Annotated in this window: 48 protein-coding genes (1 of these 48 running past the window's edge); 33 read left to right on the plus strand and 15 right to left on the minus strand. The window is 71.0% G+C overall.

The features are described from left to right. The first annotated feature begins 98 nt into the window (after window positions 1-98). From BHU06_RS18420 to BHU06_RS18445, 6 genes are all read left to right on the plus strand, one after another. Complete coding sequence (locus BHU06_RS18420) at window positions 99-1175, plus strand: branched-chain amino acid ABC transporter permease (RefSeq protein ID WP_070400678.1); 1077 nt, start codon at window positions 99-101, stop codon at window positions 1173-1175. A gap of 63 nt (window positions 1176-1238) precedes the next feature. Next, entirely contained in the window at window positions 1239-2570 is a 1332-nt protein-coding gene (locus BHU06_RS18425) for an ABC transporter substrate-binding protein (RefSeq protein WP_070400679.1), read from the plus strand. Window positions 2571-2652: 82 nt separating this feature from the next. After that, entirely contained in the window at window positions 2653-3465 is an 813-nt protein-coding gene (locus tag BHU06_RS18430; protein WP_070400680.1) for an ABC transporter ATP-binding protein, read from the plus strand. Next, complete coding sequence (locus BHU06_RS18435; protein ID WP_070400681.1) at window positions 3465-4721, plus strand: phenylacetate--CoA ligase family protein; 1257 nt, start codon at window positions 3465-3467, stop codon at window positions 4719-4721. Before BHU06_RS18430 ends, BHU06_RS18435 begins: the two co-directional genes overlap by 1 nt. Window positions 4722-4835: 114 nt before the next feature. Next, window positions 4836-5822 carry a tripartite tricarboxylate transporter substrate-binding protein gene (locus BHU06_RS18440; RefSeq protein ID WP_070400682.1) on the plus strand — a complete coding sequence of 329 codons (987 nt, stop codon included), beginning with the start codon at window positions 4836-4838 and terminating at the stop codon, window positions 5820-5822. Window positions 5823-6046: 224 nt separating this feature from the next. After that, window positions 6047-7036, plus strand: a complete 990-nt coding sequence (locus BHU06_RS18445; RefSeq protein ID WP_070400683.1) for a tripartite tricarboxylate transporter substrate binding protein — start codon at window positions 6047-6049, stop codon at window positions 7034-7036. A 15-nt stretch (window positions 7037-7051) separates the two neighbouring features. Here the strand turns inward: BHU06_RS18445 and BHU06_RS18450 are convergent, their stop codons facing one another. After that, window positions 7052-7378, minus strand: a complete 327-nt coding sequence (locus tag BHU06_RS18450) for a DUF1840 domain-containing protein (protein WP_070400684.1) — start codon at window positions 7376-7378, stop codon at window positions 7052-7054. Between the two features lie 135 nt (window positions 7379-7513). Between BHU06_RS18450 and BHU06_RS18455 the strand changes: the two genes are divergently transcribed. Genes BHU06_RS18455 through BHU06_RS18480 form a run of 6 tightly spaced genes read left to right on the plus strand, consistent with a single transcriptional unit; the run spans window position 7514 to window position 14481 of the window. Then, window positions 7514-9877 carry a bifunctional salicylyl-CoA 5-hydroxylase/oxidoreductase gene (locus BHU06_RS18455; RefSeq protein WP_070400685.1) on the plus strand — a complete coding sequence of 788 codons (2364 nt, stop codon included), beginning with the start codon at window positions 7514-7516 and terminating at the stop codon, window positions 9875-9877. Window positions 9878-9891: 14 nt separating this feature from the next. Beyond that, the gene (locus BHU06_RS18460; protein ID WP_070400745.1) at window positions 9892-10380 is read left to right on the plus strand and encodes a MarR family winged helix-turn-helix transcriptional regulator; all 489 of its coding nucleotides are present in this window, start codon (window positions 9892-9894) and stop codon (window positions 10378-10380) included. Continuing rightward, window positions 10377-11228 (plus strand): enoyl-CoA hydratase family protein, encoded by an 852-nt coding sequence (locus tag BHU06_RS18465; RefSeq protein ID WP_070400686.1) that lies wholly within the window; start codon window positions 10377-10379, stop codon window positions 11226-11228. The genes BHU06_RS18460 and BHU06_RS18465 overlap by 4 nt, the downstream gene beginning before the upstream one ends. A gap of 4 nt (window positions 11229-11232) precedes the next feature. Then, entirely contained in the window at window positions 11233-12429 is a 1197-nt protein-coding gene (locus BHU06_RS18470) for an acyl-CoA dehydrogenase family protein (RefSeq protein ID WP_175442881.1), read from the plus strand. A 14-nt stretch (window positions 12430-12443) separates the two neighbouring features. Next, entirely contained in the window at window positions 12444-14063 is a 1620-nt protein-coding gene (locus tag BHU06_RS18475) for an AMP-binding protein (protein ID WP_070400687.1), read from the plus strand. A gap of 4 nt (window positions 14064-14067) precedes the next feature. Beyond that, window positions 14068-14481: a RidA family protein gene (locus tag BHU06_RS18480; protein ID WP_070400688.1), complete on the plus strand. Its 414-nt coding sequence runs from the start codon at window positions 14068-14070 to the stop codon at window positions 14479-14481. 14 nt (window positions 14482-14495) lie between these two features. On the opposite strand, the gene BHU06_RS18485 is transcribed toward BHU06_RS18480, so the two are convergent. The 4 genes from BHU06_RS18485 to BHU06_RS22885 form a co-directional block, all read right to left on the minus strand. After that, window positions 14496-15674 carry an ATP-binding protein gene (locus BHU06_RS18485; protein WP_175442882.1) on the minus strand — a complete coding sequence of 393 codons (1179 nt, stop codon included), beginning with the start codon at window positions 15672-15674 and terminating at the stop codon, window positions 14496-14498. Between the two features lie 133 nt (window positions 15675-15807). Further along, window positions 15808-16971, minus strand: a complete 1164-nt coding sequence (locus BHU06_RS18490; RefSeq protein ID WP_070400690.1) for an ABC transporter substrate-binding protein — start codon at window positions 16969-16971, stop codon at window positions 15808-15810. A gap of 151 nt (window positions 16972-17122) precedes the next feature. Beyond that, complete coding sequence (locus tag BHU06_RS18495; protein ID WP_070400691.1) at window positions 17123-19264, minus strand: TonB-dependent receptor; 2142 nt, start codon at window positions 19262-19264, stop codon at window positions 17123-17125. After that, a complete protein-coding gene (locus BHU06_RS22885; RefSeq protein ID WP_175442883.1) occupies window positions 19261-19416 on the minus strand; it encodes a hypothetical protein in 156 nt (51 codons plus the stop codon). The genes BHU06_RS18495 and BHU06_RS22885 overlap by 4 nt, the downstream gene beginning before the upstream one ends. Before the next feature lie 305 nt (window positions 19417-19721). On the opposite strand from BHU06_RS22885, the gene thiD reads away from it, so the two are divergent. Beyond that, entirely contained in the window at window positions 19722-20528 is an 807-nt protein-coding gene (gene thiD / locus BHU06_RS18500) for a bifunctional hydroxymethylpyrimidine kinase/phosphomethylpyrimidine kinase (protein WP_070400692.1), read from the plus strand. Between the two features lie 84 nt (window positions 20529-20612). Continuing rightward, complete coding sequence (locus tag BHU06_RS18505) at window positions 20613-21113, plus strand: Dps family protein (protein ID WP_070400693.1); 501 nt, start codon at window positions 20613-20615, stop codon at window positions 21111-21113. Here BHU06_RS18505 and BHU06_RS18510 read toward each other — a convergent pair. Beyond that, window positions 21061-22005 (minus strand): DMT family transporter, encoded by a 945-nt coding sequence (locus tag BHU06_RS18510; RefSeq protein ID WP_083293307.1) that lies wholly within the window; start codon window positions 22003-22005, stop codon window positions 21061-21063. The genes BHU06_RS18505 and BHU06_RS18510 overlap by 53 nt on opposite strands. Window positions 22006-22079: 74 nt before the next feature. On the opposite strand from BHU06_RS18510, the gene BHU06_RS18515 reads away from it, so the two are divergent. The 15 genes from BHU06_RS18515 to BHU06_RS18585 all read left to right on the plus strand — a co-directional run bounded on the left by BHU06_RS18515 (window position 22080) and on the right by BHU06_RS18585 (window position 36470). Continuing rightward, window positions 22080-22943, plus strand: a complete 864-nt coding sequence (locus BHU06_RS18515) for a LysR family transcriptional regulator (protein ID WP_070400695.1) — start codon at window positions 22080-22082, stop codon at window positions 22941-22943. Between the two features lie 64 nt (window positions 22944-23007). Then, window positions 23008-24972, plus strand: coding sequence for a hypothetical protein (locus tag BHU06_RS18520; RefSeq protein WP_070400696.1), 1965 nt, complete (start codon window positions 23008-23010; stop codon window positions 24970-24972). 94 nt (window positions 24973-25066) lie between these two features. Further along, window positions 25067-25423: a hypothetical protein gene (locus BHU06_RS18525; protein WP_070400697.1), complete on the plus strand. Its 357-nt coding sequence runs from the start codon at window positions 25067-25069 to the stop codon at window positions 25421-25423. A gap of 109 nt (window positions 25424-25532) precedes the next feature. Beyond that, entirely contained in the window at window positions 25533-26285 is a 753-nt protein-coding gene (locus BHU06_RS18530; RefSeq protein WP_070400698.1) for a hypothetical protein, read from the plus strand. A gap of 144 nt (window positions 26286-26429) precedes the next feature. Continuing rightward, complete coding sequence (locus BHU06_RS18535) at window positions 26430-27116, plus strand: hypothetical protein (protein WP_139147112.1); 687 nt, start codon at window positions 26430-26432, stop codon at window positions 27114-27116. A 26-nt stretch (window positions 27117-27142) separates the two neighbouring features. Further along, window positions 27143-27772, plus strand: a complete 630-nt coding sequence (locus BHU06_RS18540) for a hypothetical protein (protein WP_070400700.1) — start codon at window positions 27143-27145, stop codon at window positions 27770-27772. A gap of 191 nt (window positions 27773-27963) precedes the next feature. Further along, window positions 27964-28272: a flagellar hook-basal body complex protein FliE gene (locus BHU06_RS18545; protein WP_070400701.1), complete on the plus strand. Its 309-nt coding sequence runs from the start codon at window positions 27964-27966 to the stop codon at window positions 28270-28272. A gap of 7 nt (window positions 28273-28279) precedes the next feature. Next, on the plus strand, window positions 28280-29149 hold the full coding sequence (locus BHU06_RS18550) for a FliM/FliN family flagellar motor switch protein (protein WP_070400702.1): 870 nt from the start codon (window positions 28280-28282) through the stop codon (window positions 29147-29149). A gap of 2 nt (window positions 29150-29151) precedes the next feature. Next, window positions 29152-29547 carry a FliM/FliN family flagellar motor switch protein gene (locus BHU06_RS18555; protein WP_083293308.1) on the plus strand — a complete coding sequence of 132 codons (396 nt, stop codon included), beginning with the start codon at window positions 29152-29154 and terminating at the stop codon, window positions 29545-29547. A gap of 5 nt (window positions 29548-29552) precedes the next feature. After that, window positions 29553-30347: a flagellar type III secretion system pore protein FliP gene (fliP, locus tag BHU06_RS18560; protein WP_217494357.1), complete on the plus strand. Its 795-nt coding sequence runs from the start codon at window positions 29553-29555 to the stop codon at window positions 30345-30347. A gap of 10 nt (window positions 30348-30357) precedes the next feature. Next, complete coding sequence (gene fliQ, locus BHU06_RS18565) at window positions 30358-30627, plus strand: flagellar biosynthesis protein FliQ (protein WP_070400704.1); 270 nt, start codon at window positions 30358-30360, stop codon at window positions 30625-30627. A 15-nt stretch (window positions 30628-30642) separates the two neighbouring features. After that, the gene (gene fliR / locus BHU06_RS18570; RefSeq protein ID WP_070400705.1) at window positions 30643-31413 is read left to right on the plus strand and encodes a flagellar biosynthetic protein FliR; all 771 of its coding nucleotides are present in this window, start codon (window positions 30643-30645) and stop codon (window positions 31411-31413) included. Between the two features lie 3 nt (window positions 31414-31416). Next, the gene (flhB, locus tag BHU06_RS18575; RefSeq protein WP_070400706.1) at window positions 31417-32556 is read left to right on the plus strand and encodes a flagellar type III secretion system protein FlhB; all 1140 of its coding nucleotides are present in this window, start codon (window positions 31417-31419) and stop codon (window positions 32554-32556) included. Next, window positions 32553-34640, plus strand: a complete 2088-nt coding sequence (locus BHU06_RS18580) for a flagellar biosynthesis protein FlhA (RefSeq protein WP_070400707.1) — start codon at window positions 32553-32555, stop codon at window positions 34638-34640. Before flhB ends, BHU06_RS18580 begins: the two co-directional genes overlap by 4 nt. A 45-nt stretch (window positions 34641-34685) precedes the next feature. Further along, a complete protein-coding gene (locus tag BHU06_RS18585; protein WP_070400708.1) occupies window positions 34686-36470 on the plus strand; it encodes a methyl-accepting chemotaxis protein in 1785 nt (594 codons plus the stop codon). A 71-nt stretch (window positions 36471-36541) separates the two neighbouring features. Here BHU06_RS18585 and BHU06_RS18590 read toward each other — a convergent pair whose 3' ends face one another. From BHU06_RS18590 to BHU06_RS18615, 6 genes are all read right to left on the minus strand, one after another. Then, a complete protein-coding gene (locus BHU06_RS18590; RefSeq protein WP_070400709.1) occupies window positions 36542-37231 on the minus strand; it encodes a cysteine hydrolase in 690 nt (229 codons plus the stop codon). A gap of 16 nt (window positions 37232-37247) precedes the next feature. Beyond that, complete coding sequence (locus BHU06_RS18595; protein WP_139147115.1) at window positions 37248-38072, minus strand: ABC transporter permease; 825 nt, start codon at window positions 38070-38072, stop codon at window positions 37248-37250. 37 nt (window positions 38073-38109) lie between these two features. Next, the gene (locus BHU06_RS18600; RefSeq protein ID WP_070400711.1) at window positions 38110-38934 is read right to left on the minus strand and encodes an ABC transporter ATP-binding protein; all 825 of its coding nucleotides are present in this window, start codon (window positions 38932-38934) and stop codon (window positions 38110-38112) included. Further along, on the minus strand, window positions 38931-39971 hold the full coding sequence (locus BHU06_RS18605) for an ABC transporter substrate-binding protein (protein ID WP_070400712.1): 1041 nt from the start codon (window positions 39969-39971) through the stop codon (window positions 38931-38933). Before BHU06_RS18605 ends, BHU06_RS18600 begins: the two co-directional genes overlap by 4 nt. A 275-nt stretch (window positions 39972-40246) precedes the next feature. Beyond that, window positions 40247-42019 (minus strand): monovalent cation:proton antiporter-2 (CPA2) family protein, encoded by a 1773-nt coding sequence (locus BHU06_RS18610; RefSeq protein ID WP_070400713.1) that lies wholly within the window; start codon window positions 42017-42019, stop codon window positions 40247-40249. Window positions 42020-42132: 113 nt separating this feature from the next. Continuing rightward, window positions 42133-43038, minus strand: coding sequence for a LysR family transcriptional regulator (locus BHU06_RS18615; RefSeq protein ID WP_070400714.1), 906 nt, complete (start codon window positions 43036-43038; stop codon window positions 42133-42135). Window positions 43039-43187: 149 nt separating this feature from the next. On the opposite strand from BHU06_RS18615, the gene BHU06_RS18620 reads away from it, so the two are divergent. The 4 genes from BHU06_RS18620 to BHU06_RS18635 are packed head-to-tail and all read left to right on the plus strand — an operon-like array spanning window position 43188 to window position 46942. Further along, complete coding sequence (locus tag BHU06_RS18620) at window positions 43188-44165, plus strand: tripartite tricarboxylate transporter substrate binding protein (protein ID WP_070400715.1); 978 nt, start codon at window positions 43188-43190, stop codon at window positions 44163-44165. Then, window positions 44162-45082 (plus strand): NAD(P)-dependent oxidoreductase, encoded by a 921-nt coding sequence (locus BHU06_RS18625; RefSeq protein ID WP_070400716.1) that lies wholly within the window; start codon window positions 44162-44164, stop codon window positions 45080-45082. Before BHU06_RS18620 ends, BHU06_RS18625 begins: the two co-directional genes overlap by 4 nt. Beyond that, the gene (locus BHU06_RS18630) at window positions 45079-46269 is read left to right on the plus strand and encodes an alpha-hydroxy acid oxidase (protein ID WP_070400717.1); all 1191 of its coding nucleotides are present in this window, start codon (window positions 45079-45081) and stop codon (window positions 46267-46269) included. Before BHU06_RS18625 ends, BHU06_RS18630 begins: the two co-directional genes overlap by 4 nt. A 4-nt stretch (window positions 46270-46273) precedes the next feature. Further along, complete coding sequence (locus BHU06_RS18635) at window positions 46274-46942, plus strand: RraA family protein (protein WP_070400718.1); 669 nt, start codon at window positions 46274-46276, stop codon at window positions 46940-46942. 22 nt (window positions 46943-46964) lie between these two features. On the opposite strand, the gene BHU06_RS18640 is transcribed toward BHU06_RS18635, so the two are convergent. The 3 genes in view from BHU06_RS18640 to BHU06_RS18650 are tightly spaced (at most 53 nt apart) and all read right to left on the minus strand, a layout consistent with a single transcriptional unit that may run on beyond the window. Further along, complete coding sequence (locus BHU06_RS18640) at window positions 46965-47465, minus strand: HAD domain-containing protein (protein WP_275564529.1); 501 nt, start codon at window positions 47463-47465, stop codon at window positions 46965-46967. Next, complete coding sequence (locus BHU06_RS18645; protein ID WP_070400720.1) at window positions 47435-51673, minus strand: OmpA family protein; 4239 nt, start codon at window positions 51671-51673, stop codon at window positions 47435-47437. The genes BHU06_RS18640 and BHU06_RS18645 overlap by 31 nt, the downstream gene beginning before the upstream one ends. A 53-nt stretch (window positions 51674-51726) precedes the next feature. Then, on the minus strand, window positions 51727-57671 hold the 3' portion of the coding sequence (locus BHU06_RS18650) for an SdrD B-like domain-containing protein (protein ID WP_139147113.1). Its footprint extends 844 nt past the window's final position; the window shows 5945 of its 6789 coding nt (coding positions 845-6789); the start codon falls outside the window, past its right edge — the gene reads right to left on this strand; its stop codon occupies window positions 51727-51729.

Raw genomic sequence — 57671 nt, forward strand, 5'->3', positions numbered from 1 at the left:
GATCTGGTTCGCCTACGTGCTCGCCCTCGTCTTCCTTCTCTTCCGACCCCAAGGGTTGTTCGGCGAGAAGATCATCGATCGCGTCTGAGGAGCTGACCATGTTCTATCGCGAAAACGGTCAGTTCAAGACCTCCTACCGCGCCGACCAGCAGATCTTCCCCATCGACCAGGACCGGTGGCTCGTGCTGGCCCTCATCGCACTGGCCTTCGTGGCGGTGCCGCTGCTGGCCAGCGACTACATGATGCGCGCGATCCTGATCCCCTTCCTGATCATGTCGCTGGCCGCGCTGGGCGTGAACATCCTGGTGGGCTACTGCGGCCAGATCTCGCTGGGCTCGGGCGCCTTCATGGCGGTGGGCGCCTACATGGCCTACAACTTCTTCGTGCGCATCCCTGGCATGCCGTTGGTGCCCGCCCTGCTGCTGGGCGGCCTGTGCGCCACGGTGTTCGGCGTGCTGTTCGGCCTGCCCAGCCTGCGCGTCAAGGGCCTGTACCTCGCTGTCGCCACGCTGGCCGCTCAGTTCTTCGCCGACTGGATGTTCCTGCGCGTGAAGTGGTTCGTGAACGACTCGCCCTCGGGTTCGGTGTCGGTCAACCACCTGCAGATCTTCGGCCTGCCGATCGAAAGCGCGGTGAGCAAGTACCTGTTCTGCCTGGCGGTGCTGGTCGTGCTGGCGCTGCTGGCCAAGAATCTGGTGCGCAGCGCCATCGGCCGCGAGTGGATGGCCATCCGCGACATGGACGTGGCCGCCGCGGTCATCGGCATCCGCCCGATGTACGCCAAGCTCACCGCCTTCGCCGTCTCCAGCTTCATCATTGGCGTGGCCGGTGGCCTGTGGGCCTTCGTCTACCTGGGCGCCTGGGAGCCCGCCGCCTTCGGCGTGGACCTGTCCTTCCGCCTGCTGTTCATGGTGATCATCGGCGGCCTGGGTTCCATCATGGGCGCCTTCTTCGGCGCGGCCTTCATCGTGGTGCTGCCCATCGTGCTCAACCAGGCGCTGCCCGCTCTCGGCGAACTGTTCGGCGTGAGCCTGTCCACCGCCGCCGTCTCGCACGTCGAGCTCATGGTCTTCGGTGGCCTGATCGTCTGGTTCCTGATCGTCGAGCCGCATGGACTGGCCAAGCTGTGGTCCATCGGCAAGCAGAAGCTGCGGCTGTGGCCCTTCCCCCACTGAACCCGCCCCGAAATTTCTTCCCCGTTTTTCGCCCGCGTCAACTTCATCCACAGGAGACAAACCATGAAGCTTCGCCATCTGGTCCTTGCCGTCGCCGCGCTGGCGTGCGGCGCAACTTCGCTGGTGGCCACCAGCGCCTTCGCCCAGGCCAAGGAGCAGTTCTTCCCGCTCCTGTCGTACCGCACGGGGCCCTACGCGCCCAACGGCACCCCCTGGGCCAACGGCAAGCAGGACTACCTCAAGCTCATCAACGCACGCGATGGCGGCATCAACGGCGTCAAGCTCACGTTCGAGGAATGCGAGACCGGCTACGCCACCGACCGCGGCGTGGAGTGCTATGAGCGCCTCAAGAGCCGCCCAGGCGTGACCCTGTTCGACCCGCAGGCCACCGGCATCACCTTCGCGCTGACCGAGAAAGTCCCCACCGACAAGATCCCGCTGATCACGCTGGGCTACGGCCTGTCGGTCTCGCAGGACGGCAACGCCTTCAAGTGGAACTTCCCGCTCATGGGCAGCTACTGGACGGGCGCCGACATCCTGATCCAGCACATCGGCCAGAAGGAAGGCGGCCTGGACAAGCTCAAAGGCAAGAAGATCGCCCTGGTCTACCACGACTCGCCCTTCGGCAAGGAACCCATCCCCCTGCTGCAGGAACGCCAGCGCATGCACGGCTTCGACCTGCAGCTGATCCCCGTGACCGCGCCCGGCGTGGAGCAGAAAGCCGCCTGGCTGCAGGTGCGCCAGAGCCGCCCCGACTACGTGCTGCTGTGGGGCTGGGGCGTGATGAACTCCACCGCCCTCAAGGAGGCCCAGGCCACGGGCTACCCGCGCGAGAAGATGTACGGCGTGTGGTGGGCCGGCGCCGAACCCGACGTGAAGGACGTGGGCCAGGGCGCCAAGGGCTACAACGCGCTCGCGCTCAACACCTCGGGCCAGCAGCCCAAGGTGATCCAGGACATCCTCAAGCTGGTGCACGACAAGGGCCAGGGCACCGGTCCGAAGGACGAGGTGGGCTCGGTGCTGTACACGCGCGGCGTGATCATCCAGATGCTGGGCGTGGAAGCCGTTCGCCGCGCGCAGGAGCGCTTTGGCAAGGGCAAGGTCATGACGGGCGAGCAGGTGCGCTGGGGCCTGGAGAACCTGGCGCTGGACCAGAAGAAGCTCGACGCGCTGGGCTTCGCCGGCGTCATGCGCCCGCTGTCCACCTCGTGCAACGACCACATGGGCTCGACCTGGGCGCGCGTGCACACCTGGGACGGCGCCAAGTGGAACTTCAGCTCCGACTTCATGCAGGCCGATGAGCAGATCATCAAGCCCATGGTGAAGGCGGGCGCCGACAAGTACCTGGCCGACAAGAAGATGTCGCGCCGGGCCGCCTCGGACTGCGGTTCCTGATCCCTCCTGCGCCGCGCCTCGCGCGCGGCGCCATCTGCAAGGGCGGCGCGCTGCCCTTGCACATGGACACGAAGGAATCCCCATGAGCACCGACCCATCCATCGTCCTCAACGTCAACGGCATCGAGGTCATCTACAACCACGTGATCCTGGTGCTCAAGGGCGTCTCGCTGAGCGTGCGCGAGGGCCAGATCGCGGCCATCCTGGGCGGCAACGGCGCGGGCAAGACCACCACGCTGCGCGCCGTCTCCAACCTGCTCAAAGGCGAGCGCGGCGAGGTCACCAAGGGCAGCATCGAGCTGCGCGGCGAGCGCATCGAGAACCTCTCGCCGGCCGACCTCGTGCAGCGCGGCGTGGTGCAGGTCATGGAGGGGCGCCACTGCTTCGCGCACCTCACCATCGAGGAGAACCTCATGACCGGCTCCTACACCCGCAAGGACCGCGCCGAGGTCGCGCGCAACCTGGAGAAGGTCTACACCTACTTCCCGCGCCTGAAGACGCGGCGCACCAGCCAGGCCGCCTACACCAGCGGGGGCGAGCAGCAGATGTGCGCCATCGGGCGCGCGCTCATGGCCAACCCCAGCGTGGTGCTGCTCGACGAGCCCAGCATGGGTCTGGCGCCGCAGATCGTGGAGGAGGTCTTCGAGATCGTGAAGGACCTCAACCACAAGGAGCGCGTGACCTTCCTGCTGGCCGAGCAGAACACCAACATGGCGCTGCGCTACGCCGACTACGGCTACATCATGGAGAGCGGGCGCATCGTCATGGACGGCCCCGCGCCCGAGCTGCGCAACAACGAGGACGTCAAGGAGTTCTACCTCGGCATGGGCGGTGGTGAACGCAAGAGCTTCAAGGACGTGAAGAGCTACAAGCGGAGGAAAAGGTGGCTGGCGTGATGAATCCGTTCTTCGATTCGCTGGAGACGCGCGCCCCCGCGCAACGAGAGGCCGAGCAGATGGCCGCGCTGGCGCGGCAGGTCGCGCACGCGCAGGCCCACAGCCCAGCCTTCGCCGAGATCCTGAGCGGAGTGGACGCGGCCGGCGTGAACAGCCGTGCCGCGCTGGCGAAGCTGCCGGTCACGCGCAAAAGCAGCCTGCTGGGACGCCAGCGCGCCCAGGTCGCCCGCGACCCTTTCGGCGGCTTCAGCGCCCTGGTGCGGGGACCGGCGATGACGCGCCTGTACGCGTCGCCCGGTCCGATCTACGAACCCGAGGGCGCCACGCGCGACTACTGGCGCACGGGCCGCGCCCTGTTCGCCGCGGGCTTTCGCGCGGGCGAACTGGTGCACAACGCCTTCAGCTACCACATGACACCGGGCGCCTTCATCCTGGAGTCGGGCGCGCACGCGGTGGGCTGCACCGTCTTTCCCGCCGGCACCGGCCAGACCGAACAGCAGCTGCAGGCCATGGCCGAGCTGCGGCCCGAGGGCTATACCGGCACGCCCAGCTTCCTGCGCATCCTGATCGAGAAGGCCGCCGAGACCGGCGCGGACCTCTCATCCCTGACGAAGGCGGTGGTGGGCGGAGAGGCCTGCCCGCCCAGCCTGACCGCCTGGTTCGCCGAACGCGGCGTGGCCGTGTACCAGACCTATGCCACCGCCGACCTCGGCCTGGTGGCCTATGAAACCGCCGCCCGCGAGGGCCTGGTGGTGGAGGAACAGGTGATCGTGGAGATCGTGCGTCCAGGCACGGACGATCCCGTGGCCGAAGGCGAGGTCGGTGAGCTGGTGGTCACCTCGCTCAACCCGGCCTACCCGCTGATCCGCTTCGGCACCGGCGACCTCTCGGCCATGCTGCCGGGCGCCTGCCCCACGGGCCGCACGGCGCCGCGCATCAAGGGCTGGATGGGCCGCGCCGACCAGACCACCAAGGTGCGCGGCATGTTCGTGCACCCCTCGCAGGTGGCCGACATCGCGCGCCGCTTCCCGCAGATCCGCAAGGCCCGCCTGGTGGTCAGCGGCGAGATGGCCAGCGACCAGCTCTGCCTGCGCGTGGAAGCCGAGCCGGGCGGCCAGGCTGCCGAGGCGCTGCGCGAAAGCATCGCCGCCGCCGTGCGCGATATCACCAAGCTGCGCGGCGAGGTGGAGCTGGTGGCGCCCGGCAGCCTGCCCAACGACGGCAAGGTGATCGAGGACGCCCGCAGCTACCGCTGAAGGGCGCCGGGACAGGGGTTTGTACGGGTGGGGGGCTACGTATTTCCCGCGATGGCCGCCCCCGTGGGCCCGCATAGCATGCGCGGGTCATTAACCTCCCTACAGGAGACAACCATGAAACAGCTCGTCACCCTGGCCCTGGGCACAACCCTGGCGGTGGGCGCGTTCGCCCAGGCCTTCCCCAGCAAACCCATCACCTTCGTGGTGCCCTTCGCCGCTGGCGGCCCGACCGACCTCGTGGCACGCCAGCTCGCCGAGGCCATGCGCAAGCCGCTGGGCAACAACGCCAACATCGTGGTCGAGAACACCGCCGGCGCCGGCGGCACCATCGCCGCGACCCGCGTGGCCCGCGCCCCCAAAGACGGCTACACCCTGCTCGTGTGGCACATCGGCATGGCCGCCACCGACAGCCTCTACAAGAAGAAGCAGTTCAGCGCGCTGGACGATTTCGAGTACCTGGGCGCCATCAACGACGTGCCCATGACGCTGCTGGGCTCCAACAAGCTCAATGCCAATACCTACCGCGACTTCGAGGCCTACATCCGCTCCAACGGCGGCAAGCTCAACCTGGCGCACGCCGGCCTGGGCTCGGCCTCGCACATCTGCGGCCTGATGTGGCAACACGCCGTCAAGCTGGACAAGTCCATGACCACCATTGCCTACCGCGGCACCGGCCCGGCCATGAACGACCTCATCGGCGGCCAGGTGGACGTGATGTGCGACCAGACCACCAACACCACCGCGCAGATCGAGGGCGGCCGCGTGAAGGCCTTCGCCGTGACCACGGCCAAGCCGCTGAGCAACCACCCCATCCTCAAGCACTACCCTTCGTTGCAGGAAATGGGCCTCAAGGGCTTCAACCTCACCATCTGGCACGGCATGTACGCCCCGAAAGGCACGCCGCCCGACGTGCTGAAAAAGCTCAATGACGCCCTCAAGGTCGCGCTCAAGGACCCCGAGTTCATCAAGCGCCAGGAAGAACTGGGCGCCATCGTGGTGACCGATGACCGCGTCACGCCCGAAGGCCACAAGAAGTTCGTGGCCAACGAGATCGCCAAGCTCAAGGTGGTGATCGACGCGGCCGGCCAGTACGCCGATTAATAGGGAAACACCCCCCGCGGCGCTTCGCGCCACCCCCCTGAAGGGGGCGACACCTGCGGCCCGGCAAAGCCGGTTCCGCGGTGTCTCTGGGTTTTCACCCGTGCGCGCTGCGCGGGTGTCTCTGGGCTGACACCTGCGCTCGCCGGGTAGTAGTCCTCCGGTTGACTCCCCGACGCTGACCAGTAGGCTGACGGTCACCGACCGTTCAAGCAGGAGACCACCGCATGCGCCTCAGCCGCCGATCCCTCATTGCCCTCGCCACCGCCCTAGCCCTGCCCGCCGCCACGCTCGCGCAGGGTGCATGGCCAAACAAGCCGGTGCGCATCGTCGTGCCCTTCGCGCCGGGCGGCACCACCGACATCCTGGCCCGCACCCTCGCGCCCGAGCTGAGCAAGGCCTTTGGCCAGAGCTTCGTGGTGGAGAACCGCGCGGGCGCGGGCGGCAACATCGGCGCCGAGGTGGTGGCCAAGTCGCCCGGTGACGGCTACACCCTCCTCATGGGCACCGTGGGCACGCACGGCATCAACAAGTCGCTCTACAGCAAGCTGCCCTACGACCCGCAGAAGGACTTCGTGCCCGTGACCCTGGTGGCCGGCGTGCCCAACGTGATGGTGATGGGCACCAAGCGCGCGCAGGAGCTCGGCATCCAGAGCGTGGCCGACTTCATCAAGGTCGCCAAGGCCCGCCCGGGGCGGCTGAACATGGCCTCCAGCGGCAATGGCACCTCCATCCACCTGGCCGGCGAGCTGTTCAAGTCGCGCACCGGCATCTTCATGACGCACATCCCCTACCGCGGCTCGGGCCCGGCACTGGCCGACCTGCTGGCCGGCGGCGTGGACGTGATGTTCGACAACCTGCCCTCGTCCATGGCGCACATCCAGGCCGGCAACCTCAAGGCCTTCGCCGTGACCAGCGCGGTGCGCTCGGCCGCCCTGCCCGACGTGCCCACGGTGGCCGAGGCGGGCAAGCTGCCGGGCTTCGAGGCCAGTTCCTGGTTCGGCCTGCTCGCGCCGGCCGGCACGCCGGCCGACACCGTGAACCGCCTGCAGCAGGAAACCGCCAAGGCCCTCAGCGCCCCGGCGGTGAAGGAACGCCTGCTGGCCCAGGGCGCCATCCCCAGCGGCAACACGCCGGCCGAGTTCGCGGCGCTGATCGACGCGGAAATCCGCAAGTGGGAGGCCGTGGTGAAGGCCTCGGGCGCGAAGGTGGATTGACGGCGGCGGGCGGGCTCACACCCCCCAGACCACCTCCACGCGCTCCTTCAGGGCGCGCTGCAGCATTTCGATGAAGGGCGTGCTGCGCATGCGCAGGCTCACGCTCTCGAACGTCGGCGGGACCTCGCCCTTGGCCTCGGCCTCGTCGCGCAGGCGCTTGTGCTCGGCTTCCTCGGCCAGCACCGCGGCGCGGATCGCATCGATCGCGCGCGGCATGTCGTCAGGCAGCAGCACCCCAGGGCTGTCAGGGTCCTTGCCCAGGATCTCCAGCATGCGCTTGCCGTGCGCCGGCAGCATGACGAGATCGCCGGTCTCCCGGGATTTGAAGCGGTACACACTCATGTCGTTTCTCGAACGCGGAACGCCCGACCTTACTCCCTTGGGGGCGGCCACGCCAGTGCGCTGGTGTAACACGGCTTTCACTGCCAAGGGTTTACCCGGTTGTTCGCTGATGTTTCATGTCTAAACTAATTAAACATGAAAACGTCGCTGCAACGCATCCTGTGCATCGGTGGTGGCCCGGCAGGGCTGTACTTCGCGCTGTTGATGAAGCGGCGACAGCCCTCGCTGGAGGTCACGGTCGTCGAGCGCAACCGCCCCTTCGACACCTTCGGCTGGGGCGTGGTGCTGTCCGACCAGACCCTGGGCAATCTGCGCGCGGCCGACCCCGAAACGGCGCAGGAAATCGGCGACGCCTTCAACCACTGGGACGATATCGAGGTCTTCTACAAAGGCCGCAGCGTGCGCAGCGGCGGCCACGGCTTCTGCGGCATTGGCCGCAAGCGTCTGCTCAACGTGCTGCAGGCGCGCTGCCAGCAGCTCGGCGTGAAGCTGGTGTTCGAGACCGACGTCACCGACGACCAGGCCCTGGCCGCGTTGTACCGGGCCGATCTGGTCATCGCCAGCGACGGCCTCAACAGCCGCGTGCGCACGCGCTACGCCAGCACCTTCGAGCCCGACATCGACAACCGCCAGTGCCGCTTCGTGTGGCTCGGCACCAAGAAGACCTTCGACGCCTTCACCTTTGCCTTCGTCCAGACCGAGCACGGCTGGTTCCAGGCCCACGCCTACCAGTTCGACGCCGACACCTCCACCTTCATCGTGGAGACGCCCGAACACGTGTGGAAGGCGCACGGCATCGACCAGATGAGCCAGGAAGACGGCATCGCCTTCTGCGAGAAGCTCTTCGCGCCCTACCTCGACGGCCACCGCCTCATCAGCAACGCCGGCCACCTGCGCGGCTCGGCCATCTGGATCCGCTTCCCGCGCGTGATCTGCAAAACCTGGGTGCACTGGCAGGCCATCGAGGGCAGGAACACCCCCATCGTGCTGATGGGCGACGCCGCGCACACGGCGCACTTCTCCATCGGCAGCGGCACCAAGCTCGCGCTGGAGGACGCCATCGACCTGGCCACCGAGTTCGAGCGCCACCCCGAGGCCGACGTCGCCACGGTGCTGCAGGCCTACGAGGCCCGGCGCAGCGTGGAGGTGCTCAAGATCCAGAACGCCGCGCGCAATTCCACCGAGTGGTTCGAGCACGTGGACCGCTACACCGGCATGGAGATCGAGCAGTTCGCCTATTCGTTGCTCACGCGCAGCCAGCGCATCAGCCACGAGAACCTGCGCCTGCGCGACGCCCGCTGGCTGGAAGGCTACGAGAACTGGCTCGCGAATCGCGCCGGCAGCGCGGCCGCGAAACACCCCACGCCGCCCATGCTGCTGCCGCTGAAGGTGCGCGGCCTGTCATTGAAGAACCGCATCGTCGTGTCGCCCATGGCGCAGTACAAGGCGCAGGACGGCGTGGTGGGCGACTGGCACTTCGTTCACCTGGGCGCGCGCGCCGCCGGCGGCGCGGCGCTGGTGATGGTCGAGATGACCAGCCCCACGCCCGAGGGCCGCATCACCCCCGGTTGCCCCGGGCTGTGGAACGACGCGCAGCAGCGCGCCTTCGAGCGCATCGTTCGCTTCGCCCATGAAGAGGGCGACGGCGCGAAGATCGGCCTGCAACTCGGCCACAGCGGCCCCAAGGGCTCCACGCAACTGGGCTGGGAACAGATCGACGAGCCCCTGCCCAGCGACAACTGGCCACTGCTGTCGGCCAGCGCCCTGCCCTACGGCGAGCAGAACCAGGTGCCGCGCGCCATGACCCGCGCCGACATGGACGCCATGACCGCCGCCTTCGTCGACTCGACGCGGCGCGCCGCCGCCGCCGGTTTCGACTGGCTGGAGCTGCACTGCGCGCACGGCTACCTGCTCTCGGCCTTCATCTGTCCGCTCACCAACCAGCGCACCGACGCCTATGGCGGCTCGCTGGAGAACCGCTGCCGCTACCCGCTGGAAGTCTTCCAGGCCATGCGCGCCGCCTGGCCCGCCGACAGGCCCATGAGCGTGCGCATCTCGGCGCACGACTGGGCACCCGGTGGCAACACGCCGGACGACGCGGTGGCCATCGCGCGCCTGTTCAAGGCCGCTGGCTGCGATGTGATCGACGTCTCCTCGGGACAGACCACGCGCCAGGCCAGGCCGGTGTATGGCCGCATGTACCAGACACCGTTCGCCGACCGCGTGCGCAACGAGGTCGACATCCTGACCATGGCGGTGGGCGCCATCAGCGAGGCCGACCACGCCAACAGCATCGTGGCCGCGGGCCGCGCCGACCTGTGCGCCGTGGCCCGCCCGCACCTGGCCAACCCGGCCTGGACGCTGCACGAGGCCGCCAAGCTGCAGACCCGCGCCATCGATTGGCCCGCGCCCTACCTGAGCGGGCGCGACCAGCTCTACCGGGAGATCGCGCGCCAGCAAGCCATGAAGGCGCAAGAGGAAGAGGAGGCCAGCAAATGAACGCTCTCGAAAACCTGGACCTCGAGGCGCGCGCGCACAGCGAGCACGCGCATGAGCTGCGCCTGTGGTTGCGCCTGCTCACCTGCTCGCAGCTGATCGAGAAGCGCGTGCGTGCGGGGCTTCGGGAGCACTTCGACACCACGCTGCCGCGCTTCGACCTGATGGCGCAGCTCGAACGTCACCCGGACGGACTGAAGATGAAGGAGCTGTCGCACCGGCTCATGGTCACGGGCGGCAACGTCACCGGCATCACCGACCAGCTCGTGGCCGAGGGCCTGGTCGAGCGCACCGGCGTCGAGGGCGACCGCCGCGCCTTTCGCGTGCGCCTGACCGAGCGCGGCCGTCGCGCCTTCACCCAGATGGCCGAACAGCACGAGCACTGGATCGTGGAGGCCTTCGAGGGCCTGTCGCCGCGCGACCTCGAGCAGCTCTACAAGCTGCTGGGCAAGGTCAAGCAGCACCAGCTCGAACTCAACCAGCGCCTGACGGACGCCATCGAATGAAACACCCCATCCCCGACCACAACCCCATGCGCGGCCAGTACGCGCCGGCCCCGGCCTCGCCCCGGCACTTCGCCCTGTCCATCGCGGGCGGCGTGGCCACCGTCACGCTCAACCGCCCGGACCGCAAGAACCCGCTCACCTTCGACTCCTACGCCGAGCTGCGCGACTGGTTCCACGGCCTGCAACGCGCCACCGACGTGAAGGCGGTGGTGCTCACCGGTGCGGGCGGCAACTTCTGCTCCGGCGGCGACGTGCACGAGATCATCGGCCCACTGACGAAGATGACCATGCCCGAGCTGCTGGCCTTCACGCGCATGACGGGCGCGCTGGTGAGCGCCATGCGCGCCTGCCCGCAGCCCATCGTGGCCGCCATCGACGGCGTGTGCGCCGGCGCCGGCGCCATGATGGCCCTGGCCAGCGACCTGCGCCTGGGCACGGCGCGCGCCAGCACCGCCTTCCTGTTCACGCGCGTAGGCCTGGCCGGCGCCGACATGGGCGCCTGCGCCCTGCTGCCGCGCCTGATCGGCCAGGGCCGCGCCAGCGAGCTGCTGTTCACCGGCCGCGCCATGAAGGCCGACGAAGGCCTGGCCTGGGGTTTCTTCAATGCCCTGCACGAACCCGAGGCCCTGCCCGGGGCCGCGCTCAAGCTCGCGGCCTCGCTCGCCGAGGGCCCGACCTTCGCGCACGGCATGACCAAGACCATGCTGCACCAGGAATGGGCCATGACGCTGGACCAGGCCATCGAGGCCGAGGCCCAGGCCCAGGCCATCTGCATGCAGACGCAGGACTTCCGCCGCGCCTACGAGGCCTTCGCGGCGAAGCAGCGCCCGGTCTTCGAGGGAGACTGAGCCCATGGTCGCCTTCGACCGCCCCCATGGCATGACCCCGCCGCAGGCGCAGTGGGAACTGCCCTTTTTCGGCGAGCACCACCGCGCGCTCGCCCTGGGCCTGGCCGACTGGGCCGGCGCGCAACAGGTGGACGAATCCGACGACCGCCGCGCCTGCCGCGACTGGGTGCGCCGCCTGGGTGAGTCCGGCTGGCTGCGCTACTGCGTGCCCGCCGCGCACGGCGGCGCGCTCGACAAGCTCGACTCGCGCGCGCTCGTGGTCCTGCGCGAAACCCTGGCCTTCCACTCGCCGCTGGCCGACTTCGCCTTCGCCATGCAAGGCCTGGGCAGCGGCAGCATCACGCTCGGGGGCAGCGAGGCGCAGCGCGAACAGCGCCTGCGCGCCGTGGCCAGTGGCGCGCAGATCGCCGCCTTCGCGCTCAGCGAACCCGAGGCCGGCTCCGACGTGGCCGGCATGCGGACCCGCGCCCGCCCGGTGGACGGCGGCTGGGCGCTGGATGGCAGCAAGACCTGGATCAGCAACGGCGGCCTGGCCGACTTCTACGTGGTCTTCGCCAAGACCACGCCCGACGCCGGCGCGCGCGGCATCAGCGCCTTCGTCGTGCCGGCCGACGCGCCGGGCCTGGACACCACCGAGCACATCGACGTGATGGCCCCGCACCCGCTCGCCACCCTGCGCTTCAAGGACTGCCGCGTCGGCGCCGACGCGCTGGTGGGCGCAGTGGACGGGGGCTTCAAGCTGGCCATGCAGACCCTGGATATCTTCCGCGCCTCGGTGGCCGCCGCCGCACTGGGCATGGCACGCCGCGCCTTCGCCGAGGCGGTGGCCCACGCGAAGCGGCGCGAGATGTTCGGCCAGCACCTGGCCGACTTCCAGCTCACCCAGGCGCGCCTGGGTGAGATGAGCGCGCTGATCGACGCGGGCGCGATGCTCACCTACCGCGCCGCCTGGATGCGCGACGAAAGCGCTTCGCAAGGCGCCGGCACGCCGGCCTACACCGCCGCCGCCGCGGCCGCCAAGCTCACCGCCACCGAGAACGCGCAGCGCGTGATCGACATGGCCGTGCAGATGTTCGGCGGGCGCGGGGTGCGCGTGGGCGAGGTGGTGGAACACCTCTACCGAGACATCCGCTCGCTGCGCATCTACGAGGGCGCGAGCGAGGTGCAGCTCCTGATCCTCGGCAAGAACGCCCTGCGTTGAACCACGAGACACCGATGACATCCGCCCAGACCGACCGCTTCGTGCACGACCGGCTGCCCCCACCGGGGCAATGGCCCGAGCTGCGCTTCGACACGCCCGAGCTGCAGGCCATTCCCGCGCAGGTGAACCTGGTGCAGGCCCTGTTCGACCAGGCCTTCGCCCGGGGCCACGCCGAGCGCCCCTTCCTGCGCAGCGACGCCCGCACGCTGAGCTATGCGCAGGCGCGCGAGCAGGTCAACCGCATCGCCAACCTGCTGGTGCGCGAACACGGCCTGGTGCCCGGCAACCGCGTGCTGCTGCGCGGCGGCAACTCGGTGGCCATGGCGCTGGCCTGGCTGGCCGTGGTGCAGGCCGGGCTGGTGGTGGTCGCCACCATGCCGCTGCTGCGCGCCAAGGAGCTCCAGGGCATCATTCACAAGTCACAGCCCGCGCTGCTGCTGTGCGACGCCGCGCTCACCGGCGAGCTCGAGGCTTGCGGCAGCGCGCTGCCGCTGCTGCGCTTCAACACCGACGCCGCCGACGGCCTGGAAGCGCTGGCCGCGCGCCAGCCCGCTCAGGCCACGCCCTGCCCCACCGCGGGCGAGGACATCGCGCTGCTGGCCTTCACCTCCGGTACCACGGGCGTGCCCAAGGCCGCCGTGCACACGCACCGCGACGTGCTCGCCGCCTGCGAGTGCTGGCCGCGCCACGTGCTGCGCGCCACGCCCGACGACGTGGTGGTGGGCTCACCGCCGCTGGCCTTCACCTTCGGCCTGGGCGGCCTGCTGATCTTCCCGATGTGGGCCGGCTGCTCGGTCTACTTCCCCTCGATCGCCTACACGCCCGAGGCCATGGTCAAGCTCATCGCCGACAAGGGCGCGACCATCTGCTACACCGCGCCCACCTTCTACCGGCAGATGGCGCCCTTCGCGCAGCAGCACGGCATCGGCCGGCTGCGCCTGTGCGTGAGCGCGGGCGAGGGCCTGCCCGATGCCACGCGCCAGCTGTGGAAACAGGCCAGCGGCATCGAGATGCTCGACGGCATCGGCGCCACCGAGATGTTCCACATCTTCATCTCGGCCGCGCCCGAGGCCGTGCGGCGCGGTGCCATCGGCACGGTGGTGCCGGGCTACACCGCGCGCATCGTGAACGACGCCGGCCAACCCGCGGCCGATGGCGAAATCGGCCGCCTGGCGGTGATCGGCCCCACCGGCTGCCGCTACCTCGATGAGCCGCGCCAGGCGCAGTACGTGCAAGGTGGCTGGAATTTCCCCGGCGACGCCTTCCAGCGCGACGCGGACGGCTACTACTTCTACCAGGCGCGCACCGACGACATGATCATCACGGCGGGCTACAACGTGGCCGGTCCCGAGGTCGAGTCCTCGCTGCTGGCGCACCCGGCCGTGGCCGAGTGCGGCGTCGTCGGGCGACCCGACGAGGAGCGCGGTCAGGTGATCGTGGCCTACGTGGTGCTCAAGCCCGGGCACGCGGGCGACGCGGCCATGGTCAAGGCGCTTCAGGACCACGCCAAGGCCAGCATGGCGCCCTACAAGTACCCGCGCGAGGTGGTCTTCGTCGAACGGCTGCCCCGCACCGAAACCGGCAAGCTGCAACGCTTCGCCCTTCGTCAAAACGCTTCCCCCGCCAAGGCCTGACACCATGCTGCAACACCTCCACCCCGACGGCTGGACGCCACCCAAGGGCTACGCCAACGGCATCGCCGCGCGCGGCACGCAGATCTTCGTCGGCGGCCAAATCGGCTGGAACAGCCAGCAGCGGTTCGAAAGCGACGACTTCATCGCACAGACGCGCCAGGCCCTGCAGAACGTGCACGACGTGCTGCGCAGCGGCGGCGCCGGTCCCGAACACATGGTGCGCATGACCTGGTACATCCTCGACCGCGACGAGTACAACGCCCGCCTGCGCGAGCTCGGCGAGGCCTACCGCGCGGTCATGGGCAAGCACTTCCCCGCCATGACCTGCGTGGAGGTGCGCCGGCTGGTCGAGGCGCGCGCCAAGGTGGAGATCGAGGTCACGGCCGTGCTGCCGGACCCGGTGGGCCAGGCCGGCTGAGCCAGGGCCGGGCCTCAGCCCTCGCGGGCGCTGTCCGCCAGGTCGGGGGGCAGCGTGAAGCTCACCCGGCAGCCCTGGCCGGGCGAGGACTCGCAGCGCACGATGCCGCCGTGGCGCTCGATGATGCGGCGCATCAGCGCCAGGCCCACGCCCATGCCCTCGTAGTCGAGCGAGTGGTGCTGGCGCTGGAACAGCGTGAACACCTTGTCGGCCGCGCGCCGGTCGAAACCCACGCCGTTGTCGTTCACGTAGAACAACCGCGTGCCATCGGTCGCTTCCTGCCAGCCCACCTCGATCCGGGGTTCTTGCACTGAGCGCGTGAACTTCAGCGCGTTGTCGAGCACATGCGAGAAGGCCTGCGCCAGCAGCATCGGGTCGCCGCGCACCACCGGCAGGTCCGGGTCGATGCGCCACGCCACACGGGCCGCGTGGGGATGGCGGTTCAAATGCACCAGCAGGCCCTGCACCAGCGGCCCCAGCGGCACGGCCTGCGCCTCCACGCGCACGCGCGACAGGCGGGTGAAATCCAGCAGGGCATCGAGCATGCCGTTCATGCCTTCGATGGCCTGCATCGCCGATTGGGTGTACTCCCGCTGCACCGGGTCGTCCACCTTCTCCGCGTGTTCTCGCATCAGCCGCAGGTAGCCCCGGGCGTGGCGCAGCGGCGAACGCAGGTCGTGCGACAGGATCTGCGCGAAGGCGTCCATGTCGCGCAGCGCCAGGCCCTGCGAGCGCGTGCGCGACTCCAGTTGCGCCTGCAGGTTCTCGGCGCGCGTGTAGGGCACCAGCGTCTCGCGGTCCTGCCAGCGAGACAGGTCGAGCACCATGGCGTCGAAGCCCAGGTACAGGCCGCTCGGATCGATCAAGGGCATACCGATGAGCAGGGCCGAGAAGCGCTCACCGGTATGGCGGTACAGGGCCAGCCGCAGTTCGCGCATCTGCCCCGTGTGCCGCAGGCCCTCGACGAACCCGTCCAGTGCCGCCATGCGCTCGTCGTGTTCGGAGATGCCCAGGAAGTGGGCCAGCGGCGTCATCGGATGGGCCTGGCCTTCGAACCACGCGTGCGCCGTGGTATTGGCGCTGTGCACCACCCCGTCGGCGGTGATCAGCAGCAGCGCGCAGGGCAACCGGTCGCCCGGGGGCAGCGGCCATTCGGCCACGGGTAACACGGACAACAAGGGACGGTTCGACACGGCAGGCACTCGCTCGGTGACAACTCGCCCTGGGGCGTGTTTGCCGCATCATGCAACGTTCGGCCAGACGGCACCAGCCCTGCCCCAGAAGGGACACCTGTCAATCCTGACGCCCCTTCCCCTGTCAGAACTGTCAGGTGCGCACGCGGCCGTCGCCGGTGAGCATCGACAGCTCGGAGAAGCGCGAGGCGACGTGGTTGTCGGCGCTCAGCGAGATGCTGAAACCGCCAAAGCTGGTGTCGCCGATGGCTTCGAGCCCGCTCACGAGCGTGCCCGCGCCGACGCGGCCGCCCGCGCGGCGCGCGCCTTCGGCCAGCAGGCGTGCGGCCAGAAAGCCTTCGAGGCTGGAGTAGTTGGGCTGCACCTTGTTGCCGCCGCGCGCGATCGCGTCGAGGAACTCGCGCGTGATGGGGCGCGCGGTGGAGAAGGGGTTGGGCACCACCTGCGAAATGGCCACGCCCGCGCCGTCCTTGCCGAGCGCATCGGCCAGGGCCTGCGTGCCGACGAAGGACACGTTGAAGAAGGTGCCGCCGAAGCCGGCCTTGCGCGCCTCGCGCACGAAGGCCGCGCAGGATGCGTAGGCACTGATCTGCACCACCGCCTGCGGCTTGGCCGCGACGATGGTGGCCACGGCCTGGGCGACGTCGACCGAGTTGCGCTCCACCGTGGCCGTCGCCTTGGGCTTGAGCTGGCGCTGCTGCAGCGCGAGCGTCACACCGTCCAGGCCGGCCTTGCCGTACGAGTCGTTCTGATGGAACACCGCGACATTGTTCAAGCCCAGGCCGGTCAGCTGGCGCACGATGAGCTCGGTCTCGTCGTTGTACGAGGCGCGCAGGTGGAAGGCCAGGCGGTTGAAGGGCTGGCGCAGGCCCATGGCGCCGGTGAAGGGCGCGATGAAAGGCGTGTCGGCCTTGGTGGCCAGCGGCAGCGCCGCCAGGCTCGTGGGCGTGCCGATGTAGCCGAACAACGCGGTGCAGCCACGCGAAAGCAGCTGGCGCGTGTTCTCGGCGCAGCGGTCGGGCTCGTAGCCGTCGTCGAGCTTCACGATCTCGACACGCTGGCCGTTCACGCCGCCTTGCTGGTTGAGGTGATCGAAGTACAGCTGCGCGCCCGCGTTGAACTGGATGCCCAGCTGGGCGGCCGGCCCACTGAACGCGGCCGACTGGCCCAGCACGATGCGGTTGCTCTGCGCCAGCAGGGCCGGCGCGGCCAGGCTGGCGGCCCCACCGAGGGCAGTGGCGGCAAAGGCGCGGCGGGTCAGGCCAGCGATGGGGACAGGGCGCGGCGGGGAACGCATCGGACGGGCCTCCTGGGCGGTTCGGCCAGCGGGCTGGCAGATACCCTATATCGGTATGCAGACCTCGCGCATGCTACCGATCGTTGGCACGCGAGCGCTCACGCTCACCGGCCCAGGGTGACCGTTGATCGCGCGATGGCGGGGTGTCGGCCTAGAAGCGCCGCGTGAGCTCGACGCCCGCCGACAGCGAGCGCCCCGCGCCCGGCTCGAAGAAGCGGCCATTGCCTTCGTTGACGATGACCGAGCCTGCGTGGCGGCGGTCCGTCAGGTTGTCCAGGCGCAGGAACTGGCGCCAGGTCCAGGGCCCCGTGGATTGTTCGAAGCGCGCGCCCAGCGCGAACAGGGTGTAGGCCTCGGCCGCGTCGGTGTTGAGGTCGTTCACGAACACGCGTCCACTGCGCCGGGCCTCCAGCGTGAACACGCCGCCCACGGGCGCGGCCCAGCGCGGCGTCCACGCCAGTTGCGCGAACACCTGTTGCGCCGGCAGGCCCGGCATGCGCCGGCCCGCGGGGATGGGGGTGGGCGGGTTCACGTTGGGGCACAGGGTTGCGGTGCAGGTGAGGAAGCCGTCGCGGTAGCGCGCGCTCATGGCGGTGTAGGCGCCCGTCAGCGCGAACTCGCCCAGGGCCCATTCACCGGCCAGCTCCAGGCCCTGGCGTTCGGTGCGGCCGGCGTTCTGGAAAGTGGAGCGCCCGCCGGTGTTGTTCTGCACCACGATCTCGTCGCGCGTGCGGATGTCGAACAGCGTGGCGTTCCACATGCCGTTGGCGTGGCGCCCACGCAAGCCGATCTCGGCGCTGGTGCTGCGCGCGGCGTTCAGGTCGGTGTTGAGGCCGGCGCCGCCGCCGCTGCGGTAGGCGGCCTCGTTGAGCGTGGGCGTTTCGAGCCCGCGCCCCACGCTGCCGAAGGCCTGCAGGTTCGGTGCGATGCGCCAGCGCGCGCCGACCACGGGCAGTGTGCCGCTGTAGCGCGCGCTGCCGCTGTCGTCGCCATTGGCGAGGAAGCGGTCGCTCGACTCGAAGTGCGTGCGCACACGGCGCACGCCGCCCTCGAGCGTCCAGTCCTCACGCGTCCACGCGGCGCGCAGATACGGATCCAGCGTGTCGGCGCGGTTGCTCTCGTCGCGGCGCAGGATGCCTTGCACGCCCAGGGTGGTGCCCACGAAGTTGTTGTAGCCACGGCGCGCGTCGCTCTGGCGGTCCATGGCCAGGCCCGCGCTCAGGTCCAGCGCACCGCCCTGCCAATCGGTTTTCAGGCGCCAGCGCGCGTTGAAGCCCCAGTAGTCGCGGTCCAGGTCGATCACCCCGCCCGAGCTGCCCGGCGCGGCCTGCGCGCCGGTGGGAATGGACTGGAACTGCACCACGCGGCGCTGGCCCGCGTAGCCCATGAGCTCGATGCGGTGCCCACCGCCCAGCGACTGGTCCCAGGCCAGGCCGGCCTGCGTCTGCGACACCGACTTGCGCGTGTTGAAGTTGATCGCGCTGGCATCGGTCTGCTCGGGGTCGGCGTCGAACTGCGCGCGCGACAGGCCCAGGGGGTCGTACGAAAAGGCGCTCTGGCGGTTGAACACCAGCGTGGTGCGGCCGCCCTCGTGCGCGCGCGACAGCTTGGCATTGGCCGTGCTGCGCCGCGCGGCCGATTGCGGCCGCTGGCCGTCGGTCTCGAAACGGCCCACGTCGAGCAGATAGGACCAGCCGGGTGAGGCCGCCGTGCCGGTCTGCCCCGCCACCTGCGTGGACAGGCGCCAGAGCCCATGGGGCCCGACGGCCAGGCCGGTCCGCCACTCGCCTGGGCGCGTGCCGTCCTGTGTGTAGAGCAGGATGGCGCCGCCGCTGGAGGCGCCGTACAGCGCGGCGAAGGGACCGCGAACCACCTCGATGCGGTCGGCGCTGCCCAGCGGGAAGTTGGCCGCCTGGCCCGATCCGTCGGGCGCGCTGGCGGGGATCCCATCGACGAACAAGCGCACGCCGCGCACACCGAAGGTGGCGCGCGCCCCGTAGCCGCGGATCGACACCTGCAGGTCCTGCGCGTAGTTCTCGCGCTGGCGAATGACCAGCCCCGGCACACGCCCCAGGCCCTCGGACAGGTTGATCTGCAGTTGCCCGTCGCGCAGCTCGCTGCCATCGATCACGTCCACGCTGGCACTGCCCAGCCAGCGCTGCGCGGCACTGGCGTTGCCCGTGATCACCACGGGCGCGAGTGCACCGCCATCGGGGGCGGGCACCGCCTGGGCCAGCGCGCCACCGCACAAGCAGAGCCAGGCGCCCGGCACGGTTTGACGAAGCGCCCTCATGGCCGCTGCACGCTCGGTGGCGTAGCCAGGTACCAGGTGGCCAGGTTGTCGATTTCGGCACCGGTCAGGGGTTGGGCGATCACCGACATGGCGTCGTGCCATCGTTGGCCGCGACGTCGCTCCTGCCGGCCGTGCCATCGGCCTTGGGTCATGTGTCTCCTCGTTGGTGGAACCCGGTCGTGCCGGGCCGAACCATTGTGGGTGTGGTGTCCGCCGCGCCACAAGCGGCGGGGCAATACCCCACCCTCACCTACGCCCGTTGTGTGTCGAAACGGAACACCCTTCACCGCCGCGCGCCCGCGGACAGGCCGCGCCAGGCCGGCGATGCGCCCCGGAAGCCGCGGCGCCTCGGGCGAGACCGGGCTGGGGCGCCGTGACGACAGGCGAACCCGAACAGATGGAACAATCGGGCACGCCCGCCGCGGTCCCCTCGGACCCCGGGGCAGGAACCTGCGACATGAACCTTCATCCCCCCCGCGTCCTCAGCATCGCCGGCAGCGACTCCGGCGGCGGTGCCGGCATCCAGGCCGACCTCAAGACCATGAGCGCGCTCGGCTGCTTCGGCATGACCGCCATCACCGCCATCACCGCGCAGAACACCCAGGGCGTGCGCGCCATCCAGGCCCTGCCCCCGGCGCTGCTCGAACAGCAGATCGACGCCGTGGTGGAGGACATCGGCGTGGACGCGGTGAAGATCGGCATGCTGCACGACCCCGAGGTGGTGCGCGCCGTGGCGCGCGCCATCGACCGCCACCGCCTGGAGCGCGTGGTGCTCGACCCGGTGATGGTGGCCACCAGCGGCGACCGCCTCATCGCCCAGGAAACCGTGGCCGTGCTGGTGGCCGAGCTGTTTCCGCGCGCCACCGTGATCACGCCCAACCTCGACGAAGCCGGCTGGTTCGTGGGCCACGCCATCCCCGACGCCGACGCCCTGGAAGGCGCCGCGCACGAGCTGCGCGCCATGGGCGCGCGCGGCGTGCTGCTCAAGGGCGGTCACCTGAGCGGCCCGGTGCTCACCGACCTGCTGCTCGACGGCTCGGGCGTCGCGCGCTGGAGCGGCGAGCGCATCGACACACCGAACACCCACGGCACCGGCTGCACCCTGTCCAGCGCCATCGCCTGCGGCCTGGCGCGCGGTGACACCCTGCGCGAGGCCGTGGCCGCCGCGCGCGAGTACGTGCGCGCGGCGCTGCGGGCCTCGGCCGGCTGGCGCCTGGGCCACGGCCACGGCCCGCTCGACCACGGCTGGGCCCAGCGGCGCTGAGCCGCGCTTGACCCCGGTCAACGTGGCGACACGCCAGCGGCGATAAGCTACGGCCGTCGTTCACCCTTACAGGAGCCCGCATCCATGAGCAAGAAGACCGCCAAACCCGTCATGGCCGTGAACATCGGCATCAGCGAGAAGGACCGCGCCGCCATCGCCAAGGGCCTGAGCCACCTGCTGGCCGACACCTACACGCTGTACCTGACCACGCACAACTTCCACTGGAACGTGACCGGCCCCATGTTCAACAGCCTGCACGCGATGTTCATGCAGCAGTACACCGAGCTGTGGAACGCGGTGGACCCGATCGCCGAGCGCATCCGCTCGCTGGGCCATGTGGCGCCCGGCAGCTACGCCGAGTTCGCCAAGCTCAGCTCGCTGCCCGACGCGCCGTCCGCGCCGCCCAAGGCGCTGGAGATGGTGGCCATCCTGGCCAAGGGCCACGAGGGCGCGGCGCGCACCGCGCGCGCCATGTTCGACCTGGTCGACAAGGCCAACGACGAGCCCACCGCCGACCTGCTGGTGCAGCGCCTCACCGTGCACGAGCAGACCGCGTGGATGCTGCGCGCCCTTCTGGAAGAGTGAGGTCCGTGGCGCCGCCCGCGCCGCCGCGCGCGGGGCGGCTGCCCCACCACAGGGCCAGCGCCATCAGCGCCACGCCCACCAGCTGCCCCGGTGCGAGCCAGCGTCCATAGACCAGGGCGTCGCACACCAGCGTGGCGCCGGGGTAGACAAACTGCAGCAAGGCGGTGCGCGAGGTGGTCAGCCGGGCCATGCCGCCATAGATGAGCACATAGGCCAGCCCCGTGTGCACCACGCCCAGCGCCGCCAGCCAGCCCCAGGCCGGGCCCCAGGCGGGCCAGCCCGCCACCAGCACCCAGGGCCACAAGGCCAGCGCGCCCACGGCGCACTGCCACCAGGCCAGGGCCAGCGGCGGCACCGGCGTGCGCGCGCGCAGCAGCAGGCCCACCACCGTCTGGCCCACCACGGCCACCAGGCACAGGCCCACGCCGGCCATCGACACCGCGGCCCCGACCCCACCCACCAGGCCCGTGGCCAGCGACAGCCCCAGCAGGGCCAGCAGCGCGGCGGCCAGGCGGGCGCGCGGCAAGGGCTCGCCCAGCCACCAGGCGCCGGCCACCATCAGGCACAGCGGCTGCACGTGAAAGACCACCGTGGCCAGACCCACCGACAGGCGCTGGATGGCCGCGAAGAACACCACCCAGCTCAGCACCACCAGGCCGGCGGCGAGCGCCACGCGCCCCACCGTGCCGGCCGGCAGGCGCCACAGCGGCGCCCGCCGCGCGGCCCAGGCCCACAGCGTGAGCGCCAGCAGCCCGAAGGCGCAGCGGAACCAGGCGGCCGAGGCCGGGTCACTGCCCGACTCCAGCAGGAACACGCCCAGCGTGCCCAGGATGAGGCCGCCCGCGGCCATGCGCCAGGCGGCCAAGCGTTCCGTGTGTTCAGGGGCGTCCATGCCCGCACTGTGGGCTCCAGACAATTTTTCGAGAAACGGATAATTCGCATGACTTTCATTCGATAACCAGATTCATGCGCGCCGACGACCTGCAGATCGACTGGCTCAAGTGTTTCGTCGCCGTGGTCGACGCGGGCTCGCTTTCGGCCGCCGCGCCCGAGGTGAGCCGCTCGCAGTCGGCGGTGAGCATGCAACTGCAGAAACTGGAGCGCGCGGTGGGCCGGCCGCTGCTGCTGCGCGGACCGCGCCGGCTCGAGCTCACGCCCGATGGCCAGGCCCTGCTGGGTTACGCGCGCCGCCTGCTCGACCTGCACGCCGAGGCCCGCGCCGCCCTGCGCCCCGACACCCTGATGGGCCGCGTGCACCTGGGTGTGCCAGACGACTACGCCGCGCGCTACCTCACCCCCGTGCTCAAGCGCTTCGCCGCGCGGCACGCGGCGGTGGAGATCGAACTCGATTGCGAGCAATCGACCCGGCTGATCCCCCGCGTGGCCCGCGGCGAACTGGACCTCGCCCTGGTCTCGCGCGACCACGCGCAGCGCGGCAGCCTGCTGTTCCACGAACCGCTGGTGTGGGTGGGCTCTCCGCAGTTCGACGTCTGGCGCCGCGACCCCCTGCCAATCGCGGTGTACGAGGACAGCAGCCTGGCGCGCAAGCACGCCCTGACCACGCTGTCGCTGCAGGGCCGCCGGCACCGGGTCGTGTACCACAGCTCCAGCCTGGCGGGCCAGATCGCGGCGGTGGAGAGCGGCCTGGCGGTGGCCGTGCTCACGCAGTGCAGCGCGCCACCGCACCTGCAGGTGCTGGGCCCCGAACACGGGCTCGGGCCGCTCGCGCCCATGGCCGTGGCGGCCTACCGCAGCCGCGCCTCGCGCGGCTCGCCCGCGGTGGACGCGCTGCACCGCGTGCTGGTGCAGACGCTGCGGCAGGCGGCGTGAGCCGGCGCCCCTGCCGCTGGCGCGCCGCGGCCGGCTTCACACAGGCCCGCCACAATGTCCGCGCATGACCGAGGCTTCACCCGATTCCCTGCCGCCCGTGCTCGCGGGACCCGTGCTGCGCCGCGTGCAGGCGCGGCGCATCGCCTGGTGGCTGGCCTGCAGCCAGGCCCCCGCGCGCGTGCGCCTCACCCTCCTGCCGGAGGATGGCCCCCCCACCACCCACAGCCCCGCCGTGCACACCCTGCGCGCCGGCGAGCGCCTGGCGATCCTGCTGGTCGATCTCGAACTCGACGCCGATCTGGTGCCCGGCGCCTGGACCGGTTACCGCTTTGAGTTCGGCCACGCCGACGGCACCTGGACCGCGCTCGACGACCCCGCCCTCAGCTACCCCGGCCGCGACACCCCGGGCCTGCGCTTCGCGCCCGAGGTGCGCGCGCTGCTGCATGGCTCCTGTCGCAAGCCGCACCACGCGGGCGGCGGCGACGGCCTGGCGCGCGCCGACGCGCACCTCGATCAGCTGCTGAGCGGGGCGACTAGCGAGACCACGCCATGGCCCTCCGCCCTCGTGCTCAGCGGCGACCAGGTCTATTGCGACGACGTGGCCGGCCCCATGCTGCGCGCCATCCACGGCCTCATGCAGCGCCTGGGCCTGCGCGAAGAGGCCATCGCCGGCGCCGACGGCAGCGCGGTGCGCTGCACCAGCGACCTGCTTGCCCACCCCGACACCTACTACCGGCGCGAGCGGCTGCTGCCCCGAACGCCCAAGAGCGAGCGGCTGATCGACCTGGTGTTCGAGGGCGTGAAGAAGCCTATCTTCACCACCGACAACGCGCACAACCACCTCATCACCCTGGGCGAGGTGCTGGCCATGTACCTGCTGGCCTGGTCGCCCCTGCCCTGGCAGGGCCTGGACCTGTCGCCACCGCCCGGACTGGACGAAGAGAACGCCGAACGCTACGCGAGCGAATCGCGCGCCATCGCGGGTTTCCAGCAAGGCCTGGCCGCCGCACGGCGTGCGCTCGCCCACCTGCCCGTGGCCATGGTCTTCGACGACCACGACGTCACCGACGACTGGAACCTCAGCCGCGAGTGGGAGGACGTCGCCTACGGCCACCCGTTCTCGCGCCGCGTCATCGGCAATGCGCTCGTCGCCTATCTGCTCAACCAGGCCTGGGGCAACCGGCCCGAGGCCTTCGGCGGCGACACACTCCTGCAGCAGACGCAGGCCGCGCTCGACGAGCCCGGCGGTGAGGCGCACGAGGCGCTCATCGAGCGCTTGCTGCACTGGCGCGACTGGCACTACGTGTGGCCCACCACGCCGCCGCTGATGGTGCTGGACAGCCGCACCCACCGCTGGCGGTCCGAGGTCTCGCCGCGCCGGCCCTCGGGTCTGATGGACTGGGAAGCCCTCACCGATCTGCAGCAGGCCCTGCGCGGCCACCCCGCCGTGCTGCTGGTGGCCTCGGCCCCCATCTTCGGCGTCAAGCTCATCGAAACGGTGCAACGGGTCTTCAGCTTCTTCGGCCACCCGCTGCTGGTGGACGCCGAGAACTGGATGTCGCACCCCGGCGCGGCCAGCGCCATGCTCAACATCTTTCGCCACCCGAAGACGCCCCAGACCTTCGTGGTGCTGTCGGGCGACGTGCACTACTCCTTCGTCTACGACGTGCAACTGCGCCCGCGCGGGCGGCGCCAGACCATGGACCACCCGGGCCCGCACATCTGGCAGATCTGCAGCAGCGGCTTGCGCAACAGCTTCCCCGATGGCCTGCTCGACAAGCTCGACCACCTCAACCGCTGGTTGTTCTCGCCGCGCTCGCCGCTCAACCGCTTCACGCGGCGCCGGCACATGAAGGTCACGCCGCGCAAGCCAGAGGGCACACCACACGGCCGGCGCCTGCTCAATGGCAGCGGCATCGGCCTGGTGTGCTTCGACGAACACGGCGCGCCGGTGCGCATCCGCCAACTGCTCTGCGACGGCCGCGACGTGGATTTCGTGCCGCGCGAAGCGGAGGCGCGCGAGGACTGATCCCCCGCGGGCGCCCCTCCGCCGATCCGCCCGGCGCGCCCCGTGATCCCCTTCACGGGACACCGACCGCCCACTGCGCTAAGGTCGATGGGCCATGGAAAACGCTTTCGAGAAGCTCGTCGCCGTCTGCGAGCGCATGCGCCACCTGACCGGCACGCTGGAGACCATCCGCAACCTGCTGATGGCCGACGTGATGACCAGCAGCGGCGATACCCGCGCCGCCATGGGCGACACCCAGGAAACCGCGCGCGGCCTGTTCATCCACGCCATGGGCCTGCGCCAGCGCGCCGGCGCCGACCTCGAGGGCACGGTGCAGCTCATCGCCGCCGACACCGACCCCCAGCACGCCGCCCAACGCCAGGAATGGCTGCAGCTCTGCCGCGACCTCGCGGGCACGCTGCAGGGCATCGACGGCGTGCTCACCGAGCTCGAACAACACTTCCGCCGCTGAACCGTGCACCATTCGCCGTTTTGGTGAATAATGATTTGCATGTGCACATATCCGCGAATTACAAATTCGGCCGGCGTCGCCGCGCGTGCGCGCCGCCCGGGAGGCGGTCATGCACGATGAATGGAAGGAGCCGGCCCGCGCGCTGGCCTGGGCCGTGGAGCAGCTGCGCCCACCCCGCGTGCCGCTGGAACGCCTCTCCATGCACCTCAGCACCCGCCCGCACGACGCCAGCGGCGAGGTGGTCCAGGGGCGCGGCATGCCCGACACCGAGGCGCCGCGCGGGGAGCGCCAGGGCGTGCTGCGCCTGTACGCCGAGGCCGTGCTCTTCCTGGTGGTCGAGCTGCGCGCCGAGCCGTCGCGGCGCCTGCCCGGCCGGGTCCAGCTCTCGCTGCCCGACCTGGACGCGCGCGGCGCCGCGGTCCTGGGCAACGCCGCCTGGGTGGTGGCGCGCCGCGCCGTCGCCCACCACGGCCAGCTGTGCGGCACAGTGGTGCCCGCCACCGGCGAAGCCGATGGCGATGCCCGCCCGCTGGAGCCCGGCGGCCCCACCATCCGGCTCGACCTGCAGCGCCTGCTGGCCTTCGAGGAACTGGGTGCGCGCATCGAGCGCGCCGCCACCGAGGGCGATCCGCAGGAGCTGCATTGGCGCTACGAGCGCAGCCGCCTGCAGGACGTGTTCCGCCGCTACCCCTGCCCGCCCGAACTGTTCGAGCAGTTGTGGACCGCCTACCGCAGCTTCGTGGACGGCCTGGGCCCGGTCGCCAGCTTCGAGCAGTTCTACACCGCCCGCATGTGCGCCGGCGGCTTCCTCGAGATGCGCGCCAACAGCGCCTTCGGCCTGCTCGAGCCCCTGCGCGCCTGAGGCCGGTGCGCCGCGCCGCTCGTCCGCCAGCGGCCTGGCCGCGGCGTCGGCGCTCACTAACTCACTTTGTTGAAAGTAAACTCCGCGAAGTGGGAAGTCCACAAGACCCGAGCCGCCCGGGGCCACACCCCGGCAAGACGAGACATGAACGCAACCGCCCTCAAGCGACCCTTGGTCGATCTGTCCCGGCCACGCGCCCAGCGGCCCATGATGGGGCTGGACATCGAGGAATGGCGCGGCGAGAACAACCTGTCCAAGCACGACGCGCAGTACGCGCTGGGGTTCCGCAACTCCAACCACTACAACAAGATGTGCGCCCTGCCCCTGCTGCCCGAGGCGCTGGAGTTGCTCATCCGCCTGTACGAGGAAATCCCGCGCGAGCGGGGCTGGGCGCGCTACTCCATCAAGGAACTGTTCCACCTCATGTACGACCCGGCGCTGGCGCCCTTTCTTGGCACCGAGCTGGAAACCTGGGCGCGCGTGGACCTGGGCACGCGCTTCGCCAAGATCTTCGGCCGCTCTTCGGCGCGCCAGTACCAGTGGCTGTCCGACGACCGCCGCCGCAACGACACCGACCTGCCCGCCTACGCCGTGATCGAGTGCATCCTGAGCAAGCTCAAGCAGGTGGACGATCCGCGCGAGGTGCTCGAGCGCGTGGCGAAGAAGGTCTGGGCCCTGCGCGGCGTGGACCTCGACACCGAATTCCGCATCCCCACGCCCGAGCACCCGCCCACGCGCGAGAAGACCGGACGCAAACCCGGTGTGAAATCGAAGAAGGCCGCCGCCCCGGCGGCCCCCGCCGCGCGCCAGGCCGCGGCCCGCCGGGCCTGAGCGCCCCCACGACAACGGAGACGCGCATGGTGGCCAAGCAACGCGACATGGTGCAGCTGTCCTTCCTGGCCCACACGCGCGACGTGCCCGAGCGCATCCGCCTGCGAGACTGCGGCCTGGGCTTCGCGGGCCAGAGTACCGAACGCGCGGCCGGACTCATCACCGGGGTCTACGGCGCCAGCGCCAAGCAGGCGGCGCTGGTGGCCGCCGCGCGCTGGACGCAGGAGCACCAGCGCGCGGCCGGACTCAACCGCGTGCTCATGGTCGACCTGAACTACCGCGTGGACAACTTCCACCTCACGCGCGAACAGGCGCGCCGCGACACGGTGCAGGAGACCGGCTGGATCCATTTCGACCGCATCGGCGCCGCCCTACGCGACGAGCTGCGCGACCAGTGGGTGGAGTGGATCGTGCGCGACACCGGCACGCGCCGCGCCGCCGTGGCCGACGACTCCCTGGTCGATCTGGCGCTGAAGTTCCCCGACTGCGTGGCCAAGACCTTCCAGCACGAGAAGGCCGTGCGCTGCATCGTGCACCCGGTCAACCCGGCCATCGACCCTTCGATCGTGCTCTGGGCCGCCACCCTGCGCTACGACAAGAAGCGCTTCGAGGACGCGAGCGTGCGCTTCTTGCCGCACGTCCAGATCCAGCTCTGAGCCCGCGCCGGGCGTCGGCGCCGCGCCGCACGGCCGTCGCCGTCAGGCGCCTGCGTCCCACCGTTCATCCCACCGGCACCGCTGGCGCGTGGCCGTTCGCTTGACGCGTCATCCGTCCATATTACGATTCGCGGCAATACATTTCCACAAATCACAAATAAACCTTCCAGGGGCCCCAATTGAACCCGTCGATGCTCTCCTCCATTCAGGCCAGCCTGCAGCAGATGCAGGCCGCGCAGGCCCAACTCGCCGAGGTGCTGCCGTCGGGCGCCGCCCAGGGGCCGTCCTTCACCCAGCACGTGGGCGGCCTGCTGCGCGCCGCGGACGACAAGGGCCACGTCGCGCAGGCCGCCGTCGGTGCGGTGGAGAGCGGCCGCAGCAACGACCTGGTCGGCGCCATGCTCAAGAGCCAGGAAGCCAGCCTCAACTTCAACATGATGATGCAGGTGCGCAACAAGGTCGTCGGCGCCTTCGACGAGCTCATGAAGCTGCCGATCTGAGCGCCGCATGGGCCACGTCTCGCACATCCTCCCACCGGCCGCGGGCGCGCGCCTGTCCGCGCTCGACCCCTGCGAACTCGGCCGTCCCATCCACGCCCTCGACTCGCTGTTCCAGCTCACCCAGCAGGACCTGGACCACGGCCTGGCCACCGCCTTCCCCGGTCGCGTGGGCGCACCGGTGCGCCTGGGCGGCGTGTCGCACGGCCGGTCCACCCCCATCGAAACGCCGCTGCGCTGGGCCAGCTACCACAGCCACCTGGGCCGCAGCGCCTTCGCCATCGAACGCTCCGCCCTCACCGCCCTGCTGGCGCGCCGCTACGGCTCCAGCGACTGGGCGCTCGGCGCGCGCTGCGTGCCGGCGCTGGAGACCGCCACCGAGCAGCGCCTGGCCGCCCAGCTCGGCCAGGTGCTCACCGAAGCGCTGGTGCACCGCATCGGCGGCGGGTCCGCGGCCGACGGCGATCCCTCCCCGCGGCTCGAACAGAACCTGTCCAGCGCGCGCTGCCCCATCAGCGGGCCGGTGATGTTCCTGTGGGCGCAGGTGCTCGCGGGCGCCGAGCCCCTGGGCCTGGTGGTGTTCGCCCTCGACAGCGACACCCTGGCCGCCGCGCTGCGCCAGCTCGCCCCCGCGCGCCGCCAGGGCGCGGCCCGCCCGGCCGACAGCGCCGCCCTGCGCCGCGCGCTGCCGCTGCGCCTGGACGTGCGCCTCGCCCAGAAGACCTTGCCCCTGGGCGAGCTGCTCGGCCTGCGGCCCGGCGACGTGCTCCCCATCCCGCTGGAAAGCGCCACCGTGCGCATCCAGGACAAGCCCGTGCTCAAGGCCCTGGTGGTCGAGCACAAGGGCCGCCTGTGCCTGACCCAACTGCAGGAAGTCTGACCATGTCCATTGATTCCCCCGCCCTCGACGCCCTGAGCGCCGCGCCCGGCGGCGACGACGCCTTCGCCGCCGTGATGCAGGAGATGGCCAGCGCCGGCCAGGCCGAGACGGCGCCACCCGCGCCGGCCGCGGCGGCGGCCCTGGGCCTGGGGCGGCTCATGCGCCGCATCCCCGTCACGCTCACGCTGGAACTCGGCTCGGCCGAGGTCTCGCTGGAAGACGTGGCCCAGCTGCGCCCCGACAGCGTGGTCGAGCTCGACGTGCTCGCCGGCGAACCGCTCACCATGAAGATCAACGGTGTGGCCATCGGCAAGGCCGAGGTGGTGGTCAGCGGCGAGAACTACGGCCTCAAGGTCCTCGAAGTGAGCGGCCTGGACCTGGACAGCTTCGCGCCATGAGCCCCATCGCCCGCCCGCGCGGCGCGGCGCGGCTGGCGCTCGCCGCCGGCAGCGCCGCGCTCGCTTTCGCCGCCCTCGCCTGGCCCGAGGGCGCGCTGGCGCAGGCGGCGAACACGGCGGGCGGCGGCCTGCAGGTCTTCAGCAGCACGACCCACGGCAACACCACCGACTACACCGTCCGCACGCAGATCCTGATCGTCATGACCCTGCTGGGCCTGCTGCCCGCCATGGTCCTGATGATGACCAGCTTCACGCGCTTCATCATCGTGCTCTCACTGCTGCGCCAGGCCCTGGGCCTGCAGCAGGGCCTGCCGGCGCGCGTGCTCACCGGCATCGCGCTCATCCTCACCCTGCTGGTGATGCGCCCCGTGGGCGAGCGCATCTGGACGGAGGCCATGCTGCCCTACGACCAGGGCAGCATCGGCCTGCAGGAAGCGCTGAACCGGGCCGAGGCGCCGCTCTCGCGCTTCATGCTCGCGCAGACCAGCCAGGCCTCGTTGCAGCAGATCGCCACGCTCTCGGGGGTGCCCGAGGTGAGCGAGCCGGCCCAGCACCCCTTCACCGTCAAGCTCGCCGCCTTCGTGCTGAGCGAGCTCAAGACGGCGTTCATGATCGGCTGCATGCTCTTCATCCCCTTCCTGGTCGTCGACCTGGTGGTGTCCTCGGTGCTGATGGCCATGGGCATGATGATGCTGTCGCCGCTGGTGATCTCGCTGCCGCTCAAGCTGCTGCTCTTCGTGCTGGTGGACGGCTGGACCCTCACCGTGAACACGCTGGTGACCAGCGTGCGTGCGATCTAGGGGCGATGCGATGACACCCGAGATCGCCGTCGAACTGGTGGCCGAGTGCCTGAAGCTGGTGGTGCTGATCGTCACCGTTCTGATCACGCCCAGCCTGGTCGTGGGCGTGCTGGTGAGCCTGTTCCAGGCCGCCACGCAGATCAACGAACAGACCCTGAGCTTCCTGCCCCGCCTGCTGGTCACGCTGGCGGCCATCATCGTCATGGGCACCTGGCTCACCAGCAAGCTCATGGACTACGCGCGCGCCATCTTCGAGCGCGCGGCCCAGCTGGCGCTCTGAGTCCGGGCGCCGCGCATGGAACCCGTCTTCGGCCAACTGCTCGCCACGCTCATGGCGCTGTGGTGGCCCTTCGTCCGGGTGCTGGCCGTCCTCAGCTTCATGCCCGTGATCGGCGACAACCTGGTGCCCGTCACCGTGCGCGTGCTGCTGGCGCTGGCGCTGGCCGTGGTGCTGTTGCCGGTGGCCGCGCCGCCGCAGCCGGTCTCCCCGTTCTCGCTGCTGGGCATCGTCACCACCGTCGAACAGGTGGCCATCGGCCTGATCATCGGCCTCGGCTTCCAGATGGTCATGGCCGTGTTCGGGCTGCTGGGCTACATGGCCTCCAGCCAGATGGGCCTGGCCATGGCGCAGATGAACGATCCCATGAGCGGCGCCTCGTCCGACGTGGTGAGCGGGCTCATCTACGTGCTAACCATCCTGATCTTCTTCGCCGTCGACGGCCACCTGGTCTTCAACGGCGTCGTGGGCGCCAGCTTTCGCGCCTGGCCGGTGGGCGCGGGCATCCCCGCGCAGGCCCTGGCGGTGCTGCCGCTGCAGGTGGGCTGGGTGTTCTCGGCCGCGCTGCTGCTCGCGCTACCGGTGATCTTCTCGGCCCTGGTGGTGCAGATCGGCTTCGGCTTCCTCAACCGCGTGGCGCCCACCTTCAACCTGTTCTCCCTGGGCTTTTCGCTCATCATCGTCTTCGGCCTGTTCGTTCTCGCGGGCATGCTGCGGCTCATCCCCCAGCAATACGTTCAGCTCACCACCCGGGTGCTGGAAATGCTGGAACAGCTCATGCGAGGCTGAACGGTGTCCCAGGACCAGACCGGCGACAAGACGGAAGCGGCCACGCCGCAGAAGCTGCGCAAGGCGCGCGAGCAGGGGCAGGTCGCGCGCTCCAAGGACCTGGCCACCGCCGTGGGCCTGGTGGTCTGCCTGCAGGCCATCGTGCTGCTGGCGCCGGGCTACCTGGCCGATTTCCGCCGCCTGTTCGCGCTCGGCTTCGTGGTGGCCGATGGCGACGGCGCGCTCGACAACCTGTTCTCGCACGCCTTCGTTCCGGTGATGCTGCTGCTGGCCAAGATGCTGCTGCCGCTGTTCATCATCCCGCTGTGCGTGCTGATCGCCTCGCTGTTTCCCGGCGGCTGGGTGCTGAGCGCCCAGAACCTGATGCCCAAGCTGGAGCGGCTCAATCCCTTGGGCTACTTCCAGCGCATCACCAAGCCCAAGCACCTGGCCGACTTCGCCACCACCGCGCTCAAGGCCTTCACGCTGTTCGGCGTGCTGTACTGGGTCATGAGCGGCAGCCTCGGCGGTTTCCTTCGCCTGAGCGCGCTGCCGCTGGGTGAGGCCTTGCCGCAGGCCTTCTCGCTGGCGCAGGCGGCCGTGTTCTCGCTGGTGGCGGTGTTCGTGCTCTACGCGCTCATCGACGTGCCCGTGCAGCGCCTGGTCTATCTGCGCGAGCAGCGCATGAGCAAGCGCGACATCAAGGAAGAACACAAGACCACCGAGGGCCGGCCCGAGGTGAAACAGCGCATCCGCCAGATCCAGCAACAGATCGCGCGCCGCGGCGTGCGCAAGACCGTTCCTACGGCCGACGTGGTAATCGTCAACCCCGAGCACTACGCCGTCGCCATCAAGTACGACACCCACAAGGCCGACGCGCCCTACGTGGTGGCCAAGGGCCTGGACGAAATGGCGCTGTACATCCGCCGCATCGCCGAGGAGGCCGGCGTCGAGGTGCTGCGCGTGCCGCCGCTGGCGCGCGCCGTGTACCACACCAGCCAGGTGCGCCAGCAGATCCCCGCCGCGCTGTACCAGGCGGTGGCCGTGGTGCTGCGCCACGTGCTCGCCCTCAAGGCGTTCCGCCAGGGCCAGCGCCGCAGCGAACCCCACCTGCCCCATGACCTCGACGTGCCCGCCCACCTGAGCGGCGACGGACCGACATGAACCCCATGAACACCCTGTTCAACGACCTGAAACAGCTGCGCGTGGCCGCGCCGCTGCTGCTCATGGCCCTGCTGGCCATGATCATCCTGCCGCTGCCGCCGCTGCTGCTGGACGTGCTGTTCACCTTCAACATCGTGCTCGCGATGATTGTTCTGCTGGTGGCCGTGAACGTGCGCCGCCCGCTGGACTTCTCGCTCTTCCCCACGGTCATCCTGGGCGCCACGCTGCTGCGCCTGATGCTCAACGTGGCCTCCACGCGCGTGGTGCTGCTGCGCGGCCACGAAGGCACCGACGCCGCCGGTTCGGTGATCGAGGCCTTCGGCCACGTCGTCATCGGCGGTAACTTCGTCGTCGGCATCGTGGTGTTCGTCATCCTGATGATCATCAACTTCCTGGTGGTCACCAAGGGCGCCGAGCGCATTTCCGAGGTGTCGGCGCGCTTCACGCTGGACGCGCTGCCCGGCAAGCAGATGGCGATCGACGCCGACCTCAACGCCGGCCTCATCAACCAGGAGGGCGCGCAGACCCGCCGCAAGGAAGTGTCGGCCGAGGCGGACTTCTATGGCGCCATGGACGGCGCCTCCAAGTTCGTCAAGGGTGATGCCATCGCCGGCATCCTGATCCTCATCCTCAACATGATCGGCGGCGTGCTCATCGGCGCGCTCATGCACGACCTGAGCCTGGGCGAGTCCTTCAAGCTCTATGCCCTGCTCACCATCGGCGACGGCCTGGCCGCGCAGATCCCGGCGCTGCTGCTGTCGGCCGCGGCCGCCATCATCGTCACGCGCGTCAGCGACGCGGGCGACATCGAGAAGCAGGTGGGCCAGCAGTTGCTGGCCTCGCCCAACGTGCTGTACGGCGTGGCCGGCCTGCTCCTGGTGCTGGGCCTGGTGCCCGGCATGCCGACGCTGATGTTCCTGGCCTTCTCGGGCGTGCTGGGCTACGTGGCCTGGCGGCTCGGCCAGCGCCAGGCCGTGGCGCCACCGCCCAAGCCCGATGCGCTGCAGGCCGCGCTGGTCACCGAGGCTGCGCCCGACATCGACTGGAAGAGCCTGCCCGTGGTGGACCCGCTGGCCGTGGCCGTGGGCTACAAGCTGGTGGGTCTGGTGGACCCGTCGCAGGGCGCGGCGCTGACCAAGCGCCTGAAGGGCGTGCGCCAGACGCTCAGCGAGTCACTGGGCGTCGTGCTGCCGCCCATCCGCACGCGCGACGAGCTGGGCCTCAAACCGACGCACTACCAGGTGCTGCTGCACGGCAGCGTGATGGCCTCGGCCGAGGTCTTTCCCGAGCGGCTCATGGCCATTCCCTCGCCCCAGGTCTATGGCGAGATCGACGGCATCCCCGGCGCCGATCCCTCGTTCCAGATGCCCGTGGTGTGGATCGAGGCGGCGCACAAGGCGCACGCCCTGGGCATGGGCTACCAGGTGGTGGACGTGCCCACCGTCGTCGCCACGCATGTGACCAAGCTGATCCGCGAAAACCTGCCCGAGCTGTTCCAGCATGAGGACGTGCCCGCCCTGCTGGAGCGCTGCGCCGCGCAGGCCCCCAAGCTCGCGGCCGCGCTGGAGAAGGCCTACAGCCCCAGCCTGCTGCTCAAGGTGCTGCGCACCCTGTTGCAGGAGGGCGTGTCGCTCAAGGACATCGTTCCCCTGGCCACCACGCTGCTGGAGAACGCCGAACTCACCAAAGACCCGATCCTGCTCGCCGCCGAGGCCCGCCTGACCCTGCGCCGCCAGATCGTGGCCCAGGCCTGCGGCCAGACCGGCGAGGTCAAGGCCTTCAGCCTGGGCAGCCCCTTGGAAGACCTGCTGATGCGCGCGCTGAGCCAGGCCACGCAGGGCGGCAAGGCGGCGCTGGACAACTTCCCCATCGAGCCCAACATGCTCACCCAGCTGCAATCGCACCTGCCGCTGGCGCGCGAACAGATGAAGCAGATGGCCGCGGCGCCGGTGCTGATGGTGCTGCCGCAGCTGCGCCCCGTGATGGCGCGCTACGCGCGGCTGTTCGCGCCCGGCCTCCACGTCCTTTCATACAACGAAATGCCCGACAGCCGAAGCGTGGTGGTCGTGGGCTCAATTGGTTGAGCCCGCAACCGATATACATCTTTCTCAACCCGAAACCTGATTTCCATGTTCAAGAACATCAACATCGGCCCCCGCCTCACGATCGGCTTCGCCACCGTGCTGGCCCTGCTGGTCGGCACCACCGTGCTGGCCTGGGTGGGTCTCAACTCCGCCCTGCGCGCCACCGAGGACATTGTCTCGGTGCAGCAGCGCCTCAACATGACCACGGAATGGGCCGCGCAGACCACCTTGAACGTGAACCGCGTGATGGCGCAGGCCATGTCACGCAACGACCCGCGCGTGGTCCAGCACTTCGAGCCCCTGATGGCCCAGTCGTCCAAGGACGTCGCCGAGCTGCAGAAGGGGCTGGAGGAGCGCATCACCAGCGAACAGGGCAAGGCCCTGCTCGCCGCCATCAATGAGAAGCGCAACGCCTACCTGGCGGTGCGCAAGCGCTTCTTCGACGCGCTGCAGATGGAGGACTACGCCGGCGCGCAGGACATCCTGGACAAGGAGCTGCCGCCCGCCGTCGAGGCCTACAGCGCCGAGCAGCAGAAAATGATCAGCGGTCAGCGCGCGCTGATGGAGCAGACCGCCACCAGCTCGCGCGCCGCGGTCACGCGCCAGATCACGCTGCTGGCCGCCCTGGCGGTGTGCGCCGTCGCGCTGGCCGCCTTCGTGGCCTGGGCCATCACGCGCTCGGTCACCGAGCCGCTGAAGGAGGCCCTGAGCGCCACCGACGCCGTGGCCGAAGGCGACCTGACCCGCGAAGTGCGGGTGGACCGCCAAGACGAACTCGGCCGCCTGCTCGGCGGGCTCTCGCGCATGCGCGAATCGCTGGTGAAGACCGTGGGCCAGGTGCGCGCCGCCACCGACAGCATCAACACCGCGTCGGCCGAGATCGCCTCGGGCAACCAGGACCTCTCGAGCCGCACCGAGCAGACCGCCAGCAATCTGCAGGAGACCGCGGCCAGCATGGAGCAGCTCACCAGCACCGTGCGCCAGAGCGCCGACGCCGCGCGCCAGGCCAACCAGCTCGCCAGCACGGCCGCCGAGATCGCCCAGCGCGGCGGCAGCGTGGTAACCCAGGTGGTGAGCACCATGGACGACATCAACCAGGCCTCGCGCAAGATCAACGACATCATCGGCGTCATCGACGGCATCGCCTTCCAGACCAACATCCTGGCCCTCAACGCCGCCGTGGAAGCGGCGCGCGCGGGCGAACAGGGCCGCGGCTTCGCCGTGGTGGCCGGCGAGGTGCGCAACCTCGCGCAGCGCAGCGCGCAGGCCGCCAAGGAGATCAAGGGCCTGATCGGCGCCAGCGTGGACAAGGTCACCGTGGGCACGGAACTGGTGAGCCAGGCCGGCCAGACCATGAGCGAGATCGTGGAGAACGTGGTGCGCGTGCGCGACATCATTGGCGAGATCGCCAGCGCCTCGGGCGAGCAGGCCGATGGTGTCAACCAGATCAACGCCGCCGTCTCCAACCTCGATCAGATGACGCAGCAGAACGCCGCGCTGGTGGAAGAAAGCGCCGCCGCCGCATCGAGCATGAACGACCAGGCCGCGCGCCTGGCCGAGGTGGTGCGCATCTTCCGCCTGGATGGCACCGCCGCCTCGGGCAGCATCGCCGCGCGGCCGGCGGGCGAGCGGCACCAGCGCCGCGAGCCGCAGCTGGCGCCGGTCGCGGCGCCTCTGGCGAAGCCCGCGGCACCCGTGGCCAAGCCGCTGGCCACGGCCAAGCCCGTGGCGGTGGCGCCCAAGCCCGCCGCACCGGCCGCCGGCAAACCCCTGGCCGCTGCGGCCAAGGCCCCCGCCAGCGACGAGGTCGGCGAATGGGAGTCCTTCTGATCCGCGCCGCCCGCGACCGCCACCGCGGCCGCTGAAGCCCCAGGCCCGCCGAAGACCTCGGCGGGCTTTTTTCAGGCGCCGACGGGCGCGGCCACCGGCACCAGCCGCTGCACCACCTCGTCGGTGCTGAGCACGTCGCCAAAGAACAGCATCCAGTTGTTCAGGCAGTGCTCGTGCTCGGCCGGCGTGACGGCCGAGAGCGCGTCGTCGACCATGATGGTGGCGTAGTCCATCATCATCGCGTCGCGCGCGGTCGATTCGCAGCAGACGTTGGTGACGGTGCCACCGATGAGCACGTGCGTGACGCCGCGCTCGCGCAGCACCTCGTCCAGGCGCGACGAGCCCGGCACCAGGGCGCTGTAGCAGCGCTTGACCACGCGCTCGTCCTGCGGGTGCGGCTGCAGGCCGGGCGCGATCTGGAAGCCCTCGTGCGCGCTCGCCAGCTCGCGCAGGCGCCGCGCGCTGCGCGCCGGCGTGAGCATGTGGGCGTGGTGGTGCGACCAGAAGTCATCGGCGCCGTCGGCGCTGGTCTGCACCCAGATGACATGCCCGCCCGCCTCGCGCAGCGCGTTCGCCAGCCGGTTCACCGCCGGGAAGGTGGCGCGCGAGGGCGCGCACTCGCCGAGATAGCCCGGCTGCGTGTAGTAGTTCTGCAGGTCGATGACGACGAAGGCCGTGCGTTCGGCCGCCAGCGTGTCATAGGGGTGCAGGCGGCCCTGGCGCGCCACCACGCGCTCGACGACCCATTCGGGAAACTGCATGCTCGCTCCTCTCGGTTCAGGCGTAGCGCTTGGCCATGGCGGCCTCGATCCGCGCGATCACCAGGTACATCAGGCCCGACAGCAGGCCCAGCACCACGATGGCGGTCATCACCACGTTGAGCTGGAAGACCTGGCTGCCGTTGACGATGAGGAAGCCCAGGCCGGCGCTGGCCGACTGGAACTCGCCCACGATGACGCCCACCAGCGCCAGGCCGATGTTCATCTTCAGCGCCGCCACGAGCGTGGGCACGCTGCCCGGCATGACCACCAGGCGCAACACCTGGGCGCGGCTGGCGCCCAGGGTGCGGGCCAGCTTGATCTTGTTCGGGTCGATGCTCTGGAAGCCGTCGTACACCACCATGATGGTGACGAACACGGCGATCGCCACGGCCATTCCGTACACCGAGTACTCGGACCCCAGCCAGATGTAGAAGATCGGCACGAAGGCGATCTTGGGCATGGCGTTGGCCACCACCAGGAAGGGGTCCAGCACCTTGTGCGCGAAGTCCGACCACCACAACCCGGCGGCCACGCCGATGCCGATGACCATGCTCAGCACGAAGCCGATGAGGGTGGCCTTGAAGGTGACCCAGGTGTGCATCAGCAGCTTGCCGTTGTGCAACAGATCGAGGAAGGTCGGCCACAAGGCGCTCGGGTAGCTGGTCAGCATGGGGTTGACCACATGCGTCTTGGCCAGCACCTCCCACAGCACCAGGAAGGCCACCAGCAGGGCCAGGCGGGTGAGCAGGATGCGCTGGCGGCGGCGGCGCTGGCGCGACTGCCATTCGCGGTACGCGGGGCTGGGTTCGCGCCCGGCCGGTGGCGGCGTGGGGGTGGCCATGGTGGCCAGGGTGGCGGAGGCGGTGGTGTTCATGGCGTCATCCTTCCACGTGGACGTCGAGCTCGTCCCACAGCAGCGCGAAATAGGTATTGAACTCGGGCAGGGACCGCACCACGAACGGGCTCGGGCGGCCCGCGCCGTGGCTGGGAAAGCGCATCAGGTGCTGCGACTTGATGCGCCCGGGGCGGCGCGAAAGCACCACCACGCGGTCGGTCATGGCGATCGCCTCGCCGATGTCGTGCGTGACCAGCACCACCGACTTGCCCTCGTCGCGCAGCACCTCCACCACCTCGTCGGCGATCGCCAGGCGGGTCTGCGAGTCCAGCGCAGAGAAGGGCTCGTCGAGCAGCACCACATCGGGGTCGGTCACCAGCGTGCGCGCCAAGGCCACGCGCTGGCGCATGCCACCCGAGAGCTGGCGCGGAAAGTGGTGCAGGAAGTCGCCCATGCCGCACTTGTGCAGCAGGTGCGCGGCCCGCTCGCGGGCCTCGCGCATCGGCCGGCCCTGGATCTGCGCGCCCAGGGTGGCGTTGTCCAGGATGCTGCGCCATTCGAACAGGTAGTCCTGCTGCAGCATGTAGCCCACGCGCGGCGACGGGCCCTTGACTCGCTCGCCGTGCACCCGCACCTCGCCCGACGAGGGTTCGAGGATGCCGGCCATCAGCGACAGCAGCGTGCTCTTGCCGCAACCCGACTGGCCGATCAGGCTCACGAACTCGCCCGGCGCCACCGACAGGCGGATGCGGTCGAGCGCCTGCGTCTCGCCGGCGTCGGTGAAGTAGCGCAGCGAGACGTCGTTGATCTCGATGCGCGGCTGCACCTGCTGCGCCACCGGCGCTTCGGCTTCGAGCACGGCGCTCATGGCGCGGCCTTCGCGGCGAAGTCGGTGACCACGACCTGCTCGTACTTCACGCGCTTGGCCTTGTCGAGCACGCCACTGGCGATCAGCATGTCCTGCAGGCTGTCGACGGCCTCGCGCTGCACCATCGGGTTGGTCTTCCACAGGCCGATGCCGCGGTAGCGTTCGATGGCGGCCACCAGATCGGCCTGGGCCATGGCGGGGAAGTACTCGGCGATCTGCTTGGCCAGATCGGCCGGGGGCGCGCTGGCCACGTGCTTCTGGGCCTTCACGATGGCGTTGGTCCAGGCCTGGGCCACGGCGGGGTTCTGCTTGAGGTAGACGTCGGTGGCGGTGAACACGGTGTAGTCCACCGGGCCCACGACTCGGCCGACGGACGCCACGACCACGCCCTTGCCGGTCTTCTCCAGCATGGTGGCTTCGGGCTCGAGGAAGATGCCGTAGTCGTTCTGGCCCGCCAGCCAGGCGCCGGTGCGCGCGGCCGGGCCGATGTTGTTCACCAGCTTGAGGTCCTTCTTGGGGTCGAGGCCGTTTTTGCGCATCGCCGTCTCCAGGAAGACGTCGGGGTTGGAGCCCGGGCGGAACGACATCACGGCCTTGCCCTTGAGCTGGTCCCAGGCGAACGCGCCCGCGGGCTTCTCGCGCGCCACCAGCAGGAAGCCGTCGGTGGCGGTCAGGCCGGAGAAGATCTTGGGCTTGACCGGCGATTCGCTGTTGGCCACGTACACCGAGGCTTCGGGGCCGATCAGCACGATGTCGGCACTGCCCGACAGCAGGGCGGCCATGCCCTTGTCGGTGCCCTGCGAGGTTTTGATCGACACGTCGAGCCCGGCTTCGCGGAAGAAGCCCTGGCTCATCGCCACGTAGGCGGGGGCGTACAGGACCGAGCGCACCACCTCCTCATAGCGCACCTTCACCGGCGCGCTGGCGGACTGGGCGGCGGCCGGCGACACCAGGCCCAGGCCCAGGGCCAGCGTGGCCGTGGCATGGACCGCGCGCGACCAGAACGATGAGGGGGATGGACGGGGGATTCGGAACATGGCGAACTCCTGTGGCGCGTTGAGGGGCGGGCTTGTCGAAATACTGTATGCAATTGATGTGCCAGCCTTGGTGGGGCGGCGCGAACCGGCGTTGCAAACGCGGGGCCCCGACCGACGGCCTGTGGCCGGCATGCCGCGGGACCGAACACCGTGCCGCAATCTATGTTGGATACAGTATTCAATGAATAGGGGTTGTCTCCATTCCACGGTGGCGGTGGGCGCCGGCCGGCCCGGCGAGGACGCCCGCCTTCGGTGCACGGCCCCGGTCCTGGCGCTCAGCGCCCCGGGCGCCCGCGCAGATTGCCCAGAATCATCGGCCGCCCCGCCACCAGCCCGCCGCCGTCGAGCTCCATCTGGAAACGCTCGGCGTCGCGGCGGCGCATGTCCGCCACGATGGCGTCGACCGCCATCGGCTCCGTGCCCAGCGCGAGCAAGGCCTCGCGCCCCATGACCATGGCGGACTCGAAGGTCTCGCGCACCTGCACGTCCGCCCCCGCCTTCACCAGCTCAGCGGCGTGCCCGCGGTCGAAGGAGCGCGCGATGACCCGCGCCTGGGGGAAGGCGTGCTTGCACTGCTCCACCATCAGCGTGGCCGCGCTGGCCTCGTCCACGCACACCAGGATGACCTTGGCGTCTTGCGCGCCCGCCGCGTGCAGGATGTCCAGCCGCGTGCCGTCGCCGTAATAGACCTTGAAGCCGAAGTGCTCGGCCTCGCGCGCGAGCTGCGGGTCGGCGTCGATGATGGTGATCTCCGCGCCCAGCAGCAGCAGGTTCTGGCTCGCGATCTGGCCGACGCGGCCGAAGCCGATGATCAGCACCGCGCCGGCCTCGTGGTCGGGCACGGGCGCGCCCTCCGCGGATGGGCCGGTGCGTGGCGCCCAGCGCTGCAGCGCCAGCACCGCCAGCGGCGTGAGCGCCATGGACAGCACCACGATGGCCGTCATGTTGGCGTTCACCACCGGGTCGATCACGCGGCCCGCGAGCGCCGCCGCGAACAGAACGAAGGCGAACTCGCCGCCCTGCGCCATCAGAACCGCGCGGTCCAGCGCGTCGGCGTGCGGGCTGTGCGTGAGCCGCGCCACCACGTAGATGCACAGGGCCTTCACCGCCATCAGCGAAAGCACGCCCGCCAGGATGAGGACCCAGTGCCGCGCCACCGCCGACAGGTCCAGCGACATGCCCACGCCCAGGAAGAACAGGCCCAGCAGCAGGCCACGGAAGGGCTCGATGTCGGCCTCCAGCTGGTGGCGGAAGGTGGACTCCGACAGCAGCACGCCCGCCAGGAAGGCCCCCATGGCCATGGACAGGCCGCCCAGCTGCATGAGCAGCGCCGCGCCCAGCACCACCAGCAGGGCCGCGGCCGTCATGACCTCGCGCGCGTGCGCGTTCGCGAGCACGCGGAACATGGGGTTGAGCAGCCACACGCCCACGGCCACCAGCAGCGCCACCGATCCGGCCGCGATCCCCACCGACAGCCAGCGCGAGGCCGCCGCCGCTGGGCCCGCCACCTCGGCCGCCGCATCGGGCGAGAGAAAGGCCACCACGGCCAGCAGCGGCACGATGAGCAGGTCCTCGAACAGCAGGATGGAGACGATGCGCTGCCCGCGCGGCGTGGCGATGTCGCCGCGCTCGCCCAGCAGCTGCATCACGATGGCCGTGGACGTGAGCACGAAGCCCATGGCGCTGATGAAGGACACCCGCCACGAAAAGCCGAAGGCCACGCCCACCAGGGTGAGCATGGCGCCGCAGACCAGCACCTGCAGGCTCCCCAGCCCGAAGATGGCGCGCCGCAGCGCCCACAGGTGCGAGGGCTGCATCTCCAGGCCGATGACGAAGAGGAACATCACCACGCCGAGCTCGGCGGTGTGGATGATGGTCTGGGGGTCGCTGAACCAGCCCAGGCCGAAGGGGCCGACGGCCAGGCCCGCCGCTAGGTAGCCCAACACCGAGCCCAGGCCGATGCGCTTGAACAGCGGCACCGCCACCACCGCCGCCCCCAGCAGCATGACGACCGGGACCAATTGGGTGGAGGCGGCATCAGCGGCCATGGCGGGCCTGCGGCGATCGTGGGCCGCGCGGCGATCCGGGCGGCGGGTTCATCTCGTGGCGGCGCATGGTCCCCTCCAGTGGTTGGCGCCAGGCGATTCTGGCACCGCCCCGTTCAGCCGCCCCACAAGGGGCCGGACTTGTCGAAGTCCACCGTCTCGCGCACCAGCTCGCGCAGCCGCGTGAGCAGCGCGCGGTGGTCGTCGCGCCGGTGCTGGAAGGTGTACTGCAGCGCCGGCAGGGGCTGGGGGCCGCGCAGCTCGACCACGGCCCGGCGCGCGGCCATGCGGCGCAGCCAGCCGCGCGGGTACAGGCCGACGCCCACGCCCGAGGCGATCAGGCTGGCGATGGCCGCGAGGTTGTTGCACACCAGCCGGCGCGGCGCCTGCAATCCGTTGAGCGCCAGCCAGTGTTCCAGCATGCGCGTGGGACCGGCCGCGCCGGGCTGGGTGATGAGCGCGTGCCGCTCCAGCAGCGCGGCGTCCACCGCGCGGCGGCGCCCCAACAGCGCGGGTGAGGCGGCCCAGCAGAAGCGGACTTGGGCGATGGCTTCGCTGGCGATGGCGCCGCGCGTGGAGTGGCCGGCCACCACGGCGAAATCCAGTTCCCCGCTTTCGAGGCGCTGCTCCAGCGCCGAGCCCAGGTCCACGCAGGGTTCCAGGCGCAGTTCGGGGTACTTAGCGGCCGCGTGCGAGACCAGGTCGGGCAGCCAGGTGAGGGCCGCGAGTTCGCCCACGCCGAAGCGGCAGAGGCCGCGCACGCCACCGCCGGCCGCGAGCTGATCGCGCATGTCTTCCGACAGCGCCAGCATGCGCCGCGCCAGCGGCAGCAGCTGCTCGCCCGCCTCGGTGAGCGCGGCACGGTGGCCACCGCGGTTGAACAGCGTGGTGCGCAGCTGCGCCTCCAGTTCACCGATGCGCTTGGACAAGGTGGACTGCGAAATGTGCAGCCGCTGCGCGGCGACCAGGAAGCTCGCGGCGGTGGCGGCCCAGTAGAAGGCTTCGAGCTGCTTGAGCGTCATGGCCGGCGCCGCACAATCCTTGGTGTTGAAAAAAGGCGAACAAGAGCGATCGAAATATATCGCTTTTCATCCACAAGGCATCTTCCCAGAATGCGCCCCGGATCCACCCGAGCGGGTGGACCGGGCCCCACAACAGAAGGAGACAGCGCATGAGCATTCATTCCACCGGCCTGCGACGCCGCCACCTCGTGGGCGCCGCCGGCGCGGCGCTGGGCCTGTCGGCCCTGCCCCTGGCCGCGCGCGCCCAGGCCTGGCAGCCCACCCAGCCCATCACCATCCTGGTGGGCTTCGCGCCCGGCGGCTCGGCCGACCAGATCGCGCGCCAGCTCTCGTACGCGGCCAAGGACATCATTCCCGTCCCGGTGGTGGTGAACAACCGCGTGGGCGCGGCCGGCGCCATCGCCGCGCAGGCCACGGCCGACGCCAAGCCCGACGGCTACACCCTGTTCGTGGGCGGCGGCAGCGAGACCACCTCGGTCGGCCACTTCCGCCCGCTCAACTACGACTCGCGCCGCTCCTTCACGCCCATCATCAAGGTCTCGCGCGCGCCCAGCATCCTGGCGGTGCGCGCCGACTCGCCCTTCGCCGACATGAAGGCGCTCATCGCCGAAGCGAAAAAGGCGCCCGAGAAGGTGTCCTACGGCTCGACCGGCGAAGGCGGCATCTTCCACGCCACCGGCATCGTGTTCGAGAAGGCCGCCGGCCTGAAGCTGCTGCACGTGCCCTACCGCGGCGCGGCCGACTCCATGACCGCCCTGCTCGCGGGCCAGGTGGACAGTGCCTTTGGCGCCTACGAAGAAATGAAAGCCATGATCGACGCGGGCCGCGTGCGCCCGCTGGCGCTGTTCTCTCGCGCGCGCCTGCCGGCCCTACCGGAGGTGCCCACCATGACGGAACTGGGCGTGCCCGTGGCCCTGGACAACATGAAGGGCCTGATGGCGCCCGCGAACCTGCCCGAGCCCATCCGGCGCTACCTGCACGACGCCTTCCACAAGGCCATGCAGGCGCCGGGCTGGAAGGACTACGTGGCCAAGTCGGGCCTGACCCAGGACTACGCCGACGGCGCGGCCTTCCAGGCCGAGGTCGTCGCGGCGGTGGACCTGATCGGCAAGGCCATCGGCAAATGAGCCGCGCGCCCGGTTCCTCCTTCGGCTTCATCGGCCTGGGCGCCATGGGCGCCGGCATGGCCGGCTGCCTGCTGCGCCGGGGCTACCCGCTCAAGGTCTTCGCGCGCGAGGCGCGCGCCGTGCAGGCCCTGGTGGACCAGGGCGCCACGGCCGGCACCGGCCCGGCCGACGTGGGCCGGGGCAGCGCCATCGTTTTCCTGAGCCTGCCCGACGACGCGGCGGTGCATGAGGTGCTGTTCGCCGACGGCGGCCTGGTGCACGGCCTGGCGGCGGGCAGCACCGTGGTGGACACCAGCACCATCGCGGCGGCGTCGGCGCGCGGGTTCGCGGCCGCGCTCGCGGCGCGCGGCATCGGCTTCCTGGACGCGCCCGTGAGCGGTGGCCAGCAGGGCGCGGCCGAGGGCGTGCTGAGCTGCATGGTCGGCGGCGAGACCGCCAGCGTGGACGCCTGCCGCGAGGCGCTGGGCGCCTTCTGCAAGAGCGTGCTGCACGTGGGCGGCGTGGGCGCGGGCCAGGTGGTGAAGGCCTGCAACCAGGTGGCCGTGGCCGGCGCGCTGCTGGGCGTGGCCGACGCCCTCGCGCTGGCCGAGGCCGAGGGCGTGGACCCGGCCCCGATGCGCGAGGCCCTGCTGGGCGGCGCCGCGCGCAGCTTCTCGCTGGAAAAACACGCCCCCCGCATCGCCGCCGGCCAGTTCACGCCGGGCTTTCGCGCGGCGCTGATGCGCAAGGACCTGCGCCTGGCGCTGCAGGGCGCGCAGGGCACGGGCACCGTGCTGCCCACCGCCGCGCTGGCCGAGCGGCTGCTCGACGAGCTGTGCGAGGGCGGCCGCGCCGACTGGGACTGGGCCGCGCTGGCGCTGCAGGTGCGGGCGCTCTCGGGCAAGGCCCTGCCCGAGCACCGCGAGCCCCGCGCATGAGCCGCAGCGCCGACGCGCCGGCCGCCCCCCGGTGGCTGCAGGGCCTGCTGTGCCTCGACGATTTCGAGGCCGAGGCGCGGCGCCACCTGCCCCGCCCGGTGTTCGGCTACGTGGCCGGCGCGGCGGAGACCAACCAGTCGTTGCGCGCCAACCGCGCGTCCTTCCAGGCCTGGGAGATGGTGCCGCGCGTGCTGGTGGACATCACGCCGCGCGACACCGGCGTCGAGCTGTTCGGCCAGCGCTACGGCGCGCCCTTCGGCGTGGCGCCCATGGGCCTGGCCGCGCTCTCGGCCTACCGCGGCGACCTGGTCATCGCCCGGGCCGCGCGGCGCGAGAACATTCCCTTCGTGCTCAGTGGCTCCTCGCTGATCCGCCTGGAAGAGGTGATCGCGGTGAACCCGGGGGCCTGGTTCCAGGCCTACCTGCCCGGCGACGACGCCGGCATCCTCGCGCTGCTGGAGCGCGTGAAGGCCGCCGGCTACCGCACGCTGGTGATCACCCTGGACACGCCGGCCGCGGCCAACCGCGAAAGCAACCTGCGCGCGGGCTTCACCATTCCGGTGCGGCCCGGCCCCGCGCTCGCCTGGCAGGGCCTCACGCACCCGCGCTGGCTGTTCGGCACCTTCCTGCGCACGCTGCTGCGCCACGGCATGCCGCATTTCGAGAACAGCTACGCCACGCGCGGCGCGCCCATCCTCTCGCCCCACGTGGAGCGCAACCTCTCCGATCGCGGCCACCTGAACTGGCGCCACCTGCAAATGATCCGCCGCGTCTGGGGCGGCGAGCTCGTGGTCAAGGGCGTGCTCGACGCGCGCGACGCGCGGCGCGCGGCCGACGAGGGCGTCGACGGCGTGATCGTGAGCAACCACGGCGGGCGCCAGCTCGACGGCGCCGCCGCGCCGCTGGCGGTGCTGCCGCGCATCGTCGAGGCCTGCCCCGACATTCCGGTGATGCTCGACAGCGGCGTGCGCCGCGGCAGCGACGTGCTCAAGGCCCTGGCCCTGGGCGCGCGCTTCGTCTTCGTCGGCCGCCCCTTCGCCTTCGCCGCCGCTGTGGCCGGTGAGGCCGGCGCGCACCGCGCCATCGACCTGCTGCGCTCGGAGGTCTCGCGCAACATGGCCCTGATGGGCGTGCTGCGGCCCGAGGACCTGGACCCCAGCCACCTCATCCCCGCCCAACGGAACTGAAGCCATGCTTGGACTGCGCATCCTCCCCGTCCCCCGCCGCGTCGCGCCCGACCTCGTCGAGGCCTTCCGCGGCGTGCCCGTCGCCAACGTCAGCGACTGCATGACCCGCATGACCGCGGCCGGCGCGCGCCTGCGCCCGCTGAGCCGCGAGACGCGTCTGTCCGCGCCCGCCATCACCGTGAAGACGCGGCCCGGCGACAACCTCATGATCCACAAGGCGCTGGAGATCGCCCAGCCCGGCGACGTGATCGTGGTGGACGGCGGCGGCGACCTCAGCAACGCGCTGATCGGCGAGCTGATGACCACCTACGCGATCCGGCGCGGCCTGGCCGGTTTCGTCATCGACGGCGCGATCCGCGACCTCGACGTCATCGGCGCCGGCGCCCTGCCCGTGTTCGCGGCGGGCGTGACCCACCGCGGCCCCTACAAGGACGGCCCCGGCGAAATCAACGCGCCCATCGCCATCGACGGCATGGTGATCCACCCCGGCGACCTGATCATCGGCGACGCCGACGGCGTGCTCTGCGTGCCGCAGGACGAGGCCGCGGCCGTGCTCGACGCGGCGCGCAACAAGTCGCAGGCGGAACAGGTGACGCTGCGGCAGATCGCCGAGGGCCGGATCGACACGGCCTGGATCGACCAGACCCTGGCGCGCATCGGCCTGCGGGCCTGAGCCACGCGCTCAGGCCTTCTGCTCAGGCCTCGCGCCGCAGCCGGTGGACCATCTCCACCAGCCGGTAGAGGTTGCCCACCCGCAGGCCCTGGCGGCCGTCCACCAGCACCAGCCGATCGCGCGCCGCGAAGTGGTGGCGCTGGTTGTCGATGGCCAGCCAATGGCGCGCCGAGCGCCCGTTGGCGCGCAGCCAGTCGCGGCACTGGCGCTCGCGCTCGGGCATGGCCGCGCCGTGGCCCGGCGGCCGCACCCAGGGCTCGGTGCGGCCCACCACCCGGGCCTGCAGCGCGGGCCAGGGCTGGAACAGGGCCTGGATCTCGGACAGCGGGTGGTAGGCCGCCCAGCCGCTGGACACCACGATCTCCACGCCCTCCAGGTCCTTGAGCGAGGCGGCCAGCATGCCGGCCTTGTCGAGCAGCCAGTCCCGCGGGGCCCCCACGGGATGCAGCACGCCATCGAAATCCAGGAAGACGGTGACCAGCGCAGGCGTGTTCAGAACTTCCCCAGCAGGTTGATGAACCAGCCCCGGCTGCGGTAGCGCATGTCGGTGAGGTCGTCCGAGAAGTCGGTGAAGTTGTAGCCCAGGCCGAGCTTCACGTTCTCGTTGATGTGGTAGTAGCCCGCCGTGAGCCAGCCGGTGCGGCGGTCGCCCAGTTCCTTGGCGCGCAGCGAACGCAGCTCCAGCAGCCAGTCCCAGCGGCGCACCACCTTCCAGTCCAGGCGCAACACCGCCAGGTCGGCGCTGCTCTTGAACCAGGGCGCGCTGTTGTCGCGGCTGGCGCGCAGCTCGCCCTGGCGCCAGGCGTATTTGCCGCCGAGGGTCCAGCGCGGCGTGAGGTCGACGCTCAGGTCGGCGGCCCACAAGTGGCTGCGCTGCTGGTAGTGATTGCCGGTGGTGAAGACCTGGGTGGACGAGACACCCGTCGCCGACACCTGGCCCGGCGAGGACAGGTCGTGCAGATAGGTGTACTTGAGCAGCAGGTTCACGCGGTCGTTGTTCACCGGGCGCAACGCATAGCCCAGGCTGGCCTCGGTGTACTTCGCGGCGGCCAGCGCGCCCGCGCTGCTGTCGCTGTCGGCCCAGTTGAGCTTGCCGACCCAGCGCGCGTCCTCGCCGTCCTTCAGGCTGAAGGCGTTCTTGAGCAGCCAGCTGCGGCGCGACTCCACGCTGCCGCGGTCGGAGCGGTACTCGGCGCCGCCGCTGTAGCGCACGGTGTCGCTGCTGTAGCCGGCGTTGAAGGCGATGGCCTCGCGGCGCAGCTCGCCCAGGGTCTCGACACCCACGCGGCCGTTTTCCAGCGACACGCCCAGGGTCCAGCGGCTGTCGGGCGCGTATTGCACGCCATAGGCGTGTGTCAGGCCCGGCTGCGCGCCCACGCTGTGGCGGTGCTCGGTGAAGACGCTCAGGCCTTCGTTGATGCGCGACTTGGCGCCCGACACCAGCGTGCCGCCACGGCCCTGCGTGTTCTCGTCGGTGCGGCCGGTGTCCAGCACGTACGTCAGGTACAGGCTGGAGCGGTCGTCGTACTGGTAGTCGACGCCCAGCTGGCCGGCCGCGCCGCCGTCGCCACCCGAGAGCTCACCGTTGAGCGCGAGCTTGTCGTTGACGCGGTAGCGCGCGCCCACGCCCAGGCGGTCGTTGTCCAGGCGCGTGCCGCTGCGCGACAGCGTGCGCTGCGCGAAGCCATAGAGGGCCCAGCTGGCCAGGCTGTCGTAGTCCACCTGCACGCCCAGGTCGGTGCGCGCGCCTTCCACCGCCGCGCCCCAGGGCAGGCCGCCGTTGGTGACGACGCTGTCGCTGCGCTTGTCGTCGCGGCGCAGGCTCGCGCCCAGGCGCCAGTGCGGCGTGAGCTGGTGGCTCAGCTGCGCCTCGGCGCTGTCGCTGTCGAAGCCGTTGCGCTCGTCGCGGCGGTCGGCCTTCAGGCGCAGCTCGGTGCGCACGCCCAGGGGCAGCGCGGCGTCCACGCCGACCTGCTTCGTCTCGTTGCTGACGAGCTGGCCCGGCGCGGAGAAGCCCGCGCCGCGCCGCTGCGCGTAGGCGGCGATGCGCCCGCCGTCCGCCAGGCCCAGGTCCTTCAGGTCGGCCTGGCCTTCGAAGCGCCAGGCGTTCGCGTCGGCCGTGGGGTCCACCGGTTCGCCGGCGAAGTGGTAGCCGCCGTCGAGCGAGCGCAGCTCGCCCGTGCCCGGCCCGTCGGAGCGCGCCACCTCGGCCTTCAGGTAGGTGTTCTCGCCGTGGCGCAGCAGCAGGTCCACGCCGGCCAGGGTCTGGTCGCCCCCGGTCTGTTCCTGCTTCGAGGCGGTCACGCCCAGGCGCAGCGCGTCGCTGGCCCACCAGGAGAGGCGGCCACCGGTGGCCAGGGTGTCGAGCGAGCCCAGCAGGGGCGCGTACTCGTAGTCCACCACCAGGTAGGTGGGCTGGCCGGTGAGGCCACCCGCGCGCACGATGGCGCCGTCGTCCGAGAAGCTGGGCAGCGGGCCGTTGAGCAGCACGCGGCCCTGCAGGTGATCGACCTCGTAGTCCGAGCCCGGCACCAGCAGGCGGCGCGCGCGCACCAGGCCGGAGTCGCGGTCGCGGATCTCCACGAACACGCGTTCGGCGCCGCGCGTGATGTCCTGGTGGCGCAGGTAGTAGAGCGAGCCGCCGGTGCCGCGGAACTCCTCGCGCGCCGACAGGGTGCCCGGTTCGGCGGCGTAGGCGTCCACGCGCAGGCGCGCCTCGCCGTGCGCGGTGCTGTCCTCGCTCAGGTAGCGGCCGTGCAGGCCGTACAGGCCGCGGCTGATCTGGGCCAGCGCGGTCTCGTCCAGGTTGAGCTTGTAGTTGCCCCACATGGCGTGCGAGCGGCCGTCGTCGATGCGCGCGTAGACCCGGCCCTGCGTGGGCGCGTCCTCCACGGTGGTGGAGTCGTCGCCGAAGGTGGCCCAGGAGTCCACCGGGTCGAGCCGGCGGAACAGGGTGCTCGGGTCCTTGCGGTCGAGGTTGCGAAACAGCTCGTTGAGTGGGCGCTCCTCGGTGTCCAGGCTGGCAGTGAAGGTCCAGCGCTCGTCGAGCTGGCGCTTGGTGTAGAAGGCCAGGCGGCCCTCGCTCCAGGAGCCGCCGTCCTGGCGGTTCGGGTCCATGGTCAGCAGCGCGGCCGGTCCGCTGACGCGCTGGCGGCCCAGGGTGAGGTCGGCCTGGCCGATGAAGAAGCCGTCCTGCTTGGGGAGCTCGAAGTCGCGCCGGTAGACGCGCGCCGAACCGTCGGCCTCCAGCACGGCGATCTCGCCGGTCTGCACGCGGCGCGGCACCAGCTGCTGGAAAACGAAGCGGCCGTTCGGGTCCACCGGCACCGCGTAGCCCAGCGCGCGCACGCGCTGGTCGGGGCGGATGGCCTGGCCGCTGGCGGTGACGGTGCCGGCGCGGATGGGGATGTGGCTCACCGCGAGGCGGCTGTCGCCATAGCCGCGCAGCAGCTCGCGCTCGGGTTCGTGCGGCTGCGCCGCGTCGGGGCGGCGCATGGCCAGCGTGAGCGAGAAGTCCTCGGTCTCGTCGAAGCGGCCCTGCGCGTCGAACACGCGCAGGCGGTAGAAGACCTTGCCGTCGCGCGCCGCGCCCAGGCCGTCGAGCAGGCCCGCGGGCACGGTCCATTCGCCGCGCAGGTTCGCGTCAAGGGCAATGGCGGCCAGCGGCTGGCGCTGCCCGCCGGCGTTCAGGGTGAACAGGCGCAGCTCGGCCTTGTGCAGGAACAGCAGGTAGTTGCTGTGGCCCGCGAAGCGCACGGTGTCGCCGGGCGCCACGGTGGTGGGCCAGGCGGCGGCGTTCAGGCGGCGCGGCTGCGAGAGGCTGTCGACCTGCAGGCGCAGCTGGTGGCGCTCCAGCTGCACGTCGATGCAGCGCTGGCGGTCCGCGCTGGACGCGTCGGCGCCGATCAGAGGCGCGCCGTCCACCGTGAGGCGCAACGGCGATTCGTCGCGTTCGTAGGGCGAGAGCATGTGGCACTCGCTCGGGTCGCTGCGGCGCACGGTGGTGTGGACCACGGTGGTGGGCGGCGCCTGGTCGGTCCACCAGGCGCGCACCTCCACGCGGCGGTTCGCGGCCCAGTGCGCGCGGTCCTCGCGCGGCGTGGCCAGGGGCTCGTCGGGCCCTTTGGACGCGTAGGCGAAGGCGCTCTCGGGCAGGCCCAGGCGCCCGGCCAGGTAGCGGCCCACCTGGCGCGCGCGCGCCAGGCCCAGGGCGTGGTTGTCGGCGAAGCGAGGGCGCAGGCGCGGGCCGATGGGCTGCGCGTCGGTGTGGCCCACGATCTGAAAGCGCAGCGCGGGGCGGCCCTTCACCTGGGCCACGATCTGGTCGAGGCGCTGGCGGTCGCTGTCCAGCAGCAGGTCCTCGCCCGAGTCGAAGCGCGCGGTGTGCGCCTCGTCGCGGGGCGCGGCGGCGCCGGGCACGGTTTCCTGGCGCTGTTCGGAGGTCTCGCGCAGCGCGCGCGGATCGCCCAGCACCACGCTGAGCCGGGGCAGCTCGCGTTCGGCGGCGGCGGGCGGGTGGTCGCGGCCATCGATCTCGACGGCGCGCGCGTCGCTGGCGCAGCGGTCATCGAAGCGGCCGCGGGCCTCGGTGCGGCAGTCGCCGCCGCTGTGGTGGCCGCTGGTGCGGGCGTCCTGCGCGGCGGCGGCGCCCATGCCCAGGCAGGCGGCGGCCACGGCGGCGGAGACGGCCGCGTGGCGGAAGCGTCGGTTCAGGCGGAGGCGGGCGTTCATGGTCGGCTCGGCAAAGGTCCGGGGGGCGTGCGTGGGGTGCATGCGGTCCTCCGTCAGGGGGCGACGGAGGGCGACACGTGCTCGACCTCGATGTCCAGGTTGAACAGGGGGCTCTGCTGCGCGGCCCCGTGGCGGCGCCAGCGCTCCAGCAGATCGGCCTTCACGGCGCGGGTGCGGGCCTCGGCCAGTTCGGGCGCTTCGCCCGGCGCGGCGCGGTAGGCCAGGCGCAACACCGAGGGGCGTTCGGCCAAGGCCGCGATGGCCTTCGGCAGCTCGGCCGCGAAGGCCGGCTGGAGCGCGGTGGCGCCGGGCTCGAAGGCTTCGGCGCGCAGCGCCAGTCGCACCACGCGGTGCACGGTGGTGCCGAAGTTGATCTTCACGAACTTGCCGCGCGTGGCGCGCTCGGCCGCCGGGTTCTCGGTGGTCACGCGGTAGCCCGAGGGCAGCGTGCGCTCGTCCAGCTTGAGCACGATGTTGCTGCCCGTGCCCTCCTTGGGCACCGCCGCGCAGGCGATGTGGTAGCGCCCCTGCGGATCGGTGGTGACCAGCAGGCCGTTGACCGTGGCCAGGCGCACGTTGGGCAGGCCGGGCTCGCCCTCGTCCTGGTAGCCGTTGGCGTTGCGGTCGTCGTAGACCTTGCCGATCACGTCGGTGCAGTCGAACAGCGCGTCGGGCACCACGCGCACCGAGGCGGTGGCGGTGTTGGACAGCGCGGCCTGCGTGGCCGACTGCTGGGCCAGCACCTGGTTCACGTAGACGCCCTCGCCCACCCCGGTGCCCACGCCGAGCACCATGGACACGCGCAGGGTTTCGCTCGGGGCGAAGGCGCGCGGCGGCAGCGTGAGTCGGCGGCCTTCGACCAGCGGCACCACGGGTTCGATGGCGCCGCCCGGCAGCCGCTGCACGGTGAGCGAACCGGCGACGAACTTGAAGCCCGGCGGCAGGGTGTCGACCAGGACCACGTCGGCCAGGGCGACCGCGCGGGTGTTGCGCGCGGTGATCACGTAGGGCACCAGCTCGCCCTTCTTCACGGTGAGCTTGGGCGTGGTCTTGCGCAGCTCGATGAGCGAGCCGCCCACCGGGTCCAGCGGCAGGTGGTTGTTGACCACGTTCTGCGCGCCGCCCCCGGGGAACAGCACGCTCAGGAAGTACGGCGAGGGCACGCCGGGCAGCGGCGCCGGCGTGGAGACCACGCAGGGGTCGCCCGGCACCGGGTCCACCACGCCGGCGGGCGCGGTGCAGGTCTGCGCGTTCAGCGGCCCGGCCGAGGGCAGGTGCGTGGCCGAATGGATGTAGCCACCGGGCGGCGTGACGACCAGCGTGTACTCCCCCGCTGGCGCGCCGGGCATGAGGAAGAACTGGTAGAGGCCGTCGGCCGCCGTGGTCACGCTGCCGCTGCCGCCCAGCAGGTGCAGCGCGGGATCGAAGCCGGGCGGGCCACGGAACTCCACCACCGCGCCGGGTACGGGCTGCGAGGTCACGCTGTCGTAGACGATGCCGCTGGGGTCCAGGGGCAGGTCCTGGTTGACCACGGCCATGCCGGCGCCGATGGGCACCGGGATCATGGGCAGCGGGCGCATGCCCGGCGTGGTCGGGTGCGCGCCGCCGGCGGCGTTGAGCACCGGGTCGGTCGGCCAGGCGCCGCCGATCACCTGCCCCGAGGGCGTGCGGAAGCGCAGGTGGTAGTCACCCGGCACCAATTGCTCGAAGCGGTAGCTGCCGTCGGCCGCGGTGACGCGGCTGTCGAGCACGATCATGTCGGCCGGCGCGCAGCTGGCGCTGCCGTCGGCGCAGACCAGCAGCTCCACCGTCCAGCCGGCCTTCACGGGCTCGCCGGGCGCGCGTTGGCGGTCGTTGTCGCTGTCTTGCCAGACGGTGCCGCTCAGCGTGGAGGGCGCCAGCGCGCGCTCCCAGAAGTCGTAGCCCGTGCCCTGCGCGCCGGGCGTGGTCAGCGGCACCACCAGGGTGTTGGGGCCGGGCGCGCTGCCGCCCAGCGAGCCCACCGACTCGCCGCCCTGGGCGTAGCCCGGCGGCTGGGTCTGGGTGAGGGTGTAGCCCGCGCCGTTGGACAGCGGCAGGTCGTCGAAGCGGTAGCTGCCGTCGGCGCCGGTGGTCACGGTGCGCGTGACCGGGTGGCCGTCGGCGTCGGTGCCCGTGAGGGTGATGGTCACGCCCGCCAGCGGCAGGTCACCGGGCTCGCGCACGCCGTTGCCGGCCACATCGTTGAACACGCTGCCGGCGATGGAGGCGGCGCGCTCGCCGAACAGGTAGCCATCGCCCGCGCCGCCCAGGTGCACGATGCCGGTGATGAGGTCGTTGCCGGCCTGGCCCATGGGCGCGCCGTTCACCTGGCCGGCCGTGTCGAGGCCGTCGCCGTAGGCGGCGGGCTGGGTCTCGGTGAGCGTGTAGCCGCTGGCGTCGGAGGGCAGCAGGCCGTCGAACTGAAAGCGGCCGGTGGCGTCGGTCACCGCCGTGCGGTTCACCGCCGCGCCGTTGGCCGCCGTGCCGCTGAGGGTGATGGTCACGCCCGCGATGCCGGGCTCGCCCGGGTCGCGCTGGCCGTCGTTGTCGCGGTCGATGTAGACGTGGCCGCCGAGCTGGCCGCCGAGTTCGCCGAAGTCGTAATCCGTGCCGGCCTCTTCCGAGCCGAGCGCGACGCCACCGAAGCGGTCGTTCACGCCACCGGGGTTGGCGCTGCCGCGCGGCGCGCCGCCCACGCTGCCCAGGTGCTCGGCGCCATCGGCCAGGTCCGCGGGTTGGGTCTCGTCGATCTGGTAGCTGCCGGGCAGCAGGTCGGTGACGGCGTAGCGGCCGTCGGCGTCGGTGGTCAGCGCGCGCGTGACGGCGTTGCCGTAGAAGTCGGTGCCGGTGATGGCCACCGCCACACCCGCGACGCCGTTTTCGCCCGGGTCACGCTGGCCGTTGGCCAGGCCCTGGTCGAGGTAGACGCTGCCGGCCAGGCTGGCCGCGCGCAGCAGCGCGAACCAGTTGTTGGTGGACGCGGCGCCAGCGCCGTCGAGCACGATGGTCTGGATCAGCGGCGCGTCCGAGCCGTTGGGGCCCGCGGTGACGCCGGCGCCGCTGGTGGGCACCGTGCCCGGGCTGGAGCCCGCGCCGCTGACGCCGCCGGCCCGGGTGAGGCCTGGCAGCCAGCCGCCCGGGCGCGTGAGCGCGAGCGTGTAGGTGCCCGGTGGCACGTCGAAGTGGTAGGCCCCCGTGACCGGGTCGGCGGTGGTGGAAAGACTCACCGGCGCGCCCCACTGGTCGGTGCCGGTGAGCGTGACCGTGGCCGCCACCCCGGGCTCGCCGCCCTCGCTGATGCCGTTGGCGTTGCGGTCGTGGTAGACGCGGCCGCTGACGCCCGAGGTCTGCACCGTCACGCTGCCGCTGTTGAAGTTGTTGCCCCCGTTCGGGTCGGCGCCGCCGTTGCTGTCGCCCGAGCCGGTGGTGACGATGCGCGCGGTGTTGGTGAGCACCGTGCCGTTGGCCGGCGCGCCACTGAAGCGCACGGGGATGCGCACCGTGGCCGTGCCGTTGGCCGGCATGCTGGTGATGGCGCAGCTCACGGCGGTGTCGCCGGCCACGCCCGTGCAGCTCACGGCGGCGGGCGTGAAGCTGCCGGCGGTGATCGTGAAGCTGGGCGCGCTGGCGAGCACCAGGCCCGCCGGCAGGGTGTCGGTGAAGCTGGTGGTCTCGGCGGCCTGAGGGCCGTTGTTGCGCACCTCGACCAGCCAGTCGAAGGTCTGCGAGGCCGCCACCTCGGTGACGGCGGTGGTGGTGCCCGGGCGCACCGCGCGCTTGGACACCACCTGCACGTCGGCCTTGAAGCGGAAGGTGGTCGGCTCGCCCTTGCTGTTGTTGCCGGGCTGCGGGTCGAGCGCGTTCAGGGTCGCGTCGGCCAGGGCCACGCTGGCCTGGTTGGTGTACTGGCCCTTGTCGGCGCCGCGCAGGCGGATGCGAACCGCCACGCTGGACGGCTCGCCGGTGGAGCCGGCGCCGGTGCCACCGATCTGCGCGATGCTGCAGACGATGCTGCCGCCGGCGGCGCCCGCGGTGACACCAGCGGTGTTGCAGCTCACGCCCGATGGCAGCGGCGCCACCACCTCGACGAAGGTGGGCGCGCCCGCGCCCGCGGGGAGGGTGTCGGTGAGCACCACGTTCTCGGCCGTGGACGCCCCGTTGTTGGTGGCGGTGACGGTGTAGGTCACGTCGTCGCCCACGTTCACCGGGTCGGCGTCGTCGGTCTTGTTGACCAGCAGGTCGAACACCGGCGCGGTCACGGCCGTCGGCTGGGTGGCGCTGTTGTTGGCCGCGCCGCCGGCGATCTCGGGCGTGGTGGTGGCCACGCTCACCGTGTTGCTGATGCTGCCGCTGCCGCCGCCGACCACGCTGTGCGCGGCCAGGGGCCGCACGCGCAGGCTCACGGTCTCCTGCGCGCCGCGCGCGATGGAGGCCCAACTGCAGACCAGCGTGCGATTGCCCGCCGTGGTGGTGGCGCCCGTGGCCGGCGCGGTGGCGCAACTGCCGCCGCCGCTGGGCGTGGCCGAGAGGAAGACCACGCCGATCGGCAGCGTGTCGGTGATCGAGACGCCATAGGCGCGGCTGGCGCTGGTGGCCGCGGGGTTGCTCGCCGTGATGGTGTAGGTGAGCACCTGGCCCGCGGGCACCGGGTCGGGGTTGTCCGACTTGCTCACCGCCACGTCGGCGCGCGCCGTGTAGTAGGCGGTGGCGTTGGCGGAGTTGTTGTTGTCGAGGTCCGGGTCGCCCTGCTGCTGCGCGAGCACGAAGGCCGAGTTGATGACCTGGAAGTTGTGGTCGGCCGCGGTGCCATCGCCGAAGTGGCGCGCGCTGACGCGGATGCGCGGGCAGTCCAGGCCTGGGGTGCAGGCCGGCAGGCTGGCGATAACGCAGTTGTCGAGCGCGAGGTGGCTGGACGTTGCCACCACGTTGCAGCTGCCGAAGCTGGCGCTGCCCGGCAGGGTGCTCAGGCTGTAGTCGGCCGGTGAGGCGTTGAAGGCGCTGTCGAACACGTCGGTGACGGCCACGTTGGTGGCGGTGGCCGGGCCGGCGTTGACGACCTCGATCTCCCACAACACGGGCTGGCCCGCGAGCTGGCGGTTGCCAGGCGCGTCGCCGGTGCCGATCACGCGCTTGAGCGCGGAGACGTCGGCCAGCTCGACGCCCGTCTGCGGCGTGACGCCCACCGAGGCGCAGTTGTTCGGCGCGTTGTCGTCCACCGGCCCGCCGGTGCCGGCCACGCAGGCGGTGTTGGTGAGCACGCCGCCCGTGCTGGTGGCCTGCACGGTGAGCGTGATGCCCGGCGTGGTGGCGTCGACCGCCAGCGCCAGGTTGCTGCTGGTGCAGGTGACCGTGACCGGGCCGGCCTGCGGAAAGCTGGCGCCCGCGCTGGAGCCGCAGCTGAAGCCCGCTGGCGCGGCGATGCCGTTGAGCCGCAGGCCTGCGGGCAGGGTGTCGGTGATGGTGAGCGTGCCGCTGGCCGGGAACGGCGTGGGCCCGAGGTTGGTGGTGGACAGCGTGTAGTCGAACGGCGTGTTCAGCGGCACGGCGGCCTGCAGCCAGCTCTTGGCCTTGTTGGCGCGCAGGTCCGACACCGGGTCGATCACGGTGGTGGCCACCGAGCCGTTGGCCGAGGTGGCGCCCGGGGCCGAGATGGTGGCGGTGTTGACCACTCCCGCGCCGGTGGCGATGGCCTGCACCGGAATCACGATGTCGCCCAGGGCCACGTTGGCCCCGGCCGCCCCGCCGCCGCTGCGCGTGCACGACACCACCGGTGCGGCCGTGGGGCAGGCGCTGGACGCCGTGCAGCTCCAGGCGCCGCTGGTGAAGCTGGTGGCGCCGCCCGCGAAGCAGAAGGCCGCGGGCACGTTGTCGAGCACCTGCACGCCCGTGGGGTAGTCGCCGCTGTAGCGCGGGGTGAGCGTGAAGCTGAAGGCGGTGCCGGTGGCCACCGGGTCGCTGGCCGACTTGGTCTTGCCCA

Origin of the sequence: Hydrogenophaga sp. PML113 (assembly GCF_001777155.1) — a bacterium.
Classification (GTDB): domain Bacteria; phylum Pseudomonadota; class Gammaproteobacteria; order Burkholderiales; family Burkholderiaceae_C; genus Hydrogenophaga; species Hydrogenophaga borbori.

Coding starts and splice junctions, on each gene's coding strand:
- BHU06_RS18420 (WP_070400678.1), top strand. CDS start 99: ATGTTCTATCGCGAAAACGGTCAGTTCAAGACCTCCTACCGCGCCGAC.
- BHU06_RS18425 (WP_070400679.1), top strand. CDS start 1,239: ATGAAGCTTCGCCATCTGGTCCTTGCCGTCGCCGCGCTGGCGTGCGGC.
- BHU06_RS18430 (WP_070400680.1), top strand. CDS start 2,653: ATGAGCACCGACCCATCCATCGTCCTCAACGTCAACGGCATCGAGGTC.
- BHU06_RS18435 (WP_070400681.1), top strand. CDS start 3,465: ATGAATCCGTTCTTCGATTCGCTGGAGACGCGCGCCCCCGCGCAACGA.
- BHU06_RS18440 (WP_070400682.1), top strand. CDS start 4,836: ATGAAACAGCTCGTCACCCTGGCCCTGGGCACAACCCTGGCGGTGGGC.
- BHU06_RS18445 (WP_070400683.1), top strand. CDS start 6,047: ATGCGCCTCAGCCGCCGATCCCTCATTGCCCTCGCCACCGCCCTAGCC.
- BHU06_RS18450 (WP_070400684.1), bottom strand. CDS start 7,378: ATGAGTGTGTACCGCTTCAAATCCCGGGAGACCGGCGATCTCGTCATG.
- BHU06_RS18455 (WP_070400685.1), top strand. CDS start 7,514: ATGAAAACGTCGCTGCAACGCATCCTGTGCATCGGTGGTGGCCCGGCA.
- BHU06_RS18465 (WP_070400686.1), top strand. CDS start 10,377: ATGAAACACCCCATCCCCGACCACAACCCCATGCGCGGCCAGTACGCG.
- BHU06_RS18470 (WP_175442881.1), top strand. CDS start 11,233: ATGGTCGCCTTCGACCGCCCCCATGGCATGACCCCGCCGCAGGCGCAG.
- BHU06_RS18475 (WP_070400687.1), top strand. CDS start 12,444: ATGACATCCGCCCAGACCGACCGCTTCGTGCACGACCGGCTGCCCCCA.
- BHU06_RS18480 (WP_070400688.1), top strand. CDS start 14,068: ATGCTGCAACACCTCCACCCCGACGGCTGGACGCCACCCAAGGGCTAC.
- BHU06_RS18490 (WP_070400690.1), bottom strand. CDS start 16,971: ATGCGTTCCCCGCCGCGCCCTGTCCCCATCGCTGGCCTGACCCGCCGC.
- BHU06_RS18495 (WP_070400691.1), bottom strand. CDS start 19,264: ATGAGGGCGCTTCGTCAAACCGTGCCGGGCGCCTGGCTCTGCTTGTGC.
- BHU06_RS22885 (WP_175442883.1), bottom strand. CDS start 19,416: ATGACCCAAGGCCGATGGCACGGCCGGCAGGAGCGACGTCGCGGCCAA.
- thiD (WP_070400692.1), top strand. CDS start 19,722: ATGAACCTTCATCCCCCCCGCGTCCTCAGCATCGCCGGCAGCGACTCC.
- BHU06_RS18505 (WP_070400693.1), top strand. CDS start 20,613: ATGAGCAAGAAGACCGCCAAACCCGTCATGGCCGTGAACATCGGCATC.
- BHU06_RS18510 (WP_083293307.1), bottom strand. CDS start 22,005: ATGGACGCCCCTGAACACACGGAACGCTTGGCCGCCTGGCGCATGGCC.
- BHU06_RS18515 (WP_070400695.1), top strand. CDS start 22,080: ATGCGCGCCGACGACCTGCAGATCGACTGGCTCAAGTGTTTCGTCGCC.
- BHU06_RS18520 (WP_070400696.1), top strand. CDS start 23,008: ATGACCGAGGCTTCACCCGATTCCCTGCCGCCCGTGCTCGCGGGACCC.
- BHU06_RS18525 (WP_070400697.1), top strand. CDS start 25,067: ATGGAAAACGCTTTCGAGAAGCTCGTCGCCGTCTGCGAGCGCATGCGC.
- BHU06_RS18530 (WP_070400698.1), top strand. CDS start 25,533: ATGCACGATGAATGGAAGGAGCCGGCCCGCGCGCTGGCCTGGGCCGTG.
- BHU06_RS18535 (WP_139147112.1), top strand. CDS start 26,430: ATGAACGCAACCGCCCTCAAGCGACCCTTGGTCGATCTGTCCCGGCCA.
- BHU06_RS18540 (WP_070400700.1), top strand. CDS start 27,143: ATGGTGGCCAAGCAACGCGACATGGTGCAGCTGTCCTTCCTGGCCCAC.
- BHU06_RS18545 (WP_070400701.1), top strand. CDS start 27,964: ATGCTCTCCTCCATTCAGGCCAGCCTGCAGCAGATGCAGGCCGCGCAG.
- BHU06_RS18550 (WP_070400702.1), top strand. CDS start 28,280: ATGGGCCACGTCTCGCACATCCTCCCACCGGCCGCGGGCGCGCGCCTG.
- BHU06_RS18555 (WP_083293308.1), top strand. CDS start 29,152: ATGTCCATTGATTCCCCCGCCCTCGACGCCCTGAGCGCCGCGCCCGGC.
- fliQ (WP_070400704.1), top strand. CDS start 30,358: ATGACACCCGAGATCGCCGTCGAACTGGTGGCCGAGTGCCTGAAGCTG.
- fliR (WP_070400705.1), top strand. CDS start 30,643: ATGGAACCCGTCTTCGGCCAACTGCTCGCCACGCTCATGGCGCTGTGG.
- BHU06_RS18580 (WP_070400707.1), top strand. CDS start 32,553: ATGAACCCCATGAACACCCTGTTCAACGACCTGAAACAGCTGCGCGTG.
- BHU06_RS18585 (WP_070400708.1), top strand. CDS start 34,686: ATGTTCAAGAACATCAACATCGGCCCCCGCCTCACGATCGGCTTCGCC.
- BHU06_RS18590 (WP_070400709.1), bottom strand. CDS start 37,231: ATGCAGTTTCCCGAATGGGTCGTCGAGCGCGTGGTGGCGCGCCAGGGC.
- BHU06_RS18595 (WP_139147115.1), bottom strand. CDS start 38,072: ATGGCCACCCCCACGCCGCCACCGGCCGGGCGCGAACCCAGCCCCGCG.
- BHU06_RS18600 (WP_070400711.1), bottom strand. CDS start 38,934: ATGAGCGCCGTGCTCGAAGCCGAAGCGCCGGTGGCGCAGCAGGTGCAG.
- BHU06_RS18605 (WP_070400712.1), bottom strand. CDS start 39,971: ATGTTCCGAATCCCCCGTCCATCCCCCTCATCGTTCTGGTCGCGCGCG.
- BHU06_RS18610 (WP_070400713.1), bottom strand. CDS start 42,019: ATGGCCGCTGATGCCGCCTCCACCCAATTGGTCCCGGTCGTCATGCTG.
- BHU06_RS18615 (WP_070400714.1), bottom strand. CDS start 43,038: ATGACGCTCAAGCAGCTCGAAGCCTTCTACTGGGCCGCCACCGCCGCG.
- BHU06_RS18620 (WP_070400715.1), top strand. CDS start 43,188: ATGAGCATTCATTCCACCGGCCTGCGACGCCGCCACCTCGTGGGCGCC.
- BHU06_RS18625 (WP_070400716.1), top strand. CDS start 44,162: ATGAGCCGCGCGCCCGGTTCCTCCTTCGGCTTCATCGGCCTGGGCGCC.
- BHU06_RS18630 (WP_070400717.1), top strand. CDS start 45,079: ATGAGCCGCAGCGCCGACGCGCCGGCCGCCCCCCGGTGGCTGCAGGGC.
- BHU06_RS18635 (WP_070400718.1), top strand. CDS start 46,274: ATGCTTGGACTGCGCATCCTCCCCGTCCCCCGCCGCGTCGCGCCCGAC.
- BHU06_RS18645 (WP_070400720.1), bottom strand. CDS start 51,673: ATGAACGCCCGCCTCCGCCTGAACCGACGCTTCCGCCACGCGGCCGTC.